This is a genomic window from Microbacterium aurantiacum, assembly GCF_040532595.1.
GTDB lineage: Bacteria > Actinomycetota > Actinomycetes > Actinomycetales > Microbacteriaceae > Microbacterium > Microbacterium chocolatum_B.
This window is the reverse complement of sequence record NZ_JBEVYX010000001.1, coordinates 2,240,141-2,297,054: the sequence shown is the minus strand read 5'-3', so window position 1 is coordinate 2,297,054 and position 56,914 is coordinate 2,240,141. Positions and strand designations below refer to the sequence as shown.

The window sequence follows — 56,914 nt, the reverse complement described above, 5'->3', positions numbered from 1 at the left end:
AGGGGCCCGTGGCCCGGATGGCGGAGCCGCTGCCCGCTCCCCCGGACGAGCCGAGCGCGCTCACCCCCGACGAGGAGACCGCGCGGGTGACGGATGCCGTCGCCGCCGTCGCCCGCGAGCTGGAGGAGCGCGGCGCGCAGGCCGGCGGTGCCGCGCGCGACGTGCTCGAGGCGCAGGCCATGATGGCCGAGGACCCGACCCTCGCCGACGAGGTCGGCACCCGCATCCGCGCGGGGAAGACAGGCGAGTTCGCCGTCCACGACGCCTTCGCGTCCTTCCGGGAGCAGCTCACCGCCCTCGGCGGCTACCTCGGCGAGCGCGCCGCCGACCTCGACGACGTGGCGCAGCGGGTGATCGCGCGGCTGCGCGGCGTCGCCGCTCCCGGCGTGCCCGACCCCGGGCATCCGTTCGTCCTGGTCGCCAAGGATCTCGCCCCCGCCGACACCGCACTGCTCGACCTCGACAAGGTCCTCGCGCTCGTCACCACCGAGGGCGGCCCGACCTCCCACACCGCGATCCTCGCGCGGGAGAAGTCGATCGTCGCGATCGTCGGCGCGGGTGCGGCGAAGGACCTCGTCGACGGCGAGACGGTCATCGTCGACGCCGCCAAGGGAGTCGTGACCACGAACCCCACCGACGAGGAGCGGGCCCAGGCGCAGCACCGGGCCGATGCCCGCGCGTCCGCGGCATCCGCTCCGATCACCGACGGCGCCCTCGCCGACGGGACCGCGGTGCCGCTGCTGGCGAACCTCGGGAACCCCGCCGCCGCGGCCGAGGCCGTCGCCCTCGGAGCCGAAGGCGTGGGCCTGTTCCGCACCGAGTTCCTCTTCCTCTCGTCCGCGCAGGCCCCGACCGTTGAGCAGCAGCGCGACGCGTACACGCAGCTGCTGCAGGCCTTCCCCGGCAAGAAGGTGGTCGTCCGGGTGCTCGATGCCGGCGCCGACAAGCCGCTCCCCTTCCTCAACGACGCGCACGAGGAGAACCCGGCGCTCGGCCTCCGGGGCCTGCGCGCCCTCCGCGCGAGCGAGGACATCCTCCGCGAGCAGCTGACGGCTCTCGCCGAGGCGGACGCGGCGACGGATGCCGACCTCTGGGTGATGGCGCCGATGGTGTCCACGGTCGAGGAGACGGAGTACTTCACCGCCGTCGCACGCGAGTACGGCGTCAAGACCGCAGGCGTCATGGTGGAGGTGCCCTCCTCGGCGCTCCTGGCCGACCACATCCTCGCGTCGGCCGACTTCGCCTCCATCGGCACGAACGACCTCACGCAGTACACCCTCGCCGCCGACCGCCTCCTCGGCTCGGTGGCGTCTTTCCAGGACCCGTGGCACCCCGCCGTCCTCCGCCTGATCCGAGAGGTCGGGCGTGCGGGAGCGGAGCGCGGCAAGCCCGTCGGCATCTGCGGCGAGGCCGCCGCCGACCCGCTGCTCGCGGTGGTCCTGGTCGGTCTCGGCGCGACGTCCCTGTCGATGGCCCCCACTGCTCTCGCCGATGTTCGGGCGACCCTGCTCGAGCACACCCTCGACGATGCCCGAGTCATCGCCGACGCCACCCTCGCCGCGACGGACGCGGCGACCGCACGAGCCGCGGCGATGACCGCCGCGGCGAGGACCCACCAGAAGGAGACACAGCAATGACAACGGCGTCCGCACCCTCGAAGGGCGGATCCAAGGCGCAGGTGCACGTCCAGCGCTTCGGAACGTTCCTCTCCGGCATGATCATGCCGAACATCCCCGCGCTGATCGCGTGGGGCATCTTCACTGCGTTCTTCATCGACGTGGGATGGACACCCAACGCCGATCTCGCCACGATCGTCGGTCCGTTCATCCACTACCTGCTGCCGATCCTCATCGCCTACACGGGCGGGACGATGGTCTACGGCATCCGTGGCGGCGTGGTCGGCTCGATCGCGACGATGGGCGCCATCGCGGGATCCGACCTCATCGTGGCGAACATCAACGCCGCTCTCCCCGAGGGCGCATCGCAGCTCGGCCAGGTCCACATGTTCATCGGTGCGATGATCCTGGGTCCGCTCGGCGCGTGGACGATGAAGAAGATCGACTCGATCTGGGAGGGGAAGATCAAGGCGGGCTTCGAGATGCTCGTCAACATGTTCTCCGCCGGCATCTGGGGCTTCGTCATGGCCGTCGTCGGGTTCTACCCGGTGGCGTGGCTGGTCAACGGCATCATGCAGGCGTTGAGCACCGCGGTGAACTGGCTGGTGGAGATGAACCTCCTGCCCTTGACCAGCATCCTCATCGAACCGGCGAAGGTGTTCTTCCTGAACAACGCCATCAACCACGGTGTGCTGACCCCGCTCGGCGTCACGCAGGCCGCCGAGACCGGTTCGTCGATCCTGTTCCTCCTCGAGGCCAACCCCGGCCCCGGTGTCGGACTGCTCCTGGCGTTCACCATCTTCGGTCTGGGCGCCGCCCGCGCCTCGGCTCCCGGTGCCGCCGTGATCCAGTTCTTCGGCGGCATCCACGAGGTGTACTTCCCGTACGCCCTGATGAAGCCCGTCCTGATCGTCGCGCTGATCGCCGGCGGCATGACCGGTGTCACCACCAACATGCTCCTCGGCGGCGCGTTGCGCGCCCCCGCGGCACCGGGCAGCATCATCGCGGTGCTGCTGCAGACGGCGCAGGGCGCGTACTTCGCGGTGATCCTCTCTGTGATCCTCTCGGCCGCGGTGACCTTCGTCATCTCCGCCGTGATCCTCAGGGCCTCCCGCAAGCGCGACCTCGAGTCGATGGCAGCCACCGACGACGCGTTCGGTGCGGCGATCACTCAGACCGAGGCGGCCAAGGGCAAGTCCTCCGACCACCTCGGCGGGCTCCGCGGGGGCGCGGCGACCGGCGCGGGCGGTGCGGCGGGAGCGGCGGCCACGGCCACCGAGCGCGAGGTGAAGAACATCGTGTTCGCCTGCGACGCCGGAATGGGATCCTCGGCGATGGGCGCGAGCGTCCTCCGCAACAAGTTCAAGAAGGCAGGCGTGGAGGACGTCACGGTCGTCAACAAGGCGATCGCGAACCTCGACTCCTCCGCCGACCTGGTGATCACTCAGAACCAGCTCACGGACCGAGCCCGGCAGCAGACGCCGGACGCGATCCACATCTCGGTGGACAACTTCATGAACTCCCCGAAGTACGACGAGGTCGTAGACCTCGTCCGTGCACAGCACGAGGATGGGGTGTAGGCATCCCCGCTGCCGCGGGGTCGGGCCGGCGTGATGCCCCCGGCCCCGCGGCTTTTCCGGACACCGGATGCCGCGGCATCCGTTCGGGAGAGCACCCGACACGCAGGAATCGAGCATCCGCTCGCGAAGAAAGGCGACGACATGGCACGTGACGTTCTCGGCACCGGACAGGTGCGCATCCACTCCGGCAGCGCGACCCGCGAGGAGGCGATGCGCGAAGCCGCCGGCATCCTCGAGTCGGTCGGCGCCGTCACCGGCGCCTACTTCGACGCCATGCAGCAGCGGGAGGAGACGGTCTCGACCTACATGGGCAACGAGCTCGCCATCCCGCACGGCACGAACGAGACGAAGGACGCCATCCTCGAATCGGCCCTGTCGGTCGTGCGCTACGACGGCGGCGTCGACTGGGGCGGAGAGCACGTCAGTTTCGTCGTCGGGATCGCCGGCAAGGGCGACGAGCACCTGGAGATCCTCTCCCAGATCGCCATCCTCTTCTCCGAGGAGGACGAGGTCGCCAAACTCAAGGCGGCGCAGACCCCCGAGGAGCTCTTCGAGCTGGTGTCGGCGGCGGGCGTCGGATGAAGGCCGTCCACTTCGGCGCCGGCAACATCGGTCGCGGCTTCGTCGGCCTCCTCCTCCACGAGGGCGGCTATGAGGTCGTCTTCTCCGACGTCGCAGCCCCGCTCGTCGATGCGATCAACGCCGTCGACAGCTACACCGTGCACGAGGCGGGTCCCGGAGGTGTCGACACCGTCGTCACCGGGTTCCGGGCGATCAACTCGGCGGAGAACGCCGAGGCCCTCATCGACGAGATCGCCGGCGCGAACGTGGTCACCACCGCCGTCGGCCCGACCGTGCTGCGCTTCGTCGCGCCTCACATCGTCGCGGGGCTCGCGCTGCGCGACCCGTCGTCGCCGCCCTTGCAGATCATGGCGTGCGAGAACGCCATCAATGCCACCGACCTCCTCCGAGAGGAGATGACGGTCGCTGCCGGCGGCGCGTGGGACGCACTCGAGGGCCGCGCGGTGTTCGCGAACACCGCCGTGGACCGCATCGTCCCCGCGCAGCCCGAGGGCGGCGGAGTGGACGTCACCGTCGAGCCGTTCTTCGAGTGGGCCATCGAGCGCGGCCCCTTCGGTGAGGAGCCGCCGGTCATCCCCCGCGCGCACTTCGTCGATGACCTCGCCCCCTACATCGAGCGGAAGCTCTTCACCGTCAACACCGGTCACGCCACCGCCGCCTACTTCGGCGCCGCGGCCGGGTCCGACACGATCGCGGCGGCGCTGGCCGACGACGCCGTCGCCGCACGCGTGGATGCCGCACTTCGCGAGACGTCGGCACTGCTCGTGGCCAAGCACGGACTCGACGCGGAAGATCTCGCGGACTACCGGGCGACCATCATCGATCGTTTCCGCAACGACGTGCTCCCGGACACCGTCTGGCGCGTCGGGCGGCAGCCGCTGCGGAAGCTCTCCCGCCACGAGCGCTTCATCGGTCCGGCAGCGCAGGCGATGGACCGCGGGCTCGGCGTGGAGGGGCTCCTCGACGCGATCTCCGCCGCGCTGGCCTTCGACGACGCCGAGGACGCCCAGTCGGTCGACCTCCAGCGGATGCTGCGCACCCAGGACGCGGCATCCGTCACCGCGAAGGTGACCGGGCTGGAGGCCGACCATCCGCTGTTCGGACGCGTCGAAGACGTCGTCGCCGCTCGCCAGCGCGAGCTCGGGACGAACGCCGACGCGTAGCCTGGAGGGGTGAGCGCCGCGCCCGAAGAGACCCCCGATGCCGCGTCGACGAATCGGGCTGACGCGTCGACGCGGAAGAAGCCGCGTCGACGCGGGTGGCGCGCGCTCTGGTGGGTGCTGGGCGCGCTCGGAGCGCTGATCGTCGCCGCCGTCGTCGCCTTCCTCATCTGGGCGAACGTCGGGGTGATGGGCGCCGAGCCGGCGGCTCTCTCCGCGGTCGAGTCGAACCCCGCCGTCACCCTCACCGATGAGGGCGAGGCGTGGGTGCTCGCGCCCGCGGCAGGCGGATCTGACACCGGTCTGGTGTTCATCCCCGGTGCGAAGGTCGAGGCCGACGCGTACGCGGCGACGCTCGTCGGGGCGGTGTCGGAGGGTGCGACCGTCGTCATCACCAAACCGACGCTGAACCTCGCGTTCTTCGACTTCCGGCCGTTGTCGGACTTCACCGCGCTGGCACCGGAGGTGACGACCTGGGCGGTCGGCGGACACTCCCTCGGCGGGGTGCGGGCGTGCCAGCTGGCCGAGGACGCCGACGCCCTGGTGCTCTTCGCGAGCTATTGCGCGAACGACCTGTCGGGGTCGGACCTGCCCGTCCTGAGCATCGCGGGGAGCGAGGACGGACTCTCCACACCCGAGAAGATCGCGGAGTCGGCATCCCTCCTCCCGGCCGACACGGAGTTCGTCGAGATCGCGGGCGGCAACCACGCCGGATTCGGCGCCTACGGCCCGCAGTCGGGCGACAACCCCGCGACGATCTCGGACGAGCAGATCCGCGCCGAGATCACCGCCGCGCTCGCCCCGTTCCTCCTCACCCTGTAGCAGCGCCCCACGAGTTTTCGCCCGCGGCGACCCCGGCGCCCGGTGACGTCGAACGGCCGCGGGACGGCCGGACGGCCGGGGGCGGGACGGCCGGAGGGTCCGGCCGTACCGGACGGCGACAGGACGTGTCGGACGGGTCCGGCCGTACCGAACTCCTCTGATCCGACACGGAAACGCCGGATTCGGCCCTCTCCCGCCCTCTGCCGCGCAGGTCTGAGGAGTTGCACCGGCGCCTCCGGTCTCGACGCAGGATGGCCGTGCGAGCGGCCGGCGAAGCGGACTCAGGCCGCCGCCGCCGCCGTGCGGCGTACCGAATTCCTCCGATCCGACACGGAAACGCCGGATCCGGCACTCCCCCGGTCTCTGGCGCGCAGATCTGAGGATTTGAGTGCACCCCGGCGCCCGGTCCGGCCGGTCGCGAGGATGTCCCGGAGCTGCGCGAAGACGTCGTCGGCGTGAAAGAGGACGTCTTCCGCCAATGGACGGATCGTGGTGTAGCCGAGCGCTGCGGCCGCGAGGTCGCGGCGCCGGTCTCGACGCTGCTGATCCCATCCGGAATGGTGCGCCTCGCTGTCGCACTCGATGATCAGCCACCCGTCCACGACGAAGTCGACGCGGCCGACGCCCCGGATCTCGACCTGCACGTCGACCGTGCACCCCAGCATCCGCAACATGAGGCGCACGAGGGTCTCCGGGCCCGACTCGCACCTGCCGTCGAGGAGGCCGCGGATCGCGCGGAACGACGCCGGGAGCCGAGCGAACACCGCGCTGAGCCCCTCGTCGTCGATGAGCCCGAGGTGCAGCGCGCTGTCGAGCGTCGCGATCGCCGATCGCGTCGGCTGACAGCGGCACGCCTGGACCAGCGCCTCGACGATCGGAGCGCACAGGTCGCTGTCGGCCGCTTCCGTGGCGCGCCAATGCCGGCGGCTCGCCGGGCCCGGCTCGGGCAGACGGCTCGCGCCGGGGGTGATCTGGACGTGCGTCCCGGCGCCGTGGTGGACGAAGACCCCGAGGAACGCGAGGAGGGAGACGCAGTCGAGGCGGCCACCGAGCCGCGCGGCATCCGCCATCGCCGGTGGCGTGTCGAAGACCACGTACTGCCCGCGGCGCACCCGCAGGAGAGCGCCGACCGCGACGAGGTGCGCAAGGGACCGCTGGCTGACGCCTTCAGCACGGAGTTCCGCCGTCGTCCACCGACGCGGCGCGGATCGGGGAGGAGAGTCGGGCACTCGGATGCGCATGGCGTCACTCTGGCCTGGCGCGCGCATGCGGTGGCCTGCAGTCGGGCGATGTGTGGAGAGTCTGCCGAACGCTCGTCCTGGGGAGGAGCCGCGGCGGGCCGTACCGAACTCCTCAGATCCGCGCGCCGACGGGACGAGAGCCGTCCGGGCGCGCCGAACCGCGCCGAATCGGAGGAGTTCCACCGACGGCGGGGAATGGACCGCTCCCGAGACCGACCTGCAGGCGCCGCGCGGCAGTCTGTACCCAACTCCTCAGGCTCCGGCCGAACCGGGACGGAAACAGCCCGCGCGCGCCGAACCGGGCCGGATCGGAGGAGTTAGGCGCGCCGGACGGGACGCCGGCCGAAGGCCGGCCGATCCCCGCTCAGGACTCGAAGCCCTCGGCGATCAGCTCGATGAGCTCCTCGCGCTCCTCGACGGCGAGGAAGGCACCGGCCGCGGCGTTGAGCTGGAAGGCCTCGAGGTCGTCCAGGCCGTAGTCGAACGTCGCGGCGAGGAGAGCCAGCTCGCGCGTGAGCGAAGTGCGGCTCATCGTGCGGTTGTCGACGTTGACCGTGACGGCGAAGCCGAGCTGGTAGAGGAAGTCGAAGGGGTGGTCCTCCATCGTCGTGCCCCAGCGCTCGATCGCGCCGGTCTGCAGGTTCGACGACGGCGACAGCTCGAGCGGGATCTCGCGGTCGCGGACCCAGCGGGCGAGGTCCCCGAACTGCACGAGCACCTCTTCGCCCTCCCGCGAGATGACCTCGAGGTCTTCGGCGAGACGGACGCCGTGGCCGAGGCGCAGCGCGCGCCCGTCGATCAGCGCGGAGCGGATCGAGTCGAGCCCCGCCGCTTCACCGGCGTGCACCGTGACCGGGAAGAACTGCTCGGCCAGGTACTCGAACGCCGCACGGTGCTTCGACGGCGGGAACCCGTCCTCGGGCCCGGCGATGTCGAAGCCGACCGCCCCCCGGCCGCGCCAGTCCACGGCGAGCTTGGCGATCTCGAGCGACCGGTCGGTGTGCCGCATGGCGGTGATGAGCTGTCCCACGCGGATGTCGTGGCCGCGGCTGTCGGCGAGATCCTCGCCCTCCTCGATGCCCTCCTGCACGGCGTCGACGACCTCTTCCAGCGAGAGCCCGCCGGCGAGGTGCTGCTCCGGGGCCCAGCGGACTTCGCCGTAGATCACGCCGTCGGCGGCGAGGTCCTCGACGAACTCCCGCGCGACCCGCGTGAGGCCCTCGCGCGTCTGCATGACAGCGGTGGTGAGGTCGAACGTCTTCAGGTACTCCACGAGCGAGCCCGAGTCGCTCTTCTCGGCGAACCAGTCGCCGAGCGCGTCGGCGTCGTCCTCGGGGACGTCGACGCCGGCGGCGTCGGCGAGCTCGATGATCGTCGCCGGGCGGAGCGCGCCGTCGAGGTGATCGTGGAGCGAGATCTTCGGCAGTCCGCGAACGGAGAGCCCCTCGATGACGGTGTCGCCGTGCTGGTCGATCGACATGGTGTGTCTCCTGGAGGTGGGGGATGCGGGATGCGGGCGGGTCAGGCCGTGATGCGTTCGAGGACGAGCGGGGCGGCCGGGGGCTCCTGCCCGCCGATCTCCCACGCACCCTCGAGCGCGCCGAGTGCCCGCTCGAAACGGGAATCATCGTGGCCGAGCAAGGTGAACAGCGGCTGACCGGCGGTCACCGTGTCGCCCGGCTTGACGTGCAGGTCGATGCCGGCGGCGTGCAGCACCGGATCCTCGGCGCGGGCACGACCGGCCCCGAGACGCCAGGCGGCGATGCCGAAGGGCAGGGCGTCGAGGCGCGACAGGATGCCGGCGGTCGGCGCCGTGATCGTGTGCGTCTCGCGAGGCGTGGGGAGCGCGGCATCCGGATCGCCGTCCTGGGCGCGGATCATCGCGCGCCAGACATCCATGGCGCGCCCGTCCTTCAGCGCGGCCTCGACATCGGCATCCGGTTGTCCGGCGAGGGCGAGCATCTCCCGCGCGAGCGCGACGGTGAGCTCGACGACGTCGGCGGGGCCGCCGCCGGCGAGCACCTCGACGGACTCGCGGACCTCGTTGGCGTTCCCGATCGTGAGGCCGAGGGGCGTGTTCATGTCCGTGAGGAGGGCGGTCGTCGACACCCCGGAGTCCTCGCCCAGCGCGACCATCGTCCGGGCGAGCTCACGGGCGCGGTCGACGTCCTGCATGAAGGCGCCGGAGCCGAACTTGACGTCCAGGACGAGGGCGTCGGTCCCCTCCGCGATCTTCTTCGACATGATGCTGGACGCGATGAGCGGGATCGCCTCCACGGTGCCGGTGACATCCCGCAGCGCGTACAGGCGCTTGTCGGCGGGCGCGAGTCCCGAGCCTGCGGCGCAGATGACCGCACCGGGATCGCCGAGCTGGGCCAGCATCTCGTCGTTCGACAGGGCCGCGCGCCATCCGGGAATCGACTCGAGCTTGTCGAGCGTGCCTCCGGTGTGACCGAGTCCCCGGCCCGACAGCTGCGGCACAGCCACGCCGAACGCGGCGACGAGAGGCGCGAGCGGCAGCGTGATCTTGTCGCCGACCCCGCCCGTCGAGTGCTTGTCGACGGTGGGCTTGCCGAGCGAGGCGAAGCTCATCCGCTCCCCGGACGCGATCATCGCGTCGGTGAGCACACGGATCTCGGACCGCTCCATGCCGTTGAGCAGCACCGCCATCGCGAAGGCGGCCATCTGCGAATCCGCCACGTAGCCGCGCGTGTACGCGTCGACCATCCACCGCAGCGCGTCGTCGGGGACCGTGCCCCCGTCGCGCTTGATGCGGATGACGTCGACGGCGTCGAAGGGCTCGACGCTCATCGGCCCGCCTCCTCGAGATCTCGGGGCCCGAACGCATCGGGCAGGACTTCATCGATGGTGCGGATGCCGGAGACGGTCTCGAGCAGCATCCCGGGCAGGGCGAATTCGTACAGCAGCTGCCGGCAGCGCCCGCAGGGCATGATCGTGTCGCCATGACCGTTCACGCACACGAATGCGACGAGCTGGCCTCCGCCGGACATCTGCAGTTCGCTGACGAGGCCGCATTCCGCGCAGAGTCCGACGCCGTAGGACGCGTTCTCGACGTTGCAGCCGGTCACGATCCGCCCGTCGGAGACGAGGGCGGCGGCCCCCACCTTGTAGCGGGAGTACGGAGCGTACGCGCGCTCCATGGCGTCGGTGGCGGCTGCACGCAGCTCGTCCCAGTGGATGTCGGTCACACTCACCCCTTGATGTACGGCTTGCCCGCGGCGGCGGGTCCCTTGATCTGACCCGCGAAGCCGGCGACCGCGAGGATCGTCACGACGTACGGCAGCATCAGCATGAACTCGCTGGGGATCGGGGTCCGCAGCACCGTGAGGAGGTTCTGGAGGTTCGTCACGAAGCCGAAGAGCAACGCGGCCAGGCTCGCGCGGATCGGGTCCCATCGACCGAAGATGACGGCGGCGAGGGCGATGAAGCCGAGGCCCGCGGTCATCTCCTTGCCGAACTGCGGCACCGAGACGAGCGTGAAGTACGCGCCGCCGATACCGGCGATCGCGCCGGCGAGCGAGACGTTCCAGAACCGGGTCGGGTTCACCCGGATGCCGACGGTGTCCGCCGCCTGCGGGTGCTCGCCCACGGCACGCAGGCGCAGACCCCAGCGGGTGCGGTACAGCCCCCACGAGACCACGGCGACCGCGATGAACATGAGATAGACGATGAAGGTCTGGTTGAACAGCACCGGCCCGAGGATCGGGATGTCGCCGAGGACGGGGATCTTGATCCGCTCGAAGATGACCGGACGGTTCAGCTCGGTCTCGTTCGGGACCAGCAGCGCGCCGTACAGGAATCCGGTGAGTCCCGTGACGAGCACATTCAGGACCACGCCGACGATGACCTGCTCGACGAGGTACTTGATCGCGAAGGCCGCCAGCACGAAAGCCACGAGCGTGCCGCCGATCATCGCCCCGATGAGCCCGATGAAGGGGTTCTGCGTGATGCTCGAGAGCAGAGCCGCGGAGAACGCACCGAGGAGGAACTGCCCCTCGATCGCGACGTTGACCACACCCGCGCGCTCGCCGATGACGCCGCCCAGGGCGCCGAAGACGAGAGGGACCGACAGCGAGACGGCGCCGACGAGGAGGCTGGAGACCGGCACGAGGCCGTCCGCCCCGGCCCACACGAGGAACGCGAACACCCCGAACGAGGCGAAGGCCACCGTCAGCCACAGGGGTGTGCGCTCGTAGTTCCAGGCCAGCCATGCCGAGTAGGCGGTGAGGAGGGCGAGCAGCACCACGATCACCCACGAGGTGAGCGCGGTGTTCAGCACCACATCGGGGAGGGCGATGGCCGAGGACGCGTCGCGCAGCCGGAACGTGCTCTCCCCCGTTCGCGGGACGAAGAGGAACAGCGCCGCGAGCAGCACCGTCACCACGCCCAGGACGATCGGGACCTTATAGCTGCGCACCTTCACCGTGGCGAGGTGGATCGTGCCGTCATCGGCCGTCGAGGCTGCGAGCGCGCTCATGCCGACACCGCCTTTCCGCGGGTGTCCTCGGGTCGACGCTTGGCGGCCTTAGCGCGCGCCTTGGCGGCCTTCTCGGCATCCGACTTGGGGAGGAAGAAGATGGTGCGCAGCAGCGGCGGCGCCGCGATGAAGAGGACGATCAGCGACTGCACGACCAGGACGATGTCGACCGGGATGCCCTGCGCCTGCATGGCGAAGGATCCCGACTTCAGGATGCCGAACAGGATGCCGGCGGCGAACGTGCCCCACGCCCGGCTGCGTCCGAGGAGCGCGACCGTGATCGCGTCGAAGCCGATCCCCGCGTCGATCGTGCCGGAGAAGCCGGTGGTGACCGATCCCTGGATCTGGTTCATCGCCGCCATGCCCGCCAGGCCCCCGGCGAAGAGCATCGCGTACACGTAGATGCGCTTGACGTTGATGCCCGCCGCGAGCGCCGCGTGCGGGTTCTCCCCGACCGCGCGGATGCGCAGGCCCAGGCTCGACCGCTCGAGGATCCACCACACCAGCACCGTGATCGCCACGACGATGAGGAAGCCCCAGTCCAGCGCGGGGAAGGCGGGACCCAGGAGATTCGGGAACTGAGCGGATGCCGGAGTGGGCGCGGTGATCGGCTGGTTGGTGCCTTCGCGCTGGAGGAGACCCGGGGTCCGGATCATCCACAGCAGCAGGTAGAAGGCGATGTAGTTCGTCATGATCGTGAGGATCACCTCGTGGGCACCCGTCACGGCCTTGATGAGCCCGACGAGGCCGCCCCACAGCGCACCGCCGACGATGCCGGCGAGCATGGCGGTGGGGAGGTGGATCCACATCGGCAGATCGAGGTTGAAGGTGAAGAACGCCGCGAAGATCGCACCCATGAGCATCTGACCGCGCGCACCGATGTTGAAAAGGCCGGCGCGGAACGCCAGTGCGACGCCGAGGCCGGCGGCGATGAGCGGCGCCGCGAAGCCGAGCGAATTCGTCAGCGGACGAATCTGCCCGACGAAGTCATCGGCGCGGGCGTTGAAGATCGAGCCGCGCACGAGCGCCTCGTACCCGCCGTAGACGGCGTTCCAGATCGCCGCGAGCGTGTCGCCCGGGCGGGCGAAGAAGTACGCGGAGGACTCCTGGACGTCCTCGTCGGTGAGGGCGATGAGGATGCCGCCGACGATCATCGCCAGCACGATCGCGAGGATCGTCGTCACAGCGCTTCCGCGCAGGATCTCCTTCATCAGGACGTTCGCGCGGGGCGGTTCGGGTGTCTCCTGCCCGGTGAGGGGCCCGCTCGCGCGGGGCAGCTGCTCGCCGGGGCGCGTGGCGTCCTCGGCTCCGGGGGTGGTGCCGCTCATGCCGCTGCCTCCGCTTCGCTCGCGCCGGCCATCATGAGCCCGAGCACGTCGCGCGGGGTGTCCCCCGGCACGATTCCGACGATCTGACCGCGGTACATCACGGCGATGCGGTCGGCGAGGGCGGTCACCTCGTCGAGCTCGGTGGAGACGACGATCACCGGGATGCCGGCGTCCCGCGTCTGCACGATGCGCTTGTGGATGAACTCGATCGAGCCGACATCGACACCGCGCGTGGGCTGCGCCGCGACGAACAGGCGGAGGTCGCGGCTCATCTCGCGAGCGATGACGACCTTCTGCTGGTTGCCGCCCGAGAGCGCCCCCGCCGGCGATTCCGGCCCCTGCGTGCGGATGTCGTATTCGGCGATGCGCTCGCGGGCGAAGGTGTCCACCGCCTGACGACGGATGGTGCCCGCCCGCACGAACTCGGGATCGCTGGACCGGTCGAGGATGAGGTTCTCGGCGACGGAGAAGTTCCCGACGAGCCCGTCCTCCTTTCGGTCCTCCGGGACGAACCCGACGCCGGCGTCGAGGATGCCGCGGACGCTCTTTCCGACGAGCTCCGTGCCGTCGAGCTCGATCGAGCCCTCGACGCGTGCCGCGAGGCCGACGATGGCCTCGACCAGCTCGGTCTGGCCGTTGCCCTGGACCCCCGCGACGGCGAGGATCTCGCCGGGCCGGACGTCGAAGGAGATGTCGTCGACGACGACCGCGCCGGAGGGGGTGAGCACCCGCAGGTCCTTCACGCGCAGGCCGCCGTCGCCGACGCGGGGGGCGTCCTTCTGCACGGTGAGCTCGACCGCGCGTCCGACCATGAGCGAGGCCAGCTCGGTGTTGCTGGCGGTGGGCGAAGCCTCGCCGACGACCTTGCCGAGACGGATGACGGTGATGGCGTCCGCGACCTCGCGGACCTCCCGGAGCTTGTGGGTGATGAAGACGATGGAGGTGCCCTCGTCACGCAGCTGACGCATGATCGCCATCAGCTCGTCCGTCTCCTGCGGCGTGAGCACGGCGGTGGGCTCATCGAAGACGAGGACCCGCGCGTCGCGGGAGAGGGCCTTGATGATCTCGACGCGCTGCTGCACGCCGACGGGCAGGTCGCCCACGAGCGCGTCGGGGTCGATCTGGAACCCGAAGCGGTCGGCGACCTCGCGCACGTGCCGTCGCGCGGCGGCGAGGTCGAGGACGCCGAGCCCCTTGGTGTCCTCGTGGCCGAGCATCACGTTCTCGGCGACGGTGAAGACCGGGATCAGCATGAAGTGCTGATGGACCATGCCGATGCCGGCGTTCATCGCGTCTCCCGGACCCCGGAAGTGCTGGACGACGTCGTCCAGCAGGATGTCGCCTTCGTCGGCTTGGTAGAGGCCGTAGAGCACGTTCATCAGCGTGCTCTTGCCGGCCCCGTTCTCACCGAGCAGGGCATGGATCTGACCCGGTTCGATGACGAGATCGATGTGGTCGTTGGCGACCAGGGAGCCGAATCTCTTCGTGATCCCCCGCAGCTCCAGCTTCATAAATGCACCCTACCTGTGGCCACTCCGCAACGCGGAGGGCGGAAAACAGTTCGTGGACACCCAGCGGGGCGAGCAGCGGTGTTCGCTGCTCGCCCCGAGTGGTGATGTCAGATCACGGGGAGTTCGGCGACTCCACGACGATCTCGCCGGAGACGATCTGCTCCTGCAGAGCCATCAGCTCGTCCATGAGGCCCTCGGGCAGCTCGGACTCGAACGCGCCGAAGCCGGAGAGCTTCACGCCCTCGTTCTCGAGCGTGCCGATGTAGGGGGCGACGTCGAAGTCGCCGCCGGCAGCAGCCACCGTCGCGTCGTAGACGGCGACGTCGATCGCCTTCATGATCGACACGAGGGTGATGTCGGCGACGTCCGGGTCGGCGACGGCGAGGTCGCTGTCGACACCGAGCATGGCGATGTCGCCGCCGCCCTCGGCGATGGCCGCGGCCGCGCTGACGTAGATCGGTCCGCCGACGGGCAGGATGACGTCGACGCCCTGGTCGAGCACGCCCTGCGCGGTCTGCTTGGCGGTGTCATTCGCGGCGAAGCCGCCGGTGAACGAACCCTCCTGAGCCGCGGTGTCCCAGCCGAAGACCTCGACGTTCGCGCCGTTGTCCTCGTTGTACTTCTGCACGCCCAGCTCGTAGCCGTCCATGAAGACCGCGACGGAGGGGATCTGCATGCCGCCGAAGGTGCCGACCTTGTTCACGCCGCTCTCGGCGGACCAGGCTGCCGCGGCGTAGCCGCCGAGGTAGGCCGCCTGCGCGGTGTCGAAGACGAGGGGCTTGATGTTCGGGGCGTCGGTGGTGCCGTCGAAGTCGGTGTCGGCGTAGTCGTCGATGATCGCGTAGTTGATCTCGGGGTTCGCGAGGGCGGACTCGACGGTCGCGGCGGCGAGGTTGAAGCCGACCGAGACGATCAGCGTGCAGCCTTCTGCGACGAGCTGCTCGAGGTTGGGGCCGTAGTCGTTCGGGGTGGTCGACTCGAGCTCGATGCCCTCGACACCCAGCTCGTCGATGGCACGGTCCATGCCCTCCTTGGCCGACTGGTTGAAGGAACGGTCGTTCCAGCCGCCCTCGTCGGAGATGAGGCAGGGGATGAAGTCGTCGGCCGCTTCGGGTGCGGCCGTGCCGGAGGTGTCGGCCTCGGGGGCCGCGCCGCAGCCGGCGAGGAATGCGACGATGCCCGCGGCGGCTGTGACACCGACGAGCTTCTTGGTGCGTGAGATGGTCAACTCAGCCTCCACATGATCGGCCCCGAGACTTTCACGGGGACTGCACAAAGTTACCTACTGCGACGCCCCGGTTGCAGTCGTGCGAGGGCTGTGGGCGCGAATGGTTACAAAGACGCAATCTCTCGTTACACAGGACGCGATCCCACACCGATCCCGCCGGGCCGCCCCGCTCGTCAGAGGACGTCGCCGCGTCCCGTGAGCTTCAGCGCGTCGACGACGCCCTTGACCCGCTGCGCGTGCTCGCTCGTGGTCACCAGCAGCGCATCCTCGGTGTCGACCACGACGATGTCGCGGACGCCGATGAGGCTGATCACCCGGGAGGTCTGACTCACGACGATGCCGCTGGCGGCATCCGAGAGGATCCGGGCGTTCTCCCCGAGGATCGCGAGGTCGTTCTTGCGCCCGTGGGAGTTGAGCTTGGCGAGGCTGGCGAAGTCGCCGACGTCGTCCCAGTCGAAGTGGCCGGGGATCACTGCGAGGCGCCCGCGCTCGGCGGCGGGCTCGGCGACGGCGTAGTCGATCGCGATCTTCGTCAGCGTCGGCCACACACGGTCGACGACGGGGCCGCGGCGCTCGCGGTCGTCCCAGGCCTCGGCGAGGTCCATGAGGCCCGCGTACAGCTCGGGCTGGTTCTCGGCGATCTCGCCGAGCAGCACGTCCGCGCGCGAGATGAACATGCCCGCATTCCAGAGGTAGGAGCGGTCGGCGAAGTACTCCTTCGCCAGCTCCAGGTCGGGCTTCTCCACGAAGCTGTCCACCAGCGCCGCCTCCGGGGCGCCGTCGACGACCAGTTCGCCGCCCTTGCGGATGTAGCCGAAGCCGACGGAGGGCTCGGACGGCTGGATGCCGATCGTGCAGATGTAGCCTTCGCGCGCCGTCGCGACCGCCTGGCGCACCGCCCATTCGAACAGGTGCGGCACGCGGATGACGTGGTCCGCGGCGAACGAGCCGATGATGACGTCCGGGTCCCGGCGGGAGAGGATCGCCGCGGCCAGACCGATGGCCGCCGCGGAGTCGCGGGGCTCGGACTCGAGGAAGACGTTGTGATCCGGGATGCCGGGCAGTTCCTTCTCGACCGCGGCGCGGTGGGCGCGACCGGTGACCACGGCGATGCGGTCGGGGCCGGAGAGCGGCTCGAGCCGGTTCCACGTGTCTCTGAGCAGGGTGTGACCGGAACCGGTGAGGTCGTGCAGGAACTTCGGCGCGTCGGCACGGGACAGCGGCCACAGCCTGCTCCCGATGCCTCCCGCGGGGATGACGGCGTAGAAGTCCTCGATCGGCTCTGGCATGAGACCCAGGGTAACGAGCGGTGTCTCGCGCCCGTGACGAGGACGTGTCCGGCGCGTGTCGCCGGGAGAGGCGAAAGAAGCGCCGATCTTCGCGTCCGCGCAGGATCCCTCCGGAATGCGGGGGTGGATTCCCGCCGCCGTCGCCCCTCGCTTTCTGACGGGAATAGGATGAACACAGCACCGTCAGGGTGCCGGTTCCGCGATCTGGCCACGAGCGCCGGATTCGAGCGGACCGCTCGCTCGATCCAGGGAGGACGGCCGTGTCTGCACCAGCACGCGTCACACCGCCGGCGTCCGCGACCACGTCGAAGGTGCCGCGGGGAACGCTCTACCGCGGTAACGAAGGCATGTGGTCGTGGGTGCTGCATCGCATCACCGGAATCGCCATCTTCTTCTTCCTGCTGGTCCACATCCTGGACACGGCGCTGATCCGGGTCTCGCCCGAGGCGTACGACGCGGTCATGAGCACGTACAAGAACCCGCTCATGGGGATCGGCGAGGTCGTCCTCGTCGCCGCGGTCGTCTACCACGCCTTCAACGGCCTGCGCATCATCCTGGTCGACTTCTGGGCCTGGGCCACCCGCCACCAGCGCCAGCTGTGGTGGGGGGTGCTGGGCCTGTGGGCGGTGACGATGCTCCCCTTCACGGTCCGTCACCTCATGTTCGTCTTCTCCGAGGTCGGAGGGGGGAACTGATGACCGCCGACACCATCGCCGACCCGCGCGCTCCGCGCACCCACGCCCGCAAGAGCGGGCCCAACCTGGAGAAGTGGGGCTGGATCTACATGCGCGTCTCCGGCGTCGCGCTGATCATCCTCATCTTCGGCCACCTGTTCGTGAACCTGATGCTCGGCGAGGGCATCAGCGGCATCGACTTCGCGTTCGTCGCCGGCAAGTTCGCCAGCCCCTTCTGGCAGTGGTGGGACGTGCTGATGCTCTGGCTCGCGCTCATCCACGGCGCGAACGGCATGCGCACGATCGTCAACGACTACGTCACCCACGAGACCACCCGCCGCGTGCTGGTGTGGGCGCTGTGGCTCTCGGCCGGATTCCTCATCCTCCTCGGCACCCTGGTCGTTTTCACCTTCGACCCGTGCCTGGGCATCGAGAGCTCCAGCACCGAGTGGCTCATCGAGCAGTGCGCGGCGCTGTGATCGCGGCGCTGATCGCCCCCACCTTCCCGACGACGCAGCAGCACGAAACGAAGGCATCCTCCCTGTGAGCACCCAGACCACCGACAGCGCCGACAGCTACGTCAAGGACGGCGTCCACTACCACCAGTTCGACATCGTCATCGTGGGCGCCGGCGGCGCCGGCATGCGGGCGGCGATCGAGGCCGGTCCCGGCGCGAAGACCGCCGTGATCAGCAAGCTCTATCCCACGCGCTCCCACACGGGTGCCGCGCAGGGCGGCATGGCCGCGGCGCTCGCGAACGTCGAAGAGGACTCGTGGGAGTGGCACACCTTCGACACCGTCAAGGGCGGCGACTACCTCGTCGACCAGGACGCGGCCGAGATCCTGGCGAAAGAGGCGATCGACGCCGTCATCGACCTCGAGAACATGGGCCTGCCGTTCAACCGGACCCCCGACGGCAAGATCGACCAGCGGCGCTTCGGTGGACACACCGCCGAGCACGGCAAGTCACCCGTGCGCCGCGCCTGCTACGCCGCCGACCGCACCGGTCACATGATCCTCCAGACGCTGTTCCAGAACTGCGTGAAGCTCGGCATCAACTTCTTCAACGAGTTCTACGTCCTCGACCTGATCACGGTGAAGGATGCCGCGGGCAAGACCCAGATCGCCGGCGTCGTGGCCTACGAGCTCTCCACCGGAGAGCTGCACGTCTTCCAGTCCAAGGCCGTCATCTTCGCCACGGGCGGTTTCGGGAAGATCTACAAGACGACCTCCAACGCCCACACCCTCACCGGGGACGGCGTCGGGATCATCTGGCGCAAGGGCCTGCCGCTGGAGGACATGGAGTTCTTCCAGTTCCACCCCACCGGCCTCGCCGGTCTCGGCATCCTGCTCACCGAGGGCGCGCGCGGTGAGGGTGCGATCCTCCGCAACGTCTCGGGCGAGCGGTTCATGGAGCGCTACGCCCCCACCATCAAGGACCTCGCCCCGCGCGACATCGTCTCGCGCTGCATGGTGCAGGAGGTCGCGGAGGGGCGCGGTGCCGGCCCGCACCGGGACTACGTGCTCCTGGACTGCACGCACCTCGGCGCCGAGGTGCTGGAGACCAAGCTCCCCGACATCACCGAGTTCGCCCGCACCTACCTCGGCGTCGACCCCGTCGTCGAGCCGGTGCCGGTCATGCCGACCGCGCACTACGCGATGGGCGGCATCCCCACCAACATCAAGGCGGAGGTCCTCGCCGACAACGAGACCGTCGTCCCGGGCCTGTACGCCGCCGGCGAGTGCGCGTGCGTGTCGGTGCACGGCTCGAACCGTCTCGGCACCAACTCGCTCCTCGACATCAACGTCTTCGGCAAGCGTGCCGGCCGCTACGCGGTCGAGTACGTGAAGGATGCCGACTTCGTCGCCCTCCCCGAGGATCCCGCCAAGGAGGTCCGCGAGATGATCGAGGGCCTCCGCGCCGGCACCGGCACGGAGCGCATCGCGGTTCTGCGCAAGAAGCTGCAGGACGAGATGGACTTCAAGGCGCAGGTGTTCCGCACCGAGGAGTCCCTCACCGATGTGCTCGGCACGATCGAGGAGCTGCGCGAGCGCTACAAGAACATCCACGTCGACGACAAGGGCAAGCGGTACAACACCGATCTGCTCGAGGCGGTCGAGCTGGGCTTCCTCCTCGACATCGCCGAGGTCGTCGTCGTGGCCGCCCGCAACCGCAAGGAGAGCCGTGGCGGTCACATGCGCGACGACTACCCGAAGCGCGACGACGAGAACTACATGCAGCACACCATGACCTACCTGTCGGGCGACCCGCACTCCTCGCAGGCGGACGACCACATCCGCCTCGACTGGAAACCGGTCGTGATCACGCGTTACCAGCCCATGGAGAGGAAGTACTGATGGCCAGCCTCGCCGTCGTCGACGAGACCACCGAAGCTCCGGCAGCCCCGGAGGAGGCCGGCGACACCGGCATCCAGTCCTTCATCGTCACCTTCATCGTGCGCCGATTCGACCCCGAGGCCGACACCGAGCCGCGCTGGGTCGACTACGACGTCGAGCTGTACTCCACCGACCGTGTGCTCGACGCGCTCCACAAGATCAAGTGGGAGGTCGACGGGTCGCTGGCGTTCCGCCGTTCGTGCGCGCACGGCATCTGCGGATCCGACGCCATGCGCATCAACGGCCGCAACCGCCTGGCGTGCAAGACGCTGATCAAGGACCTGGACATCTCCAAGCCGATCTACGTCGAGGCCATCAAGGGCCTGCCGCTGGAGAAGGACCTCATCGTCGACATGGAGCCGTTCTTCGCCTCCTACCGCGAGGTGCAGCCCTTCCTCATCGCCAATTCCACCCCGGAGAAGGGCAAGGAGCGCGTCCAGTCGATCGTCGATCGGGAGGTGTTCGACGACACCACCAAGTGCATCCTCTGCGCCGCCTGCACCTCGTCGTGCCCGGTGTTCTGGACCGACGGACAGTACTTCGGCCCCGCCGCCATCGTCAACGCGCACCGCTTCATCTTCGACTCGCGCGACGACGCCGGCGACGTGCGTCTTGACATCCTCAACGACAAGGAGGGCGTGTGGCGCTGCCGCACCACCTTCAACTGCACCGAGGCGTGCCCCCGCGGCATCGAGGTGACCAAGGCGATCGCCGAGGTCAAGCAGGCGGTCCTCAGCGGTCGCTAGTCTGCTGAGGTGAGTTCCGGACCTCGCCGCGTCGACGGCTCCCGCGAGGCGGCCGCCGAGGCGGCCGAGGCCGCCGCGCACGAGCAGACGCTCCGCGCGCGGTGGGAGGCGACGCAGGAGCAGCTGCGCGAGAGGCTCGACGAGCCGATCAGCCGTGCGACGGAGATCACCCAGCGGACCCTGGCATGGTTCCCCGTGCGGGTGTGGCGGCACTTCCTGCAGCACAACGGATTCCTGCTCGCAGCCGGCGTCAGCTATCAGGCGCTGTTCGCGACTTTCGCCGGGATCTACGTCGCCTTCGCGATCCTGGGCCTGTGGCTCGGCGGAAGCCAAGACGCGATCGGCGCGATGATCAGCGCGATCAACTCCTACATCCCCGGTCTCATCTCCGACGACGGCCTCTTCACGCCGGACCAGGTCACCGCGATCGCGACGGGATCGACCAGCCTGCTGTCGATCACCGGCGCCATCGCGTTCGGCACGCTGCTGTGGACCGCGATCGGCTTCGTCACCTTCACCCGGCGCGCGGTGCGCGACATCTTCGGCCTCCGCCCCGACCTCCGCAGCTACTTCATGCTGAAGAGCCGCGACCTGTTCGGGGCCGTGCTGTTCGCGATCGCGCTCATCCTCGGATTCGCCGCGACCTCGTTCGGCACCTGGGCGCTGCAGCTGATCTTCACTCTCTTCGGGTGGAACGAGGCGACCGGGTGGTACGAGGTGGCGGTGCGGTTGGGATCGATCGCCATCTCGTTCCTCGTCTTCTCCGCAGCCCTCGCCGCCCTCATCCGCTTCCTCACCGGCACGTCACTGCGGTGGCGCCGCATCATCCCCGGTTCCCTGCTCGGCGGCGGAGCGATCACGGTCCTGCAGCTGTTCACCGGATGGCTTTTCCTTTACACCCCCTCCAACCCCCTCCTGGCGACCTTCGCGATCTTCGTGGGGCTCCTGCTCTGGTTCCGCATCATCGGGATCATCATCCTCGTCGCGGCCGCATGGATCGCCGTCGCGGCATCCGACGACGACGTGCCGCTCATCGAGCTCTCGGAGGAGGAGCGCCTCGCTCTCGAACACCGGGCACTGCTCACCGCGGCGCACGTGCGGCTGCGGACGGCCGAGGAGGCCCACGCCGGAGCCCCCTGGTACCGCCGACCGATCACCGCCCGACACCTGCGCGCAGCGCGGTCCGAACTCGCCGAGGTCGAGGCCTCGACGCCCGCGACACCGACGACGCCGGTGATGCGCGGGCACGCGGCCCACGTCGCACATGTCCACACGCTGAGCGCGGAGCACGACCCCGGGGATCGGGTGTCCTGACCCGCGGTTAGGCTGTCCGTCGTGCCTCGCCGCCTTCGCATCGCCTCGGTCAATGTCAACGGCATCCGCGCCGCCGCCCGGAAGGGCATGCACGAGTGGCTCGACGCCGCCTACGTGGATGTGGTGACGCTGCAGGAGGTACGGGCGACCGAGGCCGAGCTGCGCGCCGCGCTCCCGGGGTGGGAGACCGTCGGCGACGAGGCGCTCGCGAAGGGCCGCGCGGGTGTGGCGATCGCCACCCGCACCCCGGTGACCGCCGCCCGGGCCCGGTTCTCCGACGAGGCCGTCGACGCCGCGGGGCGCTGGATCGAAGCCGACGTCACCGTCGGGTCCGAGGTCGTCACCGTGGTGAGCGCGTACGTGCACACCGGCGAAGCCGACACCCCCCGTCAGGACGCCAAGTACGCCTTTCTCGACGCGATGGAGAAGCGGATGCCGGAGATGGCCGCCGCCACCCCCCTCGCCCTCGTCACGGGCGACCTCAACGTGGGCCACCGCGAGCTCGACATCCGCAACTGGAAGGGGAACCGCAAGAAGGCCGGGTTCCTCCCTCGGGAACGTGCGTACTTCGACCGCTTCCTCGCTCCCGAGGGAGTGGAGGTCGAGACGGTCGACGGCGAGCGCGGGACCGGTCTCGGATGGGTCGACGTCGGGCGACGCGCCGCCGGCGAGGTCGAGGGCCCCTATACATGGTGGTCGATGCGCGGCCGCGCGTTCGACACCGACACCGGCTGGCGGATCGACTACCACCTCGCCAGCCCGGTGCTCGCCGAACGCGTCACCGACTACCGCGTCGAGCGTGCGGCATCCTGGGACACGCGCTGGAGCGACCACTCCCCCGTCATCGCCGACTACACCGTGGGCTGATCGGTCGGGTCGACCCTGCCGGTCGCGCCTAGGATTGACGGGTGACCAAGCCCCGCCTGTACTCCGGTATGCAGCCCTCAGCCGATTCCCTCCAGGTCGGCAACTACATCGGGGCGCTCATGCAGTGGCGTGACCTGCAGGAGTCCTACGACGCGTTCTTCTCCGTCGTCGACCTGCACGCGCTGACGCAGCCGAACGACCCCGCCGAGCTTCGCGAGAAGACGCGACGCACCGCCGCGCAGTACATCGCCGCAGGAATCGAGCCGTCGAAGTCGACGCTGTACGTGCAGTCCCACGTGCCGGCTCACGCCGAGCTGGCGTGGATCCTCTCCACCCTCACCGGGTTCGGCGAGGCAGGTCGGATGACGCAGTTCAAGGACAAGTCCCAGCGCTACGGGACCGACGCGACCTCGGTGGGCCTGTTCACCTATCCCGTGCTCATGGCCGCCGACATCCTGCTCTACCAGACCGACATCGTGCCCGTCGGCGACGATCAGAAGCAGCACGTCGAGCTGACGCGCGATCTCGCGGAGCGGTTCAACTCCCGCTACGGCCAGACGTTCCGGGTGCCGATGCCGGTCATCCAGCAGGAGACCGCGCGCATCTACGACCTGCAGAACCCGACGGCGAAGATGTCGAAGTCGGCGGAGTCGGATGCCGGCGTGCTGTGGCTGCTGGATGACCCGGCCAAGAGCGCGAAGAAGATCATGCGGGCCGTGACCGACTCCGAGGGAGCCGTGCGCTACGACCGGGAGCAGAAGCCCGGCGTGTCGAACCTGCTGGTGATCTACGCGGCGCTGACGGGTCGGCAGATTCCCGCCATCGAGGACGAGTACGCCGGGCGCGGCTACGGCGACTTCAAGAAGGGCCTCGCCGAGGTCGTGGTGAACGAGTTCGGTCCCGTGCGCGCCCGCGCGCTGGAGATGCTCGACGACCCCGCCGAGCTCGACCGGGTGCTGGCAGCCAACGCCGACCGCGCCGCCGAGGTCGCCGGGCGCACCCTGGGCGACGTGTACGACAAGATCGGTCTCCTCCGCCGCCGCTGACCCCGGGCACCGGTCGGGCGCGAGACCCGGCTGCGGCCCTGGCGGGCCCGCACCGAACTCCTCCGATACGTGCACCCGGCAGCCCTGCGCGCGGCATGTCGCGCCCGTCGCCCCCGGATCTGAGGAGTTGCGCGCGGCGGTAGTCGCGACCGACCGCGGTGCCGCGCGGCCGGGGGCGATGCGGCGTCCCCCGGCGGGCCCGCACCGAACTCCTCCGATACGTGCACCCGGGAGCCCTGCGCGCGGCGTGTCGCGCCCGTTGCCCCCGGATCTGAGGAGTTGCGCGCGGCGGGAGTCCGTCAACCCCGCGACAGCGCGCGGGCGTCGTGCCAGGATGGCGGCATGCCGGAGATGCCCGAGGTTCAGGGCCTGGTCGACGTCCTGAGGGCACGCCTGACCGGGCATCGGATCACGCGCGCGAACGTCTCGGCCATCGCGGCGCTGAAGACATTCGATCCGCCGATCGACGCCCTCGCCGGCGAGGCGGTCACGGGCGTGGAGCGTGCCGGCAAGTTCGTCGTCCTGTCCACCTCCGGCCCGCACCTCGTCTTTCACCTCGCCAAGGCCGGGTGGCTCCGGTGGTACGACCAGGTCCCGGCCACGCTGATCCGGCCGGGGAAGACGCCGATCGCCCTGCGGGTCGTCTTCGACGACGGCTTCGGGTTCGACCTCACCGAGGCGGGCACCAAGAAGTCCCTCGCGGTGTACGTCGTGACCGATCCGCACGAGGTCCCCGGCATCGCCCGCCTCGGCCCCGATCCCCTCGATGCCGCCTTCACACGCGACGTCTTCGCCGGTCTCCTCTCCGGACGCCGCACCCAGATCAAGGGCGTCCTCCGCGACCAGTCGGTCATCGCGGGGATCGGCAACGCCTACTCCGACGAGATCCTCCACGTCGCGCGGATGTCGCCGTACGCGCTGGCCGCGGGCCTCGACGACGGCGAGGTCGATCGCCTCTTCGCCGCGCTCACCGAGACGCTGACGGATGCCGTGGCCGCGGCATCCGGAAAGCTGCCCGCCGAGCTCAAGGACGCCAAGCGGCGCGGCATGCGGGTGCACGGCCGCCGAGGCGAAGCCTGCCCGGTGTGCGGCGACGAGGTGCGCAGCGTCTTCTTCGCCGACAACTCCCTGGAGTACTGCGCGACCTGTCAGACCGGCGGCAAGATCCTCGCCGATCGGCGTCTGTCCCGCCTCCTCAAATGACCGACGCGACCCGCGTTCGGGAACGCCGCAGCGCGGGCGCCCCGGACGCAGGTCGCGCCGGTCGGAGAAGGCGAGGGGTCAGGAGACGTCCTCGTCGACCCAGTCGAAGGTCTTGGTGACGGCCTTCTTCCAGTTGCGGAGCAGGCGCTCTCGGTCGCCCTCGTCCATGCGCGGCTCCCAGCGGCGGTCCTCCTGCCAGTTCTTGGACAGGTCGTCGAGTCCCGACCAGAACCCGACGGCGAGACCCGCGGCGTAGGCGGCGCCGAGCGCCGTCGTCTCGGCGACGACGGGGCGCACCACAGGGACACCCAGAATGTCGGCCTGGAACTGCATGAGCACGTCGTTCGCGGTCATGCCGCCGTCGACCTTGAGCTCGGTCAGCGGCACGCCCGAGTCGGCGTTGACAGCGTCGAGCACCTCGCGGGTCTGGTAGGCCGTCGACTCCAGCACGGCTCGCGCGATGTGCCCCTTGTTGACGTAGCGGGTGAGGCCGACGAGCGCACCGCGCGCGTCCGAGCGCCAGTACGGCGCGAAGAGGCCGGAGAACGCCGGCACGAAGTACGCGCCGCCGTTGTCCTCCACCGTCTCAGCGAGGGTCTGGACCTCGGATGCCGAGGAGATGATGCCGAGGTTGTCGCGCAGCCACTGCACGAGCGATCCGGTGACGGCGATCGAGCCCTCGAGCGCGTAGTGCGCCGGCTCGTCGCCCAGCTTGTATCCCACGGTGGTGAGGAGCCCGTTCTGCGAGCGGACGATCTCGGTGTCGGTGTTGAAGATGAGGAAGTTGCCGGTGCCGTAGGTGTTCTTGGCCTCGCCCTGTTCGAAGGCCGCCTGCCCGAAGGTCGCCGCCTGCTGGTCGCCCAGGATGCCGGCGATCGGCGTCTCCCGGAGGAGGCTCGAGGATTCCGCGTGTCCGTAGACCTCGGACGAGCTGCGGATCTCGGGCATCATCGAGCGCGGGACGCCGAACGCCTCGAGGATGTCGTCGCGCCAGGACAGCGTCTCCAGGTCCATGAACAGGGTGCGGGACGCGTTGGTCACGTCGGTCGCGTGTACGCCGCCGTCGACGCCCCCGGTGAGGTTCCACAGCACCCAGGAGTCGGTGGTGCCGAAGATCAGGTCGCCGGCCTCGGCTCGCTCGCGCGCGCCCTCGACGTTGTCGAGGATCCAGACGATCTTCGTGCCGGAGAAGTAGGTCGCCAGCGGCAGACCGACGATGTCCTTGAACCGATCGGGGCCCTCGTCGCCCGCGAGCGCGTCGACGATCGACTGGGTGCGCGTGTCCTGCCAGACGATGGCGTTGTACACGGGCTTGCCGGTGTTCTTATCCCAGACCACCGCGGTCTCGCGCTGGTTGGTGATCCCGATCGCCGCGATGTCGTGGCGGGTCAGGTCCGCCTTGGAGAGGGCGAGTCCGATGACCTCGCGCGTGTTGTTCCAGATCTCCATGGGGTCGTGCTCGACCCACCCGGCCTTCGGGAAGATCTGGCGGTGCTCGAGCTGCCCGCTGTCGATGATCGATCCGCTCTTGTCGAAGATGATCGCGCGCGTGGACGTGGTGCCCTGGTCGATGGCGAGTACGTAGTCGGCCATTGTCGATACTCCTTTGTCGTCGTGAATGGTGATGGTGTTCAGGATGCCTCAGCCGAGGATCGGCATGAGGGGGATGGCGGCGAGGCCCGCGGCGACGCCACCGATGAGGGGACCGACGATCGGCACCCACGAGTAGCTCCAGTCGCTGGAGCCCTTGCCCTTGATGGGGAGGAAGGCGTGCGCGAGGCGCGGGCCGAGGTCGCGGGCGGGGTTGATCGCGTACCCGGTCGGACCGCCGAGCGACGCGCCGATGCCGACCACGAGAAGCGCCACAGGGAGCGCCCCGAGGGCGGCGAGGCCGGAGGGGTCGCCGTTGCGGCCGAACCCGATGACCACGAACACGAGAACGAACGTACCGACGATCTCCGTCACGAGGTTCCAGCCGGTCGAGCGGATGGCGGGGCCGGTGGCGAAGACACCCAGCTTGGTGGCCGGGTCCTCCTCCGCGTCGAAGTGCTTCTTGTACGCCGCCCAGGCCACGACCGCACCGATGGTGGCTCCGATCAGCTGCGCGCCGATGTAGGTGAGGACCGAGAGGACGTTCACCGGAACGCCCTCGACGAATTCGGTGGTGCCGTTGGCGACGAGCCCGAGGGTGACGGCGGGGTTCAGGTGCGCGCCGGAGACGTACGCCACGGTCACACCGGCGAAGACCGCGAGGCCCCACCCGAAGTTGACCATGAGGGTGCCGCCGCCGAGACCCTTGCTGCGCGCCAGGGCCACATTGGCGACCACTCCGCATCCGAGCAGTGTCAGCAGTGAGGTGCCGATCAGCTCGGAGATGAAGACGATCCCGAGATTGTCCACGTTGACCTTCTTTCTTTCCACGGCATCGGTGCCGCGATCGGGGGAAGGGGATGCCGGAGAGCACGCCGAACGGCGCCCTCCGGGCGGGGTCCTCGCCCGCCGTGGGACGGGCGAGGGGTCTTAGGCCAGGACGCTGTCCTCGCTGAGCTCGACGCCGTGACGGTCGCGGAGGATGCGGGCGGTCTCGACGACCTCCTCCTCGCGGGCCGCGGCATCCCATCCGAGGACGTCGCCGACGACGTCGGCGAGCTCCCGGAGCGCCGGCATCGTCGTCTTGCCGACGAATGCGACGCTCGTGCGGCGGAGGAGCACATCGATGAGATGCACGACGTACTCGGTCTCCACGAGATAGCGGATCTCGCCGGTGCTGTACTCGGGCAGGCTCGCCAGGGGGGCGTCGCTGTCGTCGAGGCTCTCGATGAGCGCGGCAGCACGCGTCCCGTAGCGCTCGAGGAGATGGTCGACCCGGGCGTGATCACGCCCGTCCGCGTGGTCGGAGACCCACGCCGAGCGCGCCCGCTGCGTCCGCGGGTATCCGAGCGCTCCGCCGATCATGAGGCCCTGCGTCGAGCGGGTGCGCGAGCGGCCGAGGTGCGCGAGGACGCGGTCCGACAGCTGCTCGCCGAGGGCACGGAAGGTCGTCCATTTGCCGCCGACCAGACTGAGCACCGTGGTGCCGGGGCGACCCGCGGCCGGTGCCTCCTCGATGCGGTAGTCGCGGGAGACGAAGCCCGGCTGGGTGTCGTCGTGTCGGGGCAGCGGGCGGACGCCCGAGAACCGGTAGACGATCTGCTCGCGATCGACGCGGATGTCGGGGAAGACGTGGCCGACGAGGTCGAAGAAGTAGTCGACCTCCTCCTCGGTGCACACCGCGGGCTCGCGCATGTCGTGATCGAGGTCGGTCGTGCCGACCATGACCCGACCCTTCAACGGGTAGATGAGAACGATGCGGCCGTCCTCGTGTTCGAAGAAGATCTCGCGACCGCCGGTGGCCTCCAGGAGCTCGGGGTTGTCCAGCACGATGTGCGAGCCCTTTGTGCCGCCCATGAAGGTCGTGGGCTTGCCGAGCTGCTCGTTCGTGAGGTCCGTCCACGGACCGGAGGCGTTCACGATGACGGGGGCGGTGAGATCGAACTCCTCCCCGCTCACCCGGTCGCGAACGCGGAGGCCGTCCTGACCCATGCCGACGGCCTCGAGGTAGTTGGCGGCGCGGGCATGGTCACCGGCATCCAGTCCGTCGTAGAGGACGTCGAGGGCGAGACGCTCGGGGTCGTGCATGCTCGCGTCGAAGTACGTGGCGGTGTACTTCACCCGATCGTTGAGGGCGGGAAGCTCGCTGAGCGTGCGCGTGCGGCCGTGGAAGCGGTGGCGCGGAACCGCGCCGCCGTCGCGGGAGAAGAAGTCGTAGATGACCAGGCCGACCTTGATCAGCAGGGCGCCGCGCTCGGTGTGCTTGCCCTGCTTGTGGGTAAGGAAGCGGAGGGGGGCGGAGAGGATGCCGGAGAAGGTGGAGAAGATCGGGACGGTCGTCGGCAGCGGGCGCACGTAGTGCGGGGCGGTCTTGACCAGGGCGTTGCGCTCGACCACGGATTCGCGGACCAGGCGGAACTCGCCGTTCTCGAGGTAGCGGATCCCCCCGTGGATCATGTGCGAGGAGGCGCTGGAGGCTCCGGCGACGAAGTCGTCGCGCTCGACGAGGACCACCTTGACACCCTGGAGAGCCAGGTCGCGGAACGTCGCGATCCCGTTGATCCCGCCGCCGACGATGATGACATCCGCGCTCGGATCGGCTGTGATCGCTCGGACGGCATCACGCGTGCGGGAATCGGGGGTGGTGGGGGTGACCTCGCTCATGGCTACTCCTTCGCCGGCGACGCCCCTTGCGCTGCGTCGCACCATGTGGATGAATACATCCTGAAACGCCCGGAACAGACTTGCAAGCGATCTGCACGTATGTGCAGCGGCGATGAGGAGAGAGATGACCGCGTCCCCGACACGAGAGGCGATCCCCGGCAAGACCCGCGATGCCCTCCGCGCCGCACAGCTCTACTACATGCAGGACCTCACGATGGAGGCCATCGCCACCGAGTTGAAGACCTCGCGCTCCTCGGTCTCGCGGCTGCTCAGCCACGCACGCGACAGCGGTCTGGTGGAGATCCTCATCCATTCGCCCCTCGAGGGTCCGGAACGTCTCGAGCAGCAGATCCGCGAGCGGCACGGCGTGACGGCCCATGTCGTCCCGGTCCCCGATCACACCAGCGACGTCGAGCGCCTCGAGCGCGTGGCCCTGACCGCGGCGCGCATCCTCGCAGGGTTCGTCGATTCGAATCAGCGGATCGGCATCGCATGGGGGTCGACGATCGGCGCGGTCGGCCGTCATCTCCCGCACCGCACGACCCACAACACCGACGTGGTCCAGCTCAACGGCGCCGGCAACATGCGCACGACCGGGATCATGTACGCCAGCGAGCTGCTGACCCGCTTCGGGGCGGCGTTCGAGGCACAGGTGCACCAGTTCCCCGTGCCGGCGTTCTTCGACGATCCGCGCACCAAGCAGGCGTTCTGGCGGGAGCGCTCGATCCGCCGGGTGCTGGAGCTGCAGGCCGGGCTCGATCTCGCCGTCTTCGGCGTGGGGTCGCCGTTCGCCGAGGTTCCCAGTCACGTCTACCAGGGCGGGTATCTGGATGCCGCCGATTACGCCGCGCTCAGCCGGGAGGACGTGGTGGGCGACGTCGCCACCGTCTTCTATCGCGCCGACGGCAGCACCGACGGCATCCCCCTGAACGACCGAGCGACGGGTCCGACGTTCGCCGTCCTCCGTCGTGCGCCCCGACGGGTCTGCATCGTGGCCGGACGCGCGAAGGTTCCGAGCCTGCGCGGTGCGCTGCGCGCCGGGCTCATCACCGACCTCATCCTCGACGAATCCACCGCACGGGAACTGGCCGGCAGCGCCGCGGCGTCGCCCTCGTGAGCCGTCGAACGTCACGCGCGGACACGGGAATGAATCGCCCCGACGCACGTTGACTACACTCGAGAAAGATCAACGTGCTCCGGGGTCGGTGAGAATCCGAACCGGCGGTGACAGTCCGCGAACCCGCGTCACCTTCCCCTCGGGGAGGACGACTCGGGCCGATCCGGTGGAAATCCGGAACCGACGGTGATGCGAGGCCCAGGCCTCGCGAGTCCGGATAGGAGGCAGCACGAGGGCCGCGCGACGCGTGCGTTCCCTCGGTCGCCTCGTTCCCCGAGCGCCGCGACGGCGAAGGGGAACGAGATGACGGCGACCACCATCGAGCACGACGCCATGCGTCGCGCGCTCGACATCGCCCGCAACGGTCCACGCGGCATCAATCCCCAAGTGGGCGCCGTCCTGCTCTCCCCCGACGGCAACATCATCGCCGAGGGATGGCATCGCGGCGCCGGGACCCCGCACGCGGAGGTCGACGCCCTGTCGCACCTGCCGGCTGACGCGGCCCGAGGCGCCACGGCCGTGGTGACCCTCGAGCCCTGCAACCACACCGGTCGCACCGGTCCCTGCAGCGAGGCCCTCCTCGAGGCCGGCGTCACTCGCGTCGTCTACGCCGTCGCCGACCCCAACCCCCGTTCCGCGGGCGGCGCCGAGCGCCTGCGCACGGCGGGTGTCGAGGTCGAGCAGGGCGTCCGTCGGGCCGAGGCGGCGGACCTGCTCGAGTCGTGGTTCGCCGTCCAGCGCCTGGGCCGCCCCCACGTCACGGTGAAGTGGGCGCAGAGCCTCGACGGACGCGGCGCCGCCGACGACGGGACGAGCCAGTGGATCACCGGCCCCGAGGCCCGGGCGGATGTGCACCGCCGACGCGGGCGCGCCGACGCGATCGTCGTCGGCACCGGCACCGTGCGGGCGGACGATCCGTCACTGACCGCGCGCGAGGAGGACGGCACGCTGCGCCCGCATCAGCCGATCCCCGTCGTGCTCGGACGCTCCGAAGTTTCGAAGGACGCCGCGCTCCGCCGGCATCCGGAGCCCTTCCTCCAGTACGACGGCGATCTCGACGCGGCGCTTGCCGACCTCCGCGAGCGCGGCGTGCACCGCGTGTTCGTCGAGGGCGGGCCGACCGTCGCCAGCGCGTTCCTGCGCGCCGGCCTGGTGGACGAGATCCTCGTGTACCTCGCACCGGTCCTCCTCGGAGGATCGCGCCTGGCGCTCACCGACCTCGGCGTGCCCTCCATCGACGCGGCCCGCCGCCTGGACGTGGTCAGGATCGAGCGCCTCGGCGACGACCTCCTGATCGTCGCCCGACCGAACGCACCCCACCCAGACGAGGGAGAAGGATCCTGATGTTCACCGGAATCGTCGAGGAGATCGGCGAAGTCCTCGCCGTCGAGCCCTCGGGGGACGGCGTGCGCGTGCGCGTGCGCGGCCCCCGCGCCGTGTCGGATGCCGGTCACGGCGACTCGATCTCGGTGAGCGGCGTGTGCCTGACGGTCGTCGACCGCGGCGAGGACTGGTTCACCGCCGACGTGATGCAGCAGACGCTCGTCATGTCGACGCTCGCGGGAGTCGGCGCGGGACGCGCGGTCAACCTCGAGCGTGCGACCGCCGCCCACGGGCGCCTCGGCGGACACATCGTGCAGGGCCACATCGACGGGACCGGCGAGGTGCTCGAGGTGCGACCGGGCGCCGAGTGGCGGGTCCTGCGCATCGCGGTGCCGGCTGAACTCGCCCCACTCGTGGTCGACAAGGGGTCGATCGCCGTGGACGGGGTCTCGCTCACCGTCAGCGCCGTGTCCGTCCCCGGCGCGCCCCGCGACTGGTTCGAGGTCTCCCTGATCCCCGAGACCCTTGCAGCGACCACGCTCGGCGACCGCGCGGTCGGCGAGCGCGTGAACCTCGAGACCGACATCCTCGCGCGCCACGTCCAGCGCCTCATGGCCTTCGCCGCCCCCGCGGCCCCCGATTCCGCGGCCGCCGCCGCATCCACGGAAGGAGGCTCCGCATGAGCCTTGCCACCATCCCCGACGCCCTCCAGGCCCTTCGGGCCGGGCGCCCCGTCATCGTCGCCGACGACGAGGACCGCGAGAACGAGGGCGACGTCATCATCTCCGCCCAGCTGGCCACCCCCGAGTGGATCGCCTGGACGGTGCGGTGGTCGAGCGGATTCGTCTGCGCCCCGATGCCCGCCGAGTGGGCCGACCGCCTCGATCTCCCGCCGATGGTGGAGGTCAACCAGGACGCGCGCGGCACGGCCTACACCGTCAGCGTCGACGCCGCCGATCGCGCCTCGACCGGCATCAGCGCCGCCGACCGCGCGCACACCCTCAACGTGCTCGCGAACCCCGAGTCGGTGCCCTCCAGCCTCATTCGTCCGGGCCACGTCCTCCCGCTCCGCGCGGTCGAGGGCGGTGTCCGCGAGCGCGCCGGCCACACCGAGGCCGCCGTCGAGCTGATGCGGCTGGCGGGGCTCTCCCCCGTCGGCGCGATCGCCGAGGTCGTCGCCGAGGACGGCTCCATGATGCGGATGCCGGGGCTCGAGGAGCTGGGCGAACGCGACGGCGTCCCGGTGATCACGATCGAGCAGCTCGTGGCCTACCTCGACGAGCACGAGCCCCGCGACGGTGCGGCCGCGCAGGCGCACCGACGGCGCGTGAGCCTGCGCGCCGAGGCCCGCGTCCCCACGGCCCACGGCGAGTTCCGCTTCCTCGCCTACAAGGATCGGGTCACCGGCACCGATCACCTCGCGGTCGTCTCCGGCGACATCGCCGACGCCCCTCTCGTCCGCGTGCACTCCGAGTGCCTCACCGGCGAGGCCTTCGGGTCGCTGAAGTGCGAGTGCGGGCCGCAGCTGGATGCCGCCCTCGAGCGCATCGACCGCGACGGCGGGATCGTGATCTACATGCGCGGGCACGAGGGGCGCGGCATCGGCCTGATCAACAAGCTCCGCGCCTACAGCCTGCAGGAGCGGGGGCTGGACACCGTGGACGCGAACCTCGCCCTCGGCCTTCCCGCCGACGCCCGCGACTACGCCGCGGCAGCCGGCATCCTCACCGATCTCGGGGTGGAGCGGGTGCGCCTGCTCACCAACAACACCGACAAGGTCGCGCAGCTGCGCGAGCTGGGCCTGGACATCGTCGAGCAGGTTCCGCTGCTCGTCGGGGTCGGCCCGAACAACCACCAGTACCTCGAGACCAAACGCGACCGGATGGGCCACGTGATCGCCGACGCCGACCTCGCCGACGCGCTGGCTCAGATGCACGAAGGAGCAGAGCGATGAGTGGAAAGGGTGCGCCCGAGAGCACCGGAACGATTGACGCGACGGGCCTGCGGGTGACCGTCGTCGCCGGCACCTGGCACACCGAGATCTCCGACGGCCTGATCGCCGGCGCCGCGCGTGTGCTCGACGCGTCCGGTGCGGACTGGTCGCTGGTGCGCGTGCCGGGATCGTTCGAGCTGCCGGTCGTGGCGCGGGCCGCGCTGGAGTCCGGCGCCGACGCGGTCGTCGCCCTGGGCGTCATCATCCGCGGCGGCACACCGCACTTCGAGTTCGTCTCGTCCGCGGCCACCGACGGCCTCACCCGCGTCGCGCTCGACACCGGCAAGCCCGTCGGCTTCGGCGTGCTCACCCTCGACGACGAGGCGCAGGGCCTCGATCGCGCCGGGCTCCCCGGATCGCGCGAGGACAAGGGGCACGAGGCGGCGGACGCCGCGCTCCGCACCGCTCTGGTCCTTCGCGACATCCGCGCCGTCTCCGGCTGAGCGCCGCGGACGGCCGCTGAGGTCCGCCTTGGTGGCGCGGGCGTGGCGCGGGCAATACGGTGACGGGTATGGAGACTCTTCGCCACGTCGTCGTGCTCGTCCACCTCGTCGGTTTCGCGCTGCTTTTCGGCGCGTGGGCCGTGGAGGCGGTGAACCGCCGCCTGAAGATCACGCGGCTGATGAACTGGGGGCTTCTCGTGGCCGGTGTCGCCGGTCTCGCCCTCGCCGCCCCGTGGGGCGTGTCGTACGAGATGAACTACACCAAGATCGCCGTGAAGCTCGTGATCCTGCTGGTGATCGGCGCCCTGCTCGGCATCGGGTCGGCCCGTCAGCGCAAGGGCACGGGCGTTCCCGCGGCGGTGTTCTGGCTCATCGGCATCCTGACGTTCGTCAATGCCGCGCTCGCCGTCCTCTGGCGCTGATCGCGCGGTCGAACCTCTGTCCGGCACGGGCGTAGACTCGTCGCCCGTGCCGGACACCTCCCCCGCTTCCCCGCAGACCACCGCTCCCGCAAACCCCCGCTCGCGCGTCATCACCGCGAGCCTGGTGGGCACGACGATCGAGTTCTACGACTTCTACGTCTACGCCACCGCGGCGGTGCTCGTCTTCCCGATCCTCTTCTTCCCGACGGGGAACGACACCACCGCGCTCCTCGCGTCCTTCGGCGTGTTCGGCGCCGCGATGGTCGCCCGCCCGCTCGGCGCGGTGATCTTCGGCCACTTCGGCGATCGCTTCGGACGCAAGGCCACCCTCGTCGGATCGCTGCTGACGATGGGCATCGCGACGTTCCTCATCGGATGCCTCCCGACCTTCACCGACATCGGCTGGTGGGCCGCGCTCCTCCTGCTGATCCTGCGCCTCGCCCAGGGCTTCGCGCTCGGCGGCGAATGGTCGGGCGCAGCGCTCGTGGCCACCGAGAACGCTCCGGCCGGCAAGCGCGCCTGGTACGGGACCTTCCCGCAGCTCGGCGCCCCGCTCGGCTTCATCATCGCCAACTCGATCTTCCTCGCGATCTACTTCCTGCTCCCCCACCCCGACGGCCCCGCTCAGCGCTCGGAGGAGTTCCTCGCCTGGGGGTGGCGTGTGCCGTTCCTGTTCTCCGCGGTCATGGTGATCGTGGGCCTCTGGGTGCGTCTGCGGCTGGTCGAGTCCCAGACCTTCGTGAAGGCCGAATCGTCGGGGGCGATCCGGAAGTTCCCGCTGGGGACCGTCATCCGCCGTCACTTCAAGCACCTCGTGCTCGGCACGTTCATCATGCTGGCGACATACGTGCTGTTCTATCTGATGACGAGCTTCACCCTCTCGTACGGTACGACCGCGACGACCGAGGGGGCGCGCGCCGCCGCCGAGGCCGCCGGCACCCCGTTCGACGCGAGCTCCTACGTGCCGGGCCTCGGCTTCGGGTACACCGACTTCGTCATCATGCAGATCATCGGCGTGGTGTTCTTCGGCATCTTCACGATGCTGTCGGGCCCTGTCGCGGACGCGATCGGACGCCGGCGCCTCCTGCTCGGCGTCACCGCGCTCATCATCGTGTTCGGCTTCACGTTCACCGTGTTCCTCTCCCCCGAGTCGGACCCGAAGTTCACCGGCGCCCTGGTGCAGGCGTTCCTGGTGTTCGGATTCATGCTCATGGGCGTGACCTTCGGGCCCATGGGCGCGGTCCTGCCCGAGCTCTTCCCGACCAACGTCCGGTACTCGGGGTCGGCGATCTCGTACAACCTCTCCTCGATCCTCGGCGCCGCCCTCGCTCCGCTCGTGGCCGTCGCGCTCTGGGCCGCCGCCGACGGCAGTCCCGTCCTCGTGGGGCTCTACCTGTCGGCGATGGGCGTGCTCACCTTCATCGCGCTGATCCTCGCGCCGGAGACGAAGGACCTGGACTACACCGACGACGTCGGCGTGCCGGCATCCGACCGCGCGTCCTGACCCGCGCTCGCCCCGCGGGGTGCGCAGGATCACGGAGATGTGCACGATTGCGGACGGAATCGCCCCGCGGCATCCGTCATCGTGCACATCTCCGCGGTTGCGCACGGAGACGGCGCGGGCGTCAGTCGAGGAACAGCGTGCGCAGGCGCTTCGTGGTGAACAGCAGCCCGAGGGCGATCATGACGAGGTAGTACCCGACGTGCACGAGCATCACCGGGCTCAGGATGCCGGTCGTCAGGCCCCGGATGAGCTCGACCCCGTGCCACAGCGGGAACGCCATCACCACGCCCTGCACCCAGTCGGGGTAGACCGTGATCGGGTAGAACGTGGCCGAGAAGAGGAACATCGGCAGGAGCACCAGGTTGATCCAGTCCATGTGCTGGAACGTCTTCATGTAGCTGGTCACGGCCATGCCGACGCTCGCGAACCCGAAGGCTATGAGCACCACCGCGGGCAGAGCGAGGATCGCGGTCGGCGCGAGGTTCAGCCCCAGCACCTGCATGACGATCATGAATCCGGTGGCGTAGACGAGGCCGCGCAGCAGCGCGTAGATGATCTCGCCGAGGGCGACGTCGAGCGGTCCGAGCGAGGTCGCGAGCATGCCCTCGTAGAGCTTGCCGTAGTTGAGCTTGAAGAAGACGTTCCACGTCGAGTCGTAGATCGCTCCGTTCATCGCCGAGACGGCGAGCAGCGCCGGCGCGATGAACGCGGCGTACGGCACCTCGGCGCCGCCGCTCGTCTGCACATCGCCGATGAGGACGCCCAAGCCGATGCCGAGCGAGAGCAGGTAGAACACCGGCTCGAAGAAGCCGGAGAGGACCACCGCCCAGCTGGACGACCGTGCGGCGAGCAGGCCGCGCTGCACGACCGCCTGCGGATTGCCCGCCCACAGGGCGCGCACGCCGCCGCCCCGCATCCGCCCGGCGGGCTCGGCCTGCAGGGTCGCCGCGCGCGATGCCGGCGCGCTCATCGGGCGAGCCTCCGCTCGAACAGCACACGGGCCAGCAGCAGCCCCGCCACGCTGAGGACGAGGAGGTAGCCGAGGTGCACCCCGGCCATCGCCGCACTCATCTCCTTGCCGTAGGTGACCGCGCGCCCGAGCTCGCTGGCGTGCCAGAGCGGCGAGATCCACGCGACCCACTGGAGCGGCGCCGGCGAGAGCGCGATCGGGTAGAAGGTTCCGGAGAAGAGGAACATGGGCATGAAGACGAAGCGCTGCACGAGGGCGAACTGCCCTTTGTCGTCGATGATCGAGGCGGCGTAGGCCATGAGCGGGGCGCCGAAGGACAGGCCCGCGAGCAGGCCGATCGGGATCGCCAGCCACGCGGTCTGCGGTACGAGGTCGCCGGGCTGGAGCACGGCGAAGAAGAGCGCGATGAACGCGAAGTACAGCGCCACGGTCACGATCATCCGCGCGGCGGCCCCCATGGCGACGCCGCCGGCGATCTGCCCGGGCGACAGCGGCGACGCGCTGAATCCGAAGAAGTAGCGGCGCCACTTGAACCCCGACATGACCGGGTAGGTGAACTCCTCGGTCGCCACCGAGATGGCCGCGGTCATGAGGAGCGCCGGCGCGACGAAGACGAGGTAGGGCACCGTCTGCCCGGCATCCTGCACGGGCACGTCGATGATGGCCGCGAGACCGAGCGCGAGGCCGAGGAGGTAGAGGATCGGCTGTCCGAGGGCGCCGACGATGATCGTCCAGCCGTAGGCGCGCATCGCCCGCACCATGTGCTCGGTGACGTACCAGAGACCGCGGCGACGGGGTCTGCGCCCCCACGCCAGAGCCTCCGCGCGCAGCTCGTCGAGGCTGAGATCGGTGGTGGCGCCGGTGGTCGTCTCGCTCATTCGATCAGCGACCGTCCGGTGAGGCGGAGGAACACGTCCTCCAGGCTCGAGCGCCGCACGAGCGAGGTGATCGGGTGCAGGCCCCGTGCGGTGACCTGCTCCAGGGCCGCTTCGCCGTCGGCGGCGTAGACGAGGATCCGGTCGGGCAGCACCTCGACGCGATCGCCGATCCCCCCGAGGGATGCCGCGACCTGCTCGTTGCGGTCCGACCCGAAACGTACCTCGAGGACCTCGCGGCTCGAGTGCTCGCGGATGAGGGAGGCCGGGGTGCCCTCGGCCATGATGCGCCCCTTGTCGACGACGACGAGCCGGTCGCACAGCTGCTCGGCCTCGTCCATGTAGTGCGTGGTGAGGACGAGGGTCGTGCCGCGCTCCTTGAGGCGGAACAGGCGATCCCACAGCACGTGCCGCGCCTGCGGATCGAGGCCCGTGGTCGGCTCGTCCAGGAGCAGGATCCGGGGGTCGTTGATGAGCCCGCGCGCGATGGTGAGGCGGCGCTTCATGCCGCCGGAGAGCTGATCGACCTTGCTGGTCGCCTTGTCGTCCAGCTGCGCGAAGGACAGGAGCTCCTGCGCCTTCTGCCGGCAGACGCGGCCCGGGAGACCGAAGTAGCGGCCGTAGATGTAGAGGTTCTCGCGCGCGTTGAGCTCACCGTCGAGGTTGTCCTGCTGCGGCACGACGCCGAGGCGCGAGCGGATCTCGGGACCGTGGCGGTCGGGATCGAGTCCGAGGATCGACAGCGATCCGCCCGTGCGCGACGACACCGCGCCGATCATCTTCATCGTCGTCGACTTGCCCGCCCCGTTCGGGCCGAGGAGACCGAACGACTCCCCCGGCGCGACGTCGAAGCTCAGTCCGTCGACGGCGACGAAGTCGGGCTTGCCCTTCACGCGGTAGGACTTCGCGAGGTCGCGGGCTTCGATGACGGCTTCTGGCACCGGACCACCCTAGCCCCGGTCTTGGACATCGGCGCGAGCGGGGGCCGAGACGAAGTACGGTCGATGAAGACGCTCCCACGAACGAGGTTCCCGCATGTCCGCCTCCGACAGCCCCGCCGCCCCCGAGACCTCGGTGGCCCCCGAGTCTGCAGCCCCCGCGCGCCGCCGCGGGCGCGGGCGCCGCACCCCCGAGGGGCCGCGCGCGACGTTCCGCCAGCTCCTGCCCTTCCTCTTCGAGCACAAGCGCACCCTCGTGGTCGTCGCGATCCTCAGCATCCTCGGCGCCGGGGCCACCCTCGCCCAGCCCGTGCTCGTCGGACAGGTCATCCAGCGCGTCCAGGTCGGCGAGACCCTCGGCATCCTGGTCTGGCTGCTGGTCGCGTTCGTCGTGATCGCGTCGGTCATCTCGGGCTACCAGCACTATCTGCTCCAGCGCACGGGCACCGCGGTCGTCTACTCGAGCAGACGCAAGCTCATCGCCCGCATCCTCCGCCTGCCGATCAGCGAGTTCGACGCCCGGCGCACGGGCGACCTCGTCTCCCGCGTCGGCACCGACACGACGCTGCTGTACGCCGTCCTCACCCAGGGACTGGCGGATGCCGTCGGCAACTCGCTGATCTTCCTCGGCGCCCTCGTCGCCATGGCCGTGATCGACCCCGCCCTCCTCGGACTGATCGTCGTCGTCATCGGCATCTCGGTGGTCGTCGTGGTGCTCCTCAGCGGGCGGATCCGCACCGCCTCCACCGAGCAGCAGGTGAAGGTCGGCGAGCTCTCCTCCGGCGTGGAGCGCGCCGTCGGCTCCATCCGCACGGTGCGCGCCTCGGGCGCGACCGAGCGCGAGATCACCGCGGTGAGCGCGATGGCCTCCGACGCCTACGCGGTGGGGGTCCGGATCGCGAAGGTCTCCGCCCTGGTCGTCCCCGTCGCCGGCATCGCGCTGCAGCTCTCTCTCCTGGTCGTCCTCGGCGTGGGCGGATTCCGCGTGGCGAGCGGGGCGATCACCATCGCCGCACTGGTGTCGTTCATCCTGTTCCTGTTCCTCCTCATCCAGCCGCTCGCCTCGACCTTCGGCGCCATCACCTCGGTGAACCAGGCGCTCGGGGCCCTGGGCCGCATCCAGGAGGTGCTCGACCTTCCGGACGAGACCGAACGCGACGCCGAGATCGCCGCGACCGCCCGCGCCGAGACGGTTCCGGACGATGCGGCGCGGGATGCGGCATCCGCTCCGGCGATCGAATTCCGCGACGTGCACTTCTCCTACCCCGAGACGGTCGTCCGCGCCCGTCGGGCCGCCGAGACCGAAGCGCTCGCCGTGCTCGAGAGCGCCGGCGTCGACGATGCGGCGCGGGCGCTGGCCGAGGCCGGGGAGGACGCCGAGGACACCGCCACGGAGGGAGCCGATCTCGGCGTCGTCCTGCGCGGGGTGTCGTTCTCGGTCCCGCGGGGTGCGCGGGTGGCGCTCGTCGGGCCCTCCGGCGCAGGGAAGTCCACCACCCTCGCGCTGATCGAGCGGTTCTACGACCCCACCGCGGGCGCGATCCTCCTCGACGGCGTCGACGTGCGCACCGTCCCGCGCGACGCGCTCCGCGCGCAGCTCGGGTACGTCGAGCAGGATGCCCCGACCCTCGCGGGCACGATCGGCGACAACCTGCGGTTGGCCTCGCCCGCGGCATCCGACGCGGACTGCGAGCGCGTGCTCCGCGCGGTGAATCTCGGCGACGTGCTCGACCGGAGTCCGGAGGGGCTGGATGCCGCCGTCGGCGAGTCGGGGGTGATGCTGTCGGGCGGCGAGCGCCAGCGGCTCGCGATCGCCCGGGCGCTCCTCGCCGCGCCCCCGATCCTGCTGCTCGACGAGTCGACGTCATCGCTCGACGGACTGAACGAGCAGCGGATGCGGGAGGCGATCGACGCGGTCGCTGCCGGACGCACCCTCATCGTCATCGCCCACCGCCTGTCGACCGTCGTCGACAGCGACCTCATCGTCGTGATGGACCACGGCCGGGTCGTGGGGCAGGGGACGCACTCCGAGCTGGTGGCCTCGACGCCCCTGTACCGCGACCTCGCGAAGCACCAGCTCCTGGTCTGAGTGGGCCCGAACCGACGGTTCGCTTCGGTGACGGAAGAAGTGGGCGCCCGGCCCCTCTGCCAAGAAGAGGGCCGGGCGCCGGTCGGTGGCGCGCCGCGGGTCAGGCGCGCTGCAGGCGGTACCGCAGGGCGGCGAGCTCGGCCCACAGGGGCGCGGGGACGCGGCCGTCGAAGGTGCGGTAGAACTCCTCCGTCAGGTCCGCCTCCCGCAGCCACGACGCGGTGTCGATCGCGAAGAGCTCGGCGAGGTCCTCCCGTGGCACATCGATGCCGTCGAGGTTCAGGTCTTCGGTGCGCGGCAGGCGTCCGATGGCGCTCGGCACAGCATCCACCGTCCCGTCCAGACGCCGGACGATCCAGTCGATCACGCGGGCGTTGTCACCGAATCCCGGCCACAGGAAACGGCCGTCGGCGCCCTTGCGGAACCAGTTGACCTGGAAGATCCGCGGAGCGCGGTCGAAGCGGAGCGCCTGCCCGACCTTCAGCCAGTGCCCGAAGTAGTCGGCCATGTTGTAGCCGCAGAACGGCAGCATCGCGAACGGGTCGCGGCGGAGCTCCCCGACCGTCCCCTCGGCCGCGGCGGTCCGCTCGGAGGAGATGTTCGATCCGAGGAACACACCGTGGGTCCAGTCCGTCGCCTCGAGGACGAGGGGGACGTTCGTGGCGCGGCGGCCGCCGAACAGGATCGCGTCCAGCGGCACGCCCTCAGCGGCATCCCAGTCCTCCGCGATCTGCGGGCACTGGGATGCGGCGACGGTGAAGCGCGAGTTCGGGTGCGCGGCCGGACGACCGGACGCCGGGGTCCAGGGGTTGCCCTCCCAGTCGGTGAGCTCCGCGGGCGGGGTGTCGGTGAGACCCTCCCACCACACGTCGCCGTCCGGGCGGAGCGCGACGTTGGTGAAGATCGTGTTGCCCCACAGGGTCTCCACCGCCGCGACGTTGGTCGACTCCCCCGTCCCGGGAGCGACGCCGAAGAAGCCCGCCTCGGGGTTGATCGCCCACATCCGGCCGTCCGGGCCCGGGCGCAGCCACGCGATGTCATCGCCGAGGGTCTCCACGCGCCATCCGGGGATCGTGGGCCGGAGCATCGCGAGATTGGTCTTGCCGCACGCCGAGGGGAACGCCGCCGCGACGTGGTACCTCTTCCCCTTCGGGTCGATGACGCGGATGAGCAGCATGTGCTCGGCGAGCCAGCCCTCGTCGCGGCCGATGACCGAGGCGATCCGCAGCGCGAAGCACTTCTTCGCCAGGATCGCGTTGCCGCCGTAGCCGGAGCCGAACGACCAGACTTCGAGGGTGTCGGGGAAGTGCACGATGTACTTCTCGTCGTTGCACGGCCACGCGACGTCGGCCTGACCCGGCTCGAGCGGCGCACCGACGGAGTGCACGGTCCTCACCCACGGCGCACCCCCCGCGATCTCGCGGAGGACGTCGGTGCCCACGCGGGTCATGATGCCGATGGAGGTGACGGCGTAGGCGCTGTCGGTGATCTGCACGCCGATGTGCGAGAGCGGTCCGCCCACCGCGCCCATCGAGAACGGGACGACGTACATCGTGCGTCCGCGCATGCTGCCCGCGAAGAGCGGGGTGATGGTCGCACGGATGTCCTCGGGGGCCGCCCAGTTGTTCGTGGGGCCGGCATCCTCCTCCCGCTCGGACGCGATGAAGGTGCGCGCCTCGGTGCGGGCGACATCGCTCGGGTGCGAGCGGGCGAGGTAGGAGCCGGGGCGCCACTCCGGGTTGAGCTTGATGAGCTTGCCTTCGTCGACCATCTCGCGCAGGAGCGCATCGTTCTCGGCACGGGAACCGTCGACCCAGTGGATGCGGTCCGGCGTGGTGAGGGCGGCGATCTCGTCCACCCACTCGACCAGGGCGCGCATGCCGGCGCCGTCGATCCTGGGCATCCCGCCGTAGGTCTCGGAGGCGCGGCGCGGGGCGAGGGAGGTGGGGCGGGTGAAGGTGTCGGCGAGAGCCATGAGTGTCGCTCCTGTGCGATCGGTGGTGCCGGATCGGTGTCTCCTTTCACTTTCCGCCCCTCCACCCCGCTTTTCCAGACGAGTTCAGCGACAAAAGTATCGATTCTTTCGCTATTCTCAAGGAATGCCCGCCTCCGCGCTCGAACTGTCCACCCTCGGACACCGCATCCGTCACGAACGACTCGCGCGGGGATTCACCCTCGACGATCTCGGCGAACGAGTGGGAGTCGCCGGCAGCCAGCTGAGCCTCATCGAGAACGGCAAACGCGAGCCCAAGCTCTCGCTGCTGCAGGCCATCGCCGCCGCCACCGGGGTGGAGGTCACCGACCTCCTCTCCCCCGAGCCGCCCAACCGGCGCGCGGCTCTGGAGATCGAGCTCGAGCGCGCGCAGGCCGGGGCGGTCTTCCGGCGCCTCGGGGTCGCTCCCGTGCGCATCACCAAGACCATGAGCGACGAGACGATCGAATCGATCCTCGGGCTCCATCGCGAGCTGCAGCGCCGTGAGCGCGAGACGATCGCGACCCCCGAGGAGGCTCGGCGGGCAAACACGGAGCTGCGCCTGCGGATGCGGGAGAAGGGCAACTACCTCGTCGACATCGAGCGGCTGGCCGAGAAGCAGCTGAAGGCCGCCGGACACACCACCGGCGCCCTCACCCACCGCACCGTCAGCATCATGGCCGAGCAGCTCGGGTTCGAGCTGCTCTACGTCAACGACCTCCCCCACTCCGCGCGATCGGTCACCGACCTGGAGAACGGTCGGATCTACCTGCCCCCGGCGTCGATCCCCGGCGGACACGGGCTCCGCTCCATGGCGCTGCAGGCGATGGCGCACCGCCTCCTCGGGCATCAGCGTCCCGTCGACTACGCCGACTTCCTCCAGCAGCGACTGGAGATCAACTACTACGCCGCGTGCTGCCTCATGCCCGAGACGGCGTCCGTCGCCTTCCTCCAGCAGGCGAAGAAGGACCGCAACCTCGCCGTCGAGGACTTCCGGGACGCCTTCGGGGTCACGCACGAAGCCGCCGGGATGCGGATGACGAACCTGCTCACCCAGCATCTCGGCATCCGTCTGCACTTCCTGCGCGTGGACGGGTCGGGGTCGATCTCCCGCGTCTACGAGAACGACGACCTGCCCCTCCCGATGGACGTCACCGGTGCGATCGAGGGGCAGATCGTCTGCCGCCACTTCTCGGCGCGCTCGGCGTTCGAGGAGCAGAACCGCACCACCGAGCACTATCAGTACACCGACACCCCCGCCGGGACCTTCTGGTGCTCGACGCAGACCGGGACGACGGCCGACGGGGAGTTCTCGATCACCGTCGGGGTGCCCTTCGACGACGCGCGATGGTTCCGGGGGCGGGAGACCGCGAGCCGGGCCGCGTCGACCTGCCCGGACGAGTCGTGCTGCCGCCGGCCGCCCGCGGAGATCGCCGCCCGCTGGGAGGGGAAGGCCTGGCCGAGCGCGCGCGTGCACATGCAGATGTTCTCGCCGCTCCCCCGCGGGACGTTCCCCGGGGTCGAGGAGGCGGAGGTCTACGCCTTCCTCGACCGGCACGCCGAGGGCTGACCCGCCCGGCCCCACGTCGACGGTCGAAGACGCGGGACGAACCGGCCTCCGGCAGCCCCGGGAGGACGCCGATGACGGTTCGGTCACGCGCTTTCGACGGAAGAGGCGCGCGAGTCGCCTCCCGGTTCAGGCGAAGGGGTTCGGGGTGAGGGTGTACTTCGTCTGGAGGTACTCGTGGATGCCCTCCGCACCGCCCTCGCGGCCGAGACCGGACATCTTCCAGCCGCCGAAGGGGGCGGCCGCGTTGGAGACCACCCCGACATTGAGGCCCATCATCCCGGTCTCTAGGCGGTCGATCATGCGCTGACCGCGCGCGAGCGACTCGGTGAAGACGTACGAGACGAGTCCGAACTCGGTGTCGTTGGCGATCCGCACCGCGTCGTCCTCGTCGTCGAACGGGACGATCGCGAGCACCGGCCCGAAGATCTCCTCGCGCAGGATGTCGCTCCCCGGCGCCACGTCGGTGACGACGGTCGGCTCGTAGAAGGTGCCGGGGCCGTCGAGGGCGGTGCCGCCGGTGCGGACCTGGGCACCGCGGGAGACGGCGTCCTTCACCAGGGAGTCGGCCTTCGCGACGGCACGGTCGTCGATGAGGGGACCGATCGCGACGCCCTCCTCGGTCCCGCGCCCGATCTTCAGCCCCTGCACCCGCTCGGTCACGCGGCGGGCGAACTCGTCGGCGACCGCGCGGTGGACGATGAAGCGGTTCGCCGCGGTGCACGCCTGGCCGATGTTGCGGAACTTCGCCAGCATCGCGCCGTCCACGGCCTTGTCGAGATCGGCATCGTCGAACACCACGAAGGGCGCGTTGCCGCCGAGCTCCATAGAGGTGCGGAGAACGCCCTGGGCGGCCTGCTCGAGCAGCTTCTGGCCGACCGCGGTGGACCCGGTGAAGGAGAGCTTCCGCAGGCGCGGGTCGCGGATGATCGGCTCCGACACGGCCCCGGACGTGGAGGTGGTGAAGATGTTCACGACGCCGTCCGGGACCCCGGCGTCCTGCAGGAGCTTGGCGAAGTACAGCGTCGTGAGCGGCGTCAGCTCGGCGGGCTTGACGACCACCGTGCACCCGGCGGCCAGCGCGGGGGCGATCTTCCGGGTCGCCATGGCGAGCGGGAAGTTCCACGGGGTGATCAGGAAGCAGGGGCCGACGGGGTGCTGCGAGACGATCATGCGTCCGGTGCCCTCGGGGTTCGCCCCGTAGCGCCCCTGGATGCGCGAGGTCTCCTCACTGAACCAGCGCAGGAACTCCCCGCCGTAGCCGACCTCTCCGCGCGCTTCGGCGAGGGGCTTGCCCATCTCGAGGGTCATGAGGAGCGCGAACTCCTCCTTGCGCTCCTGGAGCAGGTCGAACGCGCGACGCAGGATCTCCGCGCGCTCCCGGGCGGGAGTCGCCGCCCACGCGGGGAAGGCCTCGACCGCGGCATCCATCGCTGCCGCGCCGTCCTCCGGTGACGCGTCGGCGATGACGCGGATGGGCTCACCCGTCGAGGGGTCGAACACCGTCAGGGTCTTCCCCCCGGATGCCGGCCGCCACCGTCCGCCGATGAAGAGACCGTCCGGGACGGAGGCCAGCAGGTCGGATTCACGGGTGTCGGTCATGGGTGCTCCCTCGCGCTCGGACGATCAGTTGACATCATGCCCCCACCGCGGGACGCGGGCGATGTACACGGCGTACAGCATGGCGGCGACCTTCTCCCCTTCGGAGAGTCATCGCCGGGTGAGCGGCTCCGGCTGAGTCCGCATGGCTCCGCGGAAGAACGCCGTGAGTTCCGCGGTGTCCGACAGGGGCAGCACGGCCGCGACGTACTGGTCGGGACGAACGACGACGACGGCTCCCTCGCGGGAGATCCCCCGCTCGGCGAAGATGTCCGCGGACGTCCACGCACTCGGCGCCGCCGCATACACCTTCTCCCAGTCCGTGAGTCCCAGCGGTCCGGTGCGCGGCAGGAAGAGCGCGGGAACCCCGGCGAGGTCGACGTCCTCGAAGCGGCCTGGGTAGACGACCTTGACGTCGAAGACGGCGTCGACATCCGCACCGGCGGGCGTGTGGCGCGCGATCGGTCCGTCGGCGCCCACCATGGATGCGGCCCATCGATCGAGGGCCTCACCGTTCGCGTCGGCGAACGCATAGATGCGCCAGCGCCCATCGGCCCGCGCGTGGTGCCCGAGATGCACGGCGTTCCCGTCGCACACGCGCACCACCTCCACGCTCTGAAAACGCGCGCCGACGGGGAATCCGATCGCGAGCCGCTGATGCGCGGCATCCGTCACGATCGTCGACGGCGCGTACCGCGTCATGAATCCGGAGGGGAACTCCGCGGTGCCCAGATAGAAGGTCGCGAGCTCGGTGGGGTCGGAGATGTCCTCGGGCTTGCGCGCCATGAGCGAGGACCACTCCCGGTCGAAGTCGATCAGCTGCTGGGCGACCGGCTGACGCTCGGCCGAGTAGGTGGAGAGGAGGGATGCCGGGGCGAGGCCGGTCAGGACGTGCCCGAGCTTCCACCCGAGGTTGAACCCGTCCTGCATCGAGACATTCATCCCCTGCCCCGCCTTGGCGCTGTGGGTGTGGCAGGCGTCTCCGGCGAGGAAGACACGCGGGTCGTGATCCTGGCCGGGATCGACGTCGTCGAACCTGTCGGTCACGCGATGGCCGACCTCGTACACGCTGTGCCACGCGACCTGTTTCACGTCGATCGAGTAGGGGTGCAGGATCTCGTTGGCGCGGCGGATCACCTCATCGAGCGGAGTCTGTCGGACACGGTGATCATCGTCCGCCGCCACCTCGCCGAGGTCGATGTACATGCGACTGAGGTACCCGCCCTCGCGCGGGATGTGCAGGATGTTGCCCGCCGAGGAGGTGATGGCGCACTTGGTCCGCCAGTCTGGGAAGTCCGTGTTGACCAGCACATCCATGACCCCCCACGCGTGCGCGGCGAACGCACCGACGTGGGTGCGGCCGATCGCCTGGCGGACGCCGCTGCGCGCGCCGTCGCACCCCACGACGTACTTCGCCCGGATCGTCCGCTCCTCTCCCGCGCGGGGTCCGGCGATGTGGCGGATGCGCACGGCGACCGGGTGCTCCCCCCCGTCGCCCACGGTGAGGCCGACGAACTCCACGCCGTAATCCGGCAGGATGCGGCCGGGACCCTGCGCGGCCGCCTCGGCGAAGTAGTCGAGAACCCGGGCCTGATTGACGATCAGGTGCGGGAACTCGCTGATCTTCAGGGCGTAGTCCTCCGTGCGGGCGGTGCGGACGATCGTGCGCGGATCGGCCGGATCGGGGCCCCAGAAGTTCATGTACGCGATGTTGTAGGCCTCGGCGATGATGCGCTCGGCGAACCCGAAGGCCTGGAAGGTCTCGACGCTGCGCGGCTGGATGCCGTCGGCCTGCCCGAGGGCCAGCCGTCCGTCGCGGCGCTCGATGAGGCGGGTGGTCACCCCGGGGAACTGTGACATCTGCGCGGCGAGCAGCATGCCCGCGGGCCCCGATCCGACGATGAGCACGTCCGTCTGGTCGGGAAGGTCGGCGGGGCGGTCGAGGCCCGTGCCCGCCGCGTCCTGCACACGCGGATCGCCGGACACGTACCCGTGGTGGTGGAACTGCATGGGATGTCCTCCTCGGACGACGGTGTCGAGGTCGATCCGCGGCCTTGCGGGCCGCAGGGGCGTGTTCTATATTCGAACAGGCTGTTCTCCTGTCGAACAGATCGTATATCTTCTGTCTCGGAGGGACAAGGGATGCCGACGACCACGGATGCCGCATCGGCGCCGTCGCAGACACTCAGCCGCGGCATCCGGATCCTGGAGATCCTGGCCGACGTCCGCGATCCCCTGTCGATCGACGACATCGCCGGACGCCTCGGGGTGCACCGGTCGGTCGCCTACCGCCTGCTGCGGACGCTCGAGGGCCACGGCCTGGTCCGCCGGGACGCGACGGGGCGCGTCGCGCTCGGCGCGCGCCTCGCCGCCCTCGCCGAGGGCGTCGCCCACGATCTGCAGGCCGAAGCACTCCCGGAGCTGATCGCGGCGGCGAACGACCTCGGGATCACCTGCTTCCTCGCCGTGCTCGACCACGACGAATGCGTCACCCTCGCGAGCATCGAGCCGCGTCACGCGGTCGCCTCCGTCGCGCAGCGCCCGGGCGCGCGGCATCCTGTCACGGTCGGCGCACCCGGAAAGGCCATCCTGTCGACGATGGCGGACACCGCCGTCCCCGCCGCGGTCTCCGCGACTCTGCGCGCGGAAGTCCGCGACGTCGCCGCGCGCGGTTTCGCCACGAGCCACGACGAGGTGATCCCCACCCTCCGTTCGGTGGCCGTGCCTCTCGTCGTGCGCGGCCGCGAGGCGGCATCGGTCGCGGCGGTGTTCCTCGCCAGCACCCACCCCGACGCCGTCATCGCGGAGCGGCTCGGACGCGCGGCCACCGCGATCCGCGACGCGCTCGGCGGCTGACCCCGCGCGGGTCCCCTCCGGGCGGAACGCCGCGGAGGAGGCCCCGCGTCAGGCGACCGTGTCGACCAGGCGGACGTTGTATTCCGCGACCCGCTGCGGGACGCCGTCGAACGCCTCCGCCCGCGCGTCAGAGGCCATGTACCTCGACTCGAGAGCGAGGAACGCCTCCCGGTCCCCCTCGGCGCTGACCGCCCAGACGAACTCGTTGGTCTCGGGGAGCCCGTAGGCGAAGTCGATGCGGAAGCCGGCCCCGGCGCGCACGCGCGGCATCCAGTCGTTCCACCAGGACAGGAACGCGTCGTACTCTCCGTCGACGAGGGTGTACCGGCGCAGCTGGACTGTTCTCATCCCTCCAGCTTGGCACCCCCGCGCCTATACTCGTGCTGTCCGGCCGCAACAGCGCCGCCGGTGCTCGGAAAATGGGCACGCAGCCACCGTCACGGTGCGCGAGACACATACGGATCCTGTTCCCTCCGTACCGTCTCGAGGTCTCGCCATGCCCACTGTCTCCGCTCACGTCGCCGCCGCCCTCGCCGGTCACATCGACCACGTCTTCGGGGTGATGGGCAACGGCAACGCGTACTTCCTGGACGCCCTCGAGCGCTCCACCGACGTCGTCTTCACCGCTGTCCGGCACGAGGCCGGCGGCGTCGTCGCCGCCGATGCGCACCACCGCGCCGGCGGAGGGCTCGCCGCCGCGACGGCGACCTACGGTGCCGGATTCACCAACACCCTGACCGCCCTCGCCGAGGCGGTGCAGGCGCACGTGCCCCTGGTGCTCGTCGTCGGCGACGAGCCGACCTCGGGTCGGCGCCCCTGGGGCGTCGACCAGATCGCCCTCGCCTCGGCCGTCGGCGCGCGCACCTACACCGTCGGCCGCACGGACGCCGGTGCCACGGCTGTCATCGCCATCGAGCACGCCCTGACCTATCGGGTGCCGACCGTGCTGGCCATCCCCTACGACGTCGCGGCGCTCGAGGCGGGTCCGATCCCACCCGCCCCCGCTCCGCGCCTTCCCCGCCCGCTCGCCCCGACCGGGTCTTTCACCGCGGGCGCCATCCGCGACCTCGCCGCGGCCCTGGCCGGCGCGCGCCGTCCGCTGCTTCTGGCGGGTCGCGGCGCCTGGCTGGCCGGCGCGGGCGCCGCCCTCGGCGAGATCGCCGACCTCACCGGCGCTCTGACCGCATCCTCGGCACTCGGCCGCGGGATCTTCCCACGGGGCGAGTTCGACCTCGGGGTGACGGGCGGCTTCGGAGCCGAGGGCGCCATGGACCTCGTCGCGCAGGCCGACGTCGCCGTGGTCTTCGGCGCATCGCTCAACCCGTTCACGATGCGCTTCGGCGCGCTCTTCTCCCCCGGCACCCGGGTCGCGCAGGTGGATCTCGCAGCCACGGCGACCCACCCGCACGTCGGGGCGTACATCCGCGCGGATGCCGGACTCGTCGCCCGTGCGATCGCCGACGAGCTGACGGCGATCGGTGCCGCGCCGAGTGGTTGGCGCGAGAGCGTGGACACGGCATCCGCCCGGTCCTACGACGCGGGCGAGGAGCTCGCACCCGACGGCCGCCTGGACCCCCGATCGGTCGCGCGGACGATCAGCGAGCTGCTTCCGCAGGACCGCGTCGTCGTCTCGGACGGCGGGCACTTCATCGGCTGGGCGAACATGTACTGGCCGGTCGCCTCGCCCGACCGCATGGTGATGATCGGCACGGCGTTCCAGTCGATCGGGCTCGGCTTCCCCAGCGTGGCGGGCGCCGCCCGGGCACGGCCGGACGCGACGATCGTGCTCACCACCGGTGACGGCGGCGGCCTCATGGCCCTCGCCGACCTCGAATCCGCCGTCCGCGTGGCGGGCGGGCGCGGCCTCGCCGTGGTCTGGAACGACGCCGCATACGGCGCGGAGGTGAACCTGTACGGCCTGAAGGGCCTCGCCGAGGAGCCGATGCTGATCCCGGAGGTCGACTTCGCCGCGGTCGCCCGCGGCTTCGGCGCCGAGGGCGTCGTCGTGCGGACCCTCGCCGATCTCGAGCGGCTCGCGGAGTGGACGCGGACGCCCGCCTCCGATCGTCCGTTCCTGCTGCTGGATCTGCGCGTCTCGGGACGGGTGATCGCGCCGTACCAGCACGAGATCATCCGCGTGAACTCCTGAGCCCCGCGCCGATCGGCACGGGGCTCAGGGGACGCGCGTCAGGCGCGGGTGAGACCGCGGATCGGTGAGACCGACTGCTCCGCCTCGTGATCGGGCCCGAGCGGAATGCCGGACCGGTCGCGAAGCACCAGCGTCGCCACCAGTCCGATGAGGGTCATGCCCGCGAGGTACCAGGTCACGGCCATCGTCGAGCCGGTCGCCTGCACGAGCGCGGTGGCGATGGTCGGGGCGAACGCGCCACCGAGGATCGCGCCGATCGCGTAGGAGATCGACACTCCGGAGAAGCGGATGGAGGCGGGGAACAGCTCGGAGTACAGCGCCGCCTGCGGCCCGTAGGTGAGGCCGAGGCCGATGGTGAGGATCGCCAGGCCCGCGAAGAGCAGCCCGATGTCGCCGGTGTTCACGAGGGGGAAGAGGGTGAACACACCCGCCAGCTGCAGGATCCACCCCAGGATGTAGGTGGTGCGCCGACCGATGCGGTCGGAGAGGAACCCGGCGCCGAGGGTGGACAGCAACCAGGTGACGGCCGAGCCCGCGACGGCCCACAGCACCGGGCCGCGCTCGAGCGCGAGCGGTCCGTCCGGGTTGGTGGCGTAGCCCTGGATGTATCCGCCGGTCGTCATGTAGCCGACGGCGTTGTTGCCCGCGAAGACGAGGGCGGCGATGACCACGAGGAGGAGGTGCTTGCGGAACAGCGTGACGATCGGCATCCGCGCCTTCTCCTTGCGCTCGGCGAGCTCGGCGAACACCGGGCTCTCCTCGACGCGTCGGCGCACGTAGTAGCCGACGAGGATCAGCACGACGCTGAGGAGGAAGGGCACCCGCCATCCCCACTCGAGGAACGCGTCGCCGGGCGCGATCATGGCCATGAGCGCCATGACGCCGGAGGCGAGCAGCAGCCCGAGCGGCACGCCGATCTGCGGGGCCGCGCCGAAGGCACCGCGCCGCGGGCGCGGGGCGTGCTCGACGGCCATGAGGACGGCGCCACCCCACTCGCCACCGGCGGAGATCCCCTGCAGGATGCGGAGGAAGACGAGCATGACGGGCGCCGCGAGGCCGATCGCCTCGTAGGTCGGCAGCACGCCGATGAGCGCGGTGGCCACGCCCATCAGGATCAGCGTCCACATCAGCACGACCTTCCGGCCGTACTTGTCGCCGAAGTGCCCGGCGAGGAAGGCGCCGAGCGGGCGGAAGAGGAAGCTGACGCCGACGGTGGCGAAGGCGACGAGGGCGCTGTTCGCCCCGAGCGGTGCGAAGAAGAGCTGTCCGAACACCAGCCCCACCGCAGTGGCGTAGATGAAGAAGTCGTACCACTCGACGGTGGTGCCGACGACGGTCGCGAAGATGACGCGACGTCGGTCTCGGGCGGTGGCGATGGTGCCGGTGGGGGTGAACCCTGCCGGTGTGCGTGTGGACATGACGGACTCCAGTGTCGATCGTCGGCGCGGTGGTCCACGTCCCGGAAGAGACGTGATTGCGAGGATGCGAGCGATCATATACGATTTCGGATACGACGCAAGGGCGAGGGAGCTCATGACACTTTCGACGGATGCCGGCACCGCGCGCTTCGGGGCACTCCCGAGCCGGCCGGGGAAGATCATCGCCGTCCACCTGAATTACGCCTCCCGCGCGGATCAGCGCGGGCGCCGCCCGCACGCGCCCTCCTACTTCTTCAAGCCATCGAGCTCGGTCGCGATGTCCGGCGCCGAGATCGAACGGCCCGCCGGGACGGAACTCCTGGCGTTCGAGGGTGAGATCGCCCTCGTCATCGGCTCCCCCGCCCGACGCGTGACGGTCGCAGACGCGTGGGCGCACGTGGCCGCGGTGACCGCCGCGAACGATTTCGGACTCTACGACCTGCGCGCGAACGACAAGGGGTCGAACGTGCGCTCGAAGGGCGGAGACGGATTCACCCCGATCGGTCCGGGCCTGCTCGACGCGCGCACGGTCGACCCCGCGGCACTGCGCGTGCAGACGTGGGTCAACGGGTCCCTGGCGCAGGACGACACGACCGACGGCCTCCTCTTCCCCCTCGCACAGCTCATCGCGGACCTGTCCCAGCACCTCACGCTCGAATCGGGGGACGTCGTCCTCGCCGGCACTCCGGCCGGGTCCACCGTGGTGGTCCCGGGGGATGTCGTCGAGGTCGAGGTGTCCGGTGCGGGGCTTTCGACCGGGCGGCTGGTCACGACCGTCATACAGGGCGCGGCATCCTTCGATCCGGCCCTCGGATCACTCCCCTCCGTCGACGACATCCAGCGCATCGAGGCATGGGGGTCGCCCGCGGCCGCCGGACTCGCCCCCGACGCGAACGGATCGACCAGCGCAGGCGATCCGCCCGGAACAGCACGATCGGCGGCGAACCCTCCTGTTCTCGACGGATCTCCTGTCCTCGATGCGGCGCTCCGCGAGAAGCTCGCGCGCATCCCCGTCGCCGCACTGTCCGCGCAGCTGCGCGCGCGGGGGCTGAACAACGTCACGGTCGACGGGGTCCGCCCGATGCACCCGGGCACGAAGGTCGTCGGCACCGCGCGGACGCTCCGTTTCGTGCCGCTGCGCGAGGACCTCTTCGCCGCCCGCGGCGGCGGCTTCAACGCGCAGAAGCGCGCCTTCGACTCGGTCGACGAGGGCGAGATCATCGTCATCGAGGCGCGCGGCGAGTCCGGGTCCGGCACGCTCGGCGACATCCTCGCCCTCCGCGCACACGCCCGGGGAGCGGCCGGCATCGTGACCGACGGCGGCGTGCGCGACGTCGACGCGGTGGCCGCGGTGGGCATCCCGGTCTTCTCCGCCGGCGCGCACCCCGCCGTCCTCGGCCGCCGTCACGTCCCGTGGGAGCACGACGTGGCGATCGGATGCGGCGGCACCACGATCGAGCCGGGCGATGTGATCGTGGGCGACGCCGACGGGGTCATCGTCATCCCGCCGTCTCTCGTCGCCGAGGTCGCCGAGGCCGCCCTCGCCCAGGAGGACGAAGACGCCTACGTCGCCGAACAGGTGCGCGCGGGGCATCCGATCGAGGGCCTGTTCCCGATGGACACCGAGTGGAAGGCGAGGTACGACGCATGGCGCCGGACGCGATGAGCACGACGGATGCCGCCGCACCCGGCGTCACCCACCCCGGTACGGCCCCCGCGGGCGCCCAGAGCAAGTCGCAGCGGGCCTACCGCTGGATCAAGGGACGTATCGCGAACCAGGACTTCACCCCCGGATACCGCCTCGTGCTCGGCACGATCGCGAAGGAGCTGGAGATGAGCGTGGTGCCCGTGCGGGAAGCGATCCGGCAGCTGGAGGCCGAGGGCCTGGTGACGTTCGAGCGCAACGTCGGCGCGCACGTGTCGATGGTCGACGACTCGCAGTACCGGTTCAGCATGCAGGCGCTGAGCATCCTCGAGGGCGCGGCGACCGCTCTCGCCGCCCGACGCCTCACCGCCGACGACCTCCGTCGCGCGCGCGACGTGAACGAGCTGATGATCGAGACCCTGGATCACTTCGATCCCCATTCGTTCACCGCGCTGAACCAGGAGTTCCACGCGATCCTCTTCGCCCGCTGCGCGAATCCTCGCGTACTCGAGCTCGTCGAGGCCGAGTGGGCACGGCTCGGACACCTCCGCGACTCGACCTTCAGCTTCATCCCGGGGCGGGCGGCGCAGTCCGTCCAGGAGCACGCCGAGATCGTCGCCCTCATCGAACGCGGCGCGCCGCTGAGCGAGATCGAGACATCCGCGCGGCGCCACCGCGCCGCCACCCTCGACGCCTACCTGATCCACGAGCATCCCGACGAGACGCTCGGGATGCCCGCCATCTGAGACCCCACCCCCGCCTCGCCTCCGATCCCCGAAGGACCGCAATGACAGAGCATCGCCCGCCGGCCGATCTTCCCGCCCGCATCCGGCACTACATCGACGGCGCGTTCGTCGACAGCGTCGACGGCGGCTCGTTCGACGTGCTCGATCCGGTGACGAACGAGACCTACGTCCAGGCCGCGGCCGGCAAGAAGGCCGACATCGACCGCGCGGTCAGCGCGGCTCGGCGCGCATTCACGGAGGGCCCCTGGCCCCGCATGCTTCCCCGCGAACGGTCGCGCGTGCTGCACCGCATCGCCGACATCGTCGAGTCCCGCGACGCGCGACTGGCCGAGCTCGAGAGCTTCGACAGCGGCCTGCCGATCACGCAGGCCCTCGGTCAGGCGCGTCGCGCGGCCGAGAACTTCCGCTTCTTCGCCGACCTGATCGTCGCGCAGGCCGACGACGCCTATAAGGTTCCGGGGAAGCAGCTGAACTACGTCAATCGCACGCCGATCGGGGTCGCGGGGCTCATCACCCCCTGGAACACCCCGTTCATGCTCGAGTCCTGGAAGCTGGGGCCCGCGCTCGCGACCGGCAACACCGTCGTGCTGAAGCCCGCCGAGTTCACGCCCCTCTCGGCGTCGCTGTGGGCCGGCATCTTCGAGGAGGCCGGCCTTCCGCAGGGCGTGTTCAACCTCGTGAACGGACTCGGCGAGGAGGCCGGCGACGCGCTCGTGAAGCATCCCGACGTCCCGCTCATCTCCTTCACCGGAGAGAGCTCGACCGGCCAGCTGATCTTCGGCAACGCCGCCCCGCACCTCAAGGGGCTCTCCATGGAGCTCGGCGGCAAGTCGCCGGCGATCGTGTTCGCCGACGCCGACCTCGACACGGCGATCGACGCGACGATCTTCGGGGTGTTCTCCCTGAACGGCGAGCGCTGCACCGCGGGCAGCCGCATCCTCGTGCAGCGCGAGGTCTACGACGAGTTCGTCGAGCGGTACGCCGCGCAGGCGTCGCGTGTGCGCGTCGGCCTCCCGAGCGACCCGGACACCGAGGTCGGGGCGCTGGTGCACCCCGATCACTATGCGAAGGTCATGTCGTACGTCGAGATCGGCCGGGCCGAGGGGCGCCTCGTCGCCGGTGGCGGACGCCCCGACGGGTTGGACGACGGCAACTTCGTCGAGCCGACCGTGTTCGCCGATGTGCCCCCGGACGCCCGGATCTTCCAGGAGGAGATCTTCGGCCCGGTCGTCGCGATCACGCCCTTCGACACCGACGAAGAGGCCCTCGCGCTCGCGAACGGCACGAAGTACGGTCTCGCCGCCTACGTCTGGACGACCGACCTCCGCCGCGCGCACACCTTCGCCCAGTCGATCGAGGCCGGCATGGTGTGGCTGAACTCCAACAACGTCCGCGACCTCCGCACGCCCTTCGGCGGTGTGAAGGCGTCCGGACTCGGACACGAGGGCGGTTACCGCTCGATCGACTTCTACACGAACCAGCAGGCCGTGCACATCACCCTCGGCGCACCCCACAACCCCACCTTCGGCAAGGACGCCCACTGACATGAGCACCGGCAAGACCCGCACCTCCTCCGGCTTCTTCGTCTCGCAGGAGGCGCCGATCCACTCCGACGATCCCGTCCCGACGCCCTCCGCGCCGGCGCCCGACATCCTGCGGTGCGCGTACATGGAGCTCGTCGTCACCGATCTCGCGGCATCGCGCGTCTTCTACGTCGACGTGCTCGGCCTGTACGTCACCGCGGAGGACGATGAGGCGATCTACCTCCGCTCCACGGAGGAGTTCATCCACCACAATCTGGTGCTGCGGCAGGGGCCCGTCGCGGCGGTCGCCGCATTCTCGTACCGCGTGCGCACGCCGGAGGACGTCGACCGGGCCGTGGCGTTCTACACCGAGCTCGGATGCCGCGTCGAGCGCCGCCCGGACGGATTC

General features: G+C 70.2%; 48 protein-coding genes and 1 riboswitch (2 of these 49 cut by a window edge). Of the genes, 28 read left to right on the top strand and 20 right to left on the bottom strand.

The window, feature by feature from the left end; genetic code table 11:
- The 5 genes from ptsP to ABXJ56_RS10730 form a co-directional block, all read left to right on the top strand.
- Positions 1 to 1,637, top strand: partial view of a phosphoenolpyruvate--protein phosphotransferase gene (gene ptsP / locus ABXJ56_RS10750; protein ID WP_354000006.1) — the 3' portion only. 43 nt of this gene lie to the left of the window's left edge; the window shows 1,637 of its 1,680 coding nt (coding positions 44-1,680); the start codon falls outside the window, past its left edge; its stop codon occupies positions 1,635 to 1,637.
- Positions 1,634 to 3,196: a PTS mannitol transporter subunit IICB gene (locus ABXJ56_RS10745; RefSeq protein WP_353999659.1), complete on the top strand. Its 1,563-nt coding sequence runs from the start codon at positions 1,634 to 1,636 to the stop codon at positions 3,194 to 3,196. The genes ptsP and ABXJ56_RS10745 overlap by 4 nt, the downstream gene beginning before the upstream one ends.
- 141 nt (positions 3,197 to 3,337) lie before the next feature.
- Positions 3,338 to 3,778, top strand: a complete 441-nt coding sequence (locus tag ABXJ56_RS10740; protein ID WP_353999658.1) for a PTS sugar transporter subunit IIA — start codon at positions 3,338 to 3,340, stop codon at positions 3,776 to 3,778.
- The gene (locus ABXJ56_RS10735) at positions 3,775 to 4,941 is read left to right on the top strand and encodes a mannitol-1-phosphate 5-dehydrogenase (protein WP_353999657.1); all 1,167 of its coding nucleotides are present in this window, start codon (positions 3,775 to 3,777) and stop codon (positions 4,939 to 4,941) included. The genes ABXJ56_RS10740 and ABXJ56_RS10735 overlap by 4 nt, the downstream gene beginning before the upstream one ends.
- A gap of 9 nt (positions 4,942 to 4,950) precedes the next feature.
- On the top strand, positions 4,951 to 5,760 hold the full coding sequence (locus tag ABXJ56_RS10730) for an alpha/beta hydrolase (protein WP_353999656.1): 810 nt from the start codon (positions 4,951 to 4,953) through the stop codon (positions 5,758 to 5,760).
- Between the two features lie 281 nt (positions 5,761 to 6,041).
- Here the strand turns inward: ABXJ56_RS10730 and ABXJ56_RS10725 are convergent, their stop codons facing one another.
- The 9 genes from ABXJ56_RS10725 to ABXJ56_RS10685 all read right to left on the bottom strand — a co-directional run bounded on the left by ABXJ56_RS10725 (position 6,042) and on the right by ABXJ56_RS10685 (position 16,855).
- Positions 6,042 to 7,001: a DUF559 domain-containing protein gene (locus ABXJ56_RS10725; RefSeq protein ID WP_353999655.1), complete on the bottom strand. Its 960-nt coding sequence runs from the start codon at positions 6,999 to 7,001 to the stop codon at positions 6,042 to 6,044.
- A 364-nt stretch (positions 7,002 to 7,365) separates the two neighbouring features.
- Positions 7,366 to 8,481, bottom strand: a complete 1,116-nt coding sequence (locus ABXJ56_RS10720; protein WP_353999654.1) for an adenosine deaminase — start codon at positions 8,479 to 8,481, stop codon at positions 7,366 to 7,368.
- A 41-nt stretch (positions 8,482 to 8,522) separates the two neighbouring features.
- Positions 8,523 to 9,812 (bottom strand): thymidine phosphorylase, encoded by a 1,290-nt coding sequence (locus tag ABXJ56_RS10715; protein ID WP_353999653.1) that lies wholly within the window; start codon positions 9,810 to 9,812, stop codon positions 8,523 to 8,525.
- The gene (locus ABXJ56_RS10710) at positions 9,809 to 10,210 is read right to left on the bottom strand and encodes a cytidine deaminase (protein WP_353999652.1); all 402 of its coding nucleotides are present in this window, start codon (positions 10,208 to 10,210) and stop codon (positions 9,809 to 9,811) included. Before ABXJ56_RS10710 ends, ABXJ56_RS10715 begins: the two co-directional genes overlap by 4 nt.
- Positions 10,211 to 10,212: 2 nt before the next feature.
- Positions 10,213 to 11,499, bottom strand: coding sequence for an ABC transporter permease (locus ABXJ56_RS10705; protein WP_353999651.1), 1,287 nt, complete (start codon positions 11,497 to 11,499; stop codon positions 10,213 to 10,215).
- The gene (locus tag ABXJ56_RS10700) at positions 11,496 to 12,827 is read right to left on the bottom strand and encodes an ABC transporter permease (RefSeq protein WP_353999650.1); all 1,332 of its coding nucleotides are present in this window, start codon (positions 12,825 to 12,827) and stop codon (positions 11,496 to 11,498) included. The genes ABXJ56_RS10705 and ABXJ56_RS10700 overlap by 4 nt, the downstream gene beginning before the upstream one ends.
- Positions 12,824 to 14,338 carry an ABC transporter ATP-binding protein gene (locus ABXJ56_RS10695; protein ID WP_353999649.1) on the bottom strand — a complete coding sequence of 505 codons (1,515 nt, stop codon included), beginning with the start codon at positions 14,336 to 14,338 and terminating at the stop codon, positions 12,824 to 12,826. Before ABXJ56_RS10695 ends, ABXJ56_RS10700 begins: the two co-directional genes overlap by 4 nt.
- 112 nt (positions 14,339 to 14,450) lie before the next feature.
- Positions 14,451 to 15,566: a BMP family lipoprotein gene (locus ABXJ56_RS10690; RefSeq protein WP_353999648.1), complete on the bottom strand. Its 1,116-nt coding sequence runs from the start codon at positions 15,564 to 15,566 to the stop codon at positions 14,451 to 14,453.
- 173 nt (positions 15,567 to 15,739) lie between these two features.
- Positions 15,740 to 16,855 carry a mannose-1-phosphate guanylyltransferase gene (locus tag ABXJ56_RS10685; RefSeq protein ID WP_353999647.1) on the bottom strand — a complete coding sequence of 372 codons (1,116 nt, stop codon included), beginning with the start codon at positions 16,853 to 16,855 and terminating at the stop codon, positions 15,740 to 15,742.
- Between the two features lie 260 nt (positions 16,856 to 17,115).
- Between ABXJ56_RS10685 and sdhC the strand changes: the two genes are divergently transcribed.
- The 8 genes from sdhC (at position 17,116) to ABXJ56_RS10645 (ending at position 25,102) form a co-directional block, all read left to right on the top strand.
- Positions 17,116 to 17,550 carry a succinate dehydrogenase, cytochrome b556 subunit gene (gene sdhC, locus ABXJ56_RS10680; RefSeq protein WP_353999646.1) on the top strand — a complete coding sequence of 145 codons (435 nt, stop codon included), beginning with the start codon at positions 17,116 to 17,118 and terminating at the stop codon, positions 17,548 to 17,550.
- Positions 17,550 to 18,008, top strand: coding sequence for a succinate dehydrogenase hydrophobic membrane anchor subunit (locus tag ABXJ56_RS10675; RefSeq protein WP_353999645.1), 459 nt, complete (start codon positions 17,550 to 17,552; stop codon positions 18,006 to 18,008). The genes sdhC and ABXJ56_RS10675 overlap by 1 nt, the downstream gene beginning before the upstream one ends.
- Before the next feature lie 64 nt (positions 18,009 to 18,072).
- Positions 18,073 to 19,887 (top strand): succinate dehydrogenase flavoprotein subunit, encoded by a 1,815-nt coding sequence (gene sdhA, locus ABXJ56_RS10670; RefSeq protein WP_353999644.1) that lies wholly within the window; start codon positions 18,073 to 18,075, stop codon positions 19,885 to 19,887.
- Positions 19,887 to 20,672: a succinate dehydrogenase iron-sulfur subunit gene (locus ABXJ56_RS10665; protein ID WP_353999643.1), complete on the top strand. Its 786-nt coding sequence runs from the start codon at positions 19,887 to 19,889 to the stop codon at positions 20,670 to 20,672. The genes sdhA and ABXJ56_RS10665 overlap by 1 nt, the downstream gene beginning before the upstream one ends.
- Positions 20,673 to 20,681: 9 nt before the next feature.
- A complete protein-coding gene (locus ABXJ56_RS10660; RefSeq protein WP_353999642.1) occupies positions 20,682 to 21,986 on the top strand; it encodes a YihY/virulence factor BrkB family protein in 1,305 nt (434 codons plus the stop codon).
- A 21-nt stretch (positions 21,987 to 22,007) separates the two neighbouring features.
- Positions 22,008 to 22,853: an exodeoxyribonuclease III gene (locus tag ABXJ56_RS10655; protein WP_353999641.1), complete on the top strand. Its 846-nt coding sequence runs from the start codon at positions 22,008 to 22,010 to the stop codon at positions 22,851 to 22,853.
- Between the two features lie 41 nt (positions 22,854 to 22,894).
- The gene (gene trpS, locus ABXJ56_RS10650; RefSeq protein WP_353999640.1) at positions 22,895 to 23,899 is read left to right on the top strand and encodes a tryptophan--tRNA ligase; all 1,005 of its coding nucleotides are present in this window, start codon (positions 22,895 to 22,897) and stop codon (positions 23,897 to 23,899) included.
- A 342-nt stretch (positions 23,900 to 24,241) separates the two neighbouring features.
- Complete coding sequence (locus tag ABXJ56_RS10645) at positions 24,242 to 25,102, top strand: Fpg/Nei family DNA glycosylase (protein ID WP_353999639.1); 861 nt, start codon at positions 24,242 to 24,244, stop codon at positions 25,100 to 25,102.
- A gap of 78 nt (positions 25,103 to 25,180) precedes the next feature.
- On the opposite strand, the gene glpK is transcribed toward ABXJ56_RS10645, so the two are convergent.
- The 3 genes from glpK to ABXJ56_RS10630 all read right to left on the bottom strand — a co-directional run bounded on the left by glpK (position 25,181) and on the right by ABXJ56_RS10630 (position 29,356).
- Entirely contained in the window at positions 25,181 to 26,695 is a 1,515-nt protein-coding gene (glpK, locus tag ABXJ56_RS10640; protein WP_353999638.1) for a glycerol kinase GlpK, read from the bottom strand.
- 48 nt (positions 26,696 to 26,743) lie between these two features.
- The gene (locus ABXJ56_RS10635) at positions 26,744 to 27,502 is read right to left on the bottom strand and encodes an MIP/aquaporin family protein (protein ID WP_353999637.1); all 759 of its coding nucleotides are present in this window, start codon (positions 27,500 to 27,502) and stop codon (positions 26,744 to 26,746) included.
- Between the two features lie 120 nt (positions 27,503 to 27,622).
- Complete coding sequence (locus ABXJ56_RS10630) at positions 27,623 to 29,356, bottom strand: glycerol-3-phosphate dehydrogenase/oxidase (protein ID WP_353999636.1); 1,734 nt, start codon at positions 29,354 to 29,356, stop codon at positions 27,623 to 27,625.
- A 124-nt stretch (positions 29,357 to 29,480) separates the two neighbouring features.
- Between ABXJ56_RS10630 and ABXJ56_RS10625 the strand changes: the two genes are divergently transcribed.
- The 7 genes from ABXJ56_RS10625 to ABXJ56_RS10595 all read left to right on the top strand — a co-directional run bounded on the left by ABXJ56_RS10625 (position 29,481) and on the right by ABXJ56_RS10595 (position 36,158).
- Positions 29,481 to 30,473, top strand: a complete 993-nt coding sequence (locus ABXJ56_RS10625; protein WP_353999635.1) for a sugar-binding transcriptional regulator — start codon at positions 29,481 to 29,483, stop codon at positions 30,471 to 30,473.
- Positions 30,474 to 30,544: 71 nt separating this feature from the next.
- Positions 30,545 to 30,707: riboswitch (FMN riboswitch) on the top strand.
- A 69-nt stretch (positions 30,708 to 30,776) separates the two neighbouring features.
- On the top strand, positions 30,777 to 31,817 hold the full coding sequence (gene ribD / locus ABXJ56_RS10620) for a bifunctional diaminohydroxyphosphoribosylaminopyrimidine deaminase/5-amino-6-(5-phosphoribosylamino)uracil reductase RibD (protein WP_353999634.1): 1,041 nt from the start codon (positions 30,777 to 30,779) through the stop codon (positions 31,815 to 31,817).
- Positions 31,817 to 32,479, top strand: coding sequence for a riboflavin synthase (locus ABXJ56_RS10615; protein ID WP_353999633.1), 663 nt, complete (start codon positions 31,817 to 31,819; stop codon positions 32,477 to 32,479). Before ribD ends, ABXJ56_RS10615 begins: the two co-directional genes overlap by 1 nt.
- A complete protein-coding gene (ribA, locus tag ABXJ56_RS10610; RefSeq protein WP_353999632.1) occupies positions 32,476 to 33,750 on the top strand; it encodes a GTP cyclohydrolase II in 1,275 nt (424 codons plus the stop codon). Before ABXJ56_RS10615 ends, ribA begins: the two co-directional genes overlap by 4 nt.
- Positions 33,747 to 34,232, top strand: coding sequence for a 6,7-dimethyl-8-ribityllumazine synthase (ribH, locus tag ABXJ56_RS10605; RefSeq protein ID WP_353999631.1), 486 nt, complete (start codon positions 33,747 to 33,749; stop codon positions 34,230 to 34,232). The genes ribA and ribH overlap by 4 nt, the downstream gene beginning before the upstream one ends.
- 68 nt (positions 34,233 to 34,300) lie before the next feature.
- On the top strand, positions 34,301 to 34,654 hold the full coding sequence (locus ABXJ56_RS10600) for a hypothetical protein (RefSeq protein ID WP_053548932.1): 354 nt from the start codon (positions 34,301 to 34,303) through the stop codon (positions 34,652 to 34,654).
- A 46-nt stretch (positions 34,655 to 34,700) separates the two neighbouring features.
- Entirely contained in the window at positions 34,701 to 36,158 is a 1,458-nt protein-coding gene (locus ABXJ56_RS10595) for an MFS transporter (RefSeq protein ID WP_353999630.1), read from the top strand.
- Positions 36,159 to 36,279: 121 nt separating this feature from the next.
- Here ABXJ56_RS10595 and ABXJ56_RS10590 read toward each other — a convergent pair whose 3' ends face one another.
- Genes ABXJ56_RS10590 through ABXJ56_RS10580 form a run of 3 tightly spaced genes read right to left on the bottom strand, consistent with a single transcriptional unit; the run spans position 36,280 to position 38,944 of the window.
- Complete coding sequence (locus ABXJ56_RS10590; protein WP_435404976.1) at positions 36,280 to 37,128, bottom strand: ABC transporter permease; 849 nt, start codon at positions 37,126 to 37,128, stop codon at positions 36,280 to 36,282.
- Entirely contained in the window at positions 37,125 to 38,006 is an 882-nt protein-coding gene (locus ABXJ56_RS10585; protein WP_353999629.1) for an ABC transporter permease, read from the bottom strand. Before ABXJ56_RS10585 ends, ABXJ56_RS10590 begins: the two co-directional genes overlap by 4 nt.
- A complete protein-coding gene (locus ABXJ56_RS10580; protein WP_353999628.1) occupies positions 38,003 to 38,944 on the bottom strand; it encodes an ABC transporter ATP-binding protein in 942 nt (313 codons plus the stop codon). Before ABXJ56_RS10580 ends, ABXJ56_RS10585 begins: the two co-directional genes overlap by 4 nt.
- A gap of 94 nt (positions 38,945 to 39,038) precedes the next feature.
- Between ABXJ56_RS10580 and ABXJ56_RS10575 the strand changes: the two genes are divergently transcribed.
- Positions 39,039 to 41,030 (top strand): ABC transporter ATP-binding protein, encoded by a 1,992-nt coding sequence (locus ABXJ56_RS10575; RefSeq protein WP_353999627.1) that lies wholly within the window; start codon positions 39,039 to 39,041, stop codon positions 41,028 to 41,030.
- 100 nt (positions 41,031 to 41,130) lie between these two features.
- On the opposite strand, the gene ABXJ56_RS10570 is transcribed toward ABXJ56_RS10575, so the two are convergent.
- The gene (locus ABXJ56_RS10570; protein ID WP_353999626.1) at positions 41,131 to 43,005 is read right to left on the bottom strand and encodes a phosphoenolpyruvate carboxykinase (GTP); all 1,875 of its coding nucleotides are present in this window, start codon (positions 43,003 to 43,005) and stop codon (positions 41,131 to 41,133) included.
- Positions 43,006 to 43,129: 124 nt separating this feature from the next.
- Between ABXJ56_RS10570 and ABXJ56_RS10565 the strand changes: the two genes are divergently transcribed.
- The gene (locus tag ABXJ56_RS10565; RefSeq protein ID WP_353999625.1) at positions 43,130 to 44,572 is read left to right on the top strand and encodes a helix-turn-helix domain-containing protein; all 1,443 of its coding nucleotides are present in this window, start codon (positions 43,130 to 43,132) and stop codon (positions 44,570 to 44,572) included.
- Positions 44,573 to 44,698: 126 nt separating this feature from the next.
- On the opposite strand, the gene ABXJ56_RS10560 is transcribed toward ABXJ56_RS10565, so the two are convergent.
- Both ABXJ56_RS10560 and ABXJ56_RS10555 read right to left on the bottom strand, forming a co-directional pair.
- Positions 44,699 to 46,171, bottom strand: a complete 1,473-nt coding sequence (locus tag ABXJ56_RS10560) for an NAD-dependent succinate-semialdehyde dehydrogenase (RefSeq protein ID WP_353999624.1) — start codon at positions 46,169 to 46,171, stop codon at positions 44,699 to 44,701.
- A gap of 108 nt (positions 46,172 to 46,279) precedes the next feature.
- Complete coding sequence (locus ABXJ56_RS10555; RefSeq protein WP_353999623.1) at positions 46,280 to 48,178, bottom strand: FAD-dependent monooxygenase; 1,899 nt, start codon at positions 48,176 to 48,178, stop codon at positions 46,280 to 46,282.
- Between the two features lie 132 nt (positions 48,179 to 48,310).
- Between ABXJ56_RS10555 and ABXJ56_RS10550 the strand changes: the two genes are divergently transcribed.
- Positions 48,311 to 49,024, top strand: coding sequence for an IclR family transcriptional regulator (locus ABXJ56_RS10550; protein ID WP_353999622.1), 714 nt, complete (start codon positions 48,311 to 48,313; stop codon positions 49,022 to 49,024).
- Positions 49,025 to 49,072: 48 nt separating this feature from the next.
- On the opposite strand, the gene ABXJ56_RS10545 is transcribed toward ABXJ56_RS10550, so the two are convergent.
- Positions 49,073 to 49,372: a hypothetical protein gene (locus ABXJ56_RS10545; protein WP_353999621.1), complete on the bottom strand. Its 300-nt coding sequence runs from the start codon at positions 49,370 to 49,372 to the stop codon at positions 49,073 to 49,075.
- Positions 49,373 to 49,520: 148 nt separating this feature from the next.
- On the opposite strand from ABXJ56_RS10545, the gene ABXJ56_RS10540 reads away from it, so the two are divergent.
- Complete coding sequence (locus tag ABXJ56_RS10540; RefSeq protein ID WP_353999620.1) at positions 49,521 to 51,173, top strand: thiamine pyrophosphate-binding protein; 1,653 nt, start codon at positions 49,521 to 49,523, stop codon at positions 51,171 to 51,173.
- A 38-nt stretch (positions 51,174 to 51,211) separates the two neighbouring features.
- Here ABXJ56_RS10540 and ABXJ56_RS10535 read toward each other — a convergent pair whose 3' ends face one another.
- A complete protein-coding gene (locus ABXJ56_RS10535) occupies positions 51,212 to 52,591 on the bottom strand; it encodes an MFS transporter (protein WP_353999619.1) in 1,380 nt (459 codons plus the stop codon).
- A gap of 115 nt (positions 52,592 to 52,706) precedes the next feature.
- On the opposite strand from ABXJ56_RS10535, the gene ABXJ56_RS10530 reads away from it, so the two are divergent.
- The 4 genes in view from ABXJ56_RS10530 to hpaD are tightly spaced (at most 41 nt apart) and all read left to right on the top strand, a layout consistent with a single transcriptional unit that may run on beyond the window.
- Complete coding sequence (locus ABXJ56_RS10530) at positions 52,707 to 54,257, top strand: fumarylacetoacetate hydrolase family protein (RefSeq protein WP_353999618.1); 1,551 nt, start codon at positions 52,707 to 52,709, stop codon at positions 54,255 to 54,257.
- Positions 54,254 to 54,982, top strand: a complete 729-nt coding sequence (locus ABXJ56_RS10525) for a GntR family transcriptional regulator (protein WP_354000004.1) — start codon at positions 54,254 to 54,256, stop codon at positions 54,980 to 54,982. Before ABXJ56_RS10530 ends, ABXJ56_RS10525 begins: the two co-directional genes overlap by 4 nt.
- Positions 54,983 to 55,023: 41 nt before the next feature.
- The gene (gene hpaE, locus ABXJ56_RS10520; RefSeq protein ID WP_353999617.1) at positions 55,024 to 56,526 is read left to right on the top strand and encodes a 5-carboxymethyl-2-hydroxymuconate semialdehyde dehydrogenase; all 1,503 of its coding nucleotides are present in this window, start codon (positions 55,024 to 55,026) and stop codon (positions 56,524 to 56,526) included.
- 1 nt (position 56,527) lies between these two features.
- Positions 56,528 to 56,914, top strand: the beginning of a protein-coding gene (hpaD, locus tag ABXJ56_RS10515) for a 3,4-dihydroxyphenylacetate 2,3-dioxygenase (protein ID WP_353999616.1). Its footprint extends 759 nt past the window's final position; 387 of the gene's 1,146 nt are visible here — the first part of the coding sequence; the start codon lies at positions 56,528 to 56,530; the stop codon falls past the right edge of the window.

What these genes read in the sequence shown, in the direction of transcription:
- ABXJ56_RS10745 (WP_353999659.1), top strand. Translation starts at nt 1,634, where the DNA reads ATGACAACGGCGTCCGCACCCTCGAAGGGCGGATCCAAGGCGCAGGTG.
- ABXJ56_RS10740 (WP_353999658.1), top strand. Translation starts at nt 3,338, where the DNA reads ATGGCACGTGACGTTCTCGGCACCGGACAGGTGCGCATCCACTCCGGC.
- ABXJ56_RS10735 (WP_353999657.1), top strand. Translation starts at nt 3,775, where the DNA reads ATGAAGGCCGTCCACTTCGGCGCCGGCAACATCGGTCGCGGCTTCGTC.
- ABXJ56_RS10725 (WP_353999655.1), bottom strand. Translation starts at nt 7,001, where the DNA reads ATGCGCATCCGAGTGCCCGACTCTCCTCCCCGATCCGCGCCGCGTCGG.
- ABXJ56_RS10720 (WP_353999654.1), bottom strand. Translation starts at nt 8,481, where the DNA reads ATGTCGATCGACCAGCACGGCGACACCGTCATCGAGGGGCTCTCCGTT.
- ABXJ56_RS10715 (WP_353999653.1), bottom strand. Translation starts at nt 9,812, where the DNA reads ATGAGCGTCGAGCCCTTCGACGCCGTCGACGTCATCCGCATCAAGCGC.
- ABXJ56_RS10705 (WP_353999651.1), bottom strand. Translation starts at nt 11,499, where the DNA reads ATGAGCGCGCTCGCAGCCTCGACGGCCGATGACGGCACGATCCACCTC.
- ABXJ56_RS10700 (WP_353999650.1), bottom strand. Translation starts at nt 12,827, where the DNA reads ATGAGCGGCACCACCCCCGGAGCCGAGGACGCCACGCGCCCCGGCGAG.
- ABXJ56_RS10695 (WP_353999649.1), bottom strand. Translation starts at nt 14,338, where the DNA reads ATGAAGCTGGAGCTGCGGGGGATCACGAAGAGATTCGGCTCCCTGGTC.
- ABXJ56_RS10685 (WP_353999647.1), bottom strand. Translation starts at nt 16,855, where the DNA reads ATGCCAGAGCCGATCGAGGACTTCTACGCCGTCATCCCCGCGGGAGGC.
- ABXJ56_RS10675 (WP_353999645.1), top strand. Translation starts at nt 17,550, where the DNA reads ATGACCGCCGACACCATCGCCGACCCGCGCGCTCCGCGCACCCACGCC.
- ABXJ56_RS10665 (WP_353999643.1), top strand. Translation starts at nt 19,887, where the DNA reads ATGGCCAGCCTCGCCGTCGTCGACGAGACCACCGAAGCTCCGGCAGCC.
- ABXJ56_RS10645 (WP_353999639.1), top strand. Translation starts at nt 24,242, where the DNA reads ATGCCGGAGATGCCCGAGGTTCAGGGCCTGGTCGACGTCCTGAGGGCA.
- glpK (WP_353999638.1), bottom strand. Translation starts at nt 26,695, where the DNA reads ATGGCCGACTACGTACTCGCCATCGACCAGGGCACCACGTCCACGCGC.
- ABXJ56_RS10630 (WP_353999636.1), bottom strand. Translation starts at nt 29,356, where the DNA reads ATGAGCGAGGTCACCCCCACCACCCCCGATTCCCGCACGCGTGATGCC.
- ABXJ56_RS10625 (WP_353999635.1), top strand. Translation starts at nt 29,481, where the DNA reads ATGACCGCGTCCCCGACACGAGAGGCGATCCCCGGCAAGACCCGCGAT.
- ribD (WP_353999634.1), top strand. Translation starts at nt 30,777, where the DNA reads ATGACGGCGACCACCATCGAGCACGACGCCATGCGTCGCGCGCTCGAC.
- ABXJ56_RS10615 (WP_353999633.1), top strand. Translation starts at nt 31,817, where the DNA reads ATGTTCACCGGAATCGTCGAGGAGATCGGCGAAGTCCTCGCCGTCGAG.
- ribA (WP_353999632.1), top strand. Translation starts at nt 32,476, where the DNA reads ATGAGCCTTGCCACCATCCCCGACGCCCTCCAGGCCCTTCGGGCCGGG.
- ribH (WP_353999631.1), top strand. Translation starts at nt 33,747, where the DNA reads ATGAGTGGAAAGGGTGCGCCCGAGAGCACCGGAACGATTGACGCGACG.
- ABXJ56_RS10600 (WP_053548932.1), top strand. Translation starts at nt 34,301, where the DNA reads ATGGAGACTCTTCGCCACGTCGTCGTGCTCGTCCACCTCGTCGGTTTC.
- ABXJ56_RS10590 (WP_435404976.1), bottom strand. Translation starts at nt 37,128, where the DNA reads ATGAGCGCGCCGGCATCGCGCGCGGCGACCCTGCAGGCCGAGCCCGCC.
- ABXJ56_RS10585 (WP_353999629.1), bottom strand. Translation starts at nt 38,006, where the DNA reads ATGAGCGAGACGACCACCGGCGCCACCACCGATCTCAGCCTCGACGAG.
- ABXJ56_RS10575 (WP_353999627.1), top strand. Translation starts at nt 39,039, where the DNA reads ATGTCCGCCTCCGACAGCCCCGCCGCCCCCGAGACCTCGGTGGCCCCC.
- ABXJ56_RS10570 (WP_353999626.1), bottom strand. Translation starts at nt 43,005, where the DNA reads ATGGCTCTCGCCGACACCTTCACCCGCCCCACCTCCCTCGCCCCGCGC.
- ABXJ56_RS10565 (WP_353999625.1), top strand. Translation starts at nt 43,130, where the DNA reads ATGCCCGCCTCCGCGCTCGAACTGTCCACCCTCGGACACCGCATCCGT.
- ABXJ56_RS10560 (WP_353999624.1), bottom strand. Translation starts at nt 46,171, where the DNA reads ATGACCGACACCCGTGAATCCGACCTGCTGGCCTCCGTCCCGGACGGT.
- ABXJ56_RS10555 (WP_353999623.1), bottom strand. Translation starts at nt 48,178, where the DNA reads ATGCAGTTCCACCACCACGGGTACGTGTCCGGCGATCCGCGTGTGCAG.
- ABXJ56_RS10550 (WP_353999622.1), top strand. Translation starts at nt 48,311, where the DNA reads ATGCCGACGACCACGGATGCCGCATCGGCGCCGTCGCAGACACTCAGC.
- ABXJ56_RS10545 (WP_353999621.1), bottom strand. Translation starts at nt 49,372, where the DNA reads ATGAGAACAGTCCAGCTGCGCCGGTACACCCTCGTCGACGGAGAGTAC.
- ABXJ56_RS10540 (WP_353999620.1), top strand. Translation starts at nt 49,521, where the DNA reads ATGCCCACTGTCTCCGCTCACGTCGCCGCCGCCCTCGCCGGTCACATC.
- ABXJ56_RS10535 (WP_353999619.1), bottom strand. Translation starts at nt 52,591, where the DNA reads ATGTCCACACGCACACCGGCAGGGTTCACCCCCACCGGCACCATCGCC.
- ABXJ56_RS10530 (WP_353999618.1), top strand. Translation starts at nt 52,707, where the DNA reads ATGACACTTTCGACGGATGCCGGCACCGCGCGCTTCGGGGCACTCCCG.
- ABXJ56_RS10525 (WP_354000004.1), top strand. Translation starts at nt 54,254, where the DNA reads ATGAGCACGACGGATGCCGCCGCACCCGGCGTCACCCACCCCGGTACG.
- hpaE (WP_353999617.1), top strand. Translation starts at nt 55,024, where the DNA reads ATGACAGAGCATCGCCCGCCGGCCGATCTTCCCGCCCGCATCCGGCAC.